Below are 50,736 nucleotides of genomic sequence, written 5' to 3'. Positions count from 1 at the left end.
GCCAAGGCTGGCGACGAAGGAGAGCCTCCGAGCGACAGGGGTGGGCCTCAGGCGGGCGGCGAGCGCGATGGCGGCTGCCCAGGCGACCACGATGAGGGTCGCGGCCGAGGCAAGGAGCATCGTCGTGCCGAGTTGCTCGAGGAGGGCGAGCCCGGCAGCTTGGATCAGCTCGCGTCGGACGACTTCTACGGCAAGGAATGTCGCCGGGATCACGAAGCCGACGAGAAGCGGGATGATGCACAGGGCTGCGCTGAGAGCCGCTTTCGCTCCCGTCAGTTGGACCGGTTCAAGGCGCGCCGTGGAGTGCCCCGAGCCGTGGTAGCGGCGCCGGCTGCGTTGCAGCTCCTCGGCAAGGAGCAAACAGGCGACGATGAGGAGTGCGATACCCGCAATCTGCACTGCCCCGGCCATGTCTCCCCGGTTCAGCCAAGCCGTGTAGGCGGAGACCGTGAGGGTCCGCACGCCGAGATGTTCGCTGGCGCCCACGTCGTTGAGCGTCTCGAGCAGCGCCAGGGTGGTGCCGACGGCGACAGCAGGGCGGGCAACGGGAAGCGCCACTCGCAGGAACAGGCGGATCGGTCCGCATCCGAGGATCCGCGCCGCCGCGATCACCGAAGCGTCGCCCGCCAGGAATGCCGCCCGCGCGGCGACGAACACGTAGGGAAACAGGACGAACGCGAAGAGCACGATGCAGGCGGAGAGCGAGCGTACCTCCGGGAACCAGTGGTCTGCGACGGTTCGTCCGAAGGATTCGCGTAGCGCGGAGCGTACCGGCCCCGCAGCGTCCAGGATCTCGACATAGGCCAGGGCCGTCACATAGGTCGGGACGGCGAGGGGAAGGGGGAGCAGCCAGGCGAGCGTGCGCGAGCCGGGGAAGCGGAACGCGGTGAGGAGCCATGCCGCGCCGGTCCCGATGGCAAGCGTGAGGAACGCCACTCCTGACAGGAGGAGCGCCGTTTCCAGGAGCGCGGCAGGCAGAACGCTCGATGCCAGCCGGACAAGCGCATCGGAGCCGGCGAGCACCGCCGAGAGTGCAAGGGAGGCGAGCGGCGCCGCAACCGAAAGCGCCCCGAGGAGGGGCGCGATCAGGATGAGAGGTGGGCGGTAGCCAAAGCGCGGCCAAGGTCGCGCGGCCGGTGCAGCAACCTGCAGCGGCCCGGCTTCAGCGGCGATCAGCGGTCGAAACCAACCTCATCGACGAGTTCGCTGGCGCGCTTACGCGCCTTGGCAACATCTGCCAGGCTCATCGGGTCGGGCTTCAGCTTGCCGAAGGATGCGATGAACGGGTTCACGGCCACGCCTTCCCGGATCGGGTACTCGTAGTTCACGTCCGCGAAGACATGCTGGGCGTCCGGGGACACCATGTACTCGATCAGCTTGATCGCGTTCTCGCGGTTCGGCGCGTTCTTGGCGACGACGGCGCCGGAGACGTTTACGTGCGTTCCGCCGTCCTCGAAGGTCGGCAACACCGGGCGGATCGCAGCCGCCCATTTCTTCTGGTCCTCGTTCTTTCCCGTCGCCATCAGGCCGACATAGTAGGAATTCCCGAGGCCCACATCGCAGACACCGGCAGCAATGTCCTTGGCGACGTCCCTGTCACCGCCGGAGGGCTTCTTGGCGAGGTTCGCCTTCACGCCCTCGAGCCACGCCCGGGTCTTCTCCTCGCCCTTCTTGACGAGCATCGCCGCCGTCAGCGCGATGTTGTACGGGTGCTGGAACGAGCGGGTGCAGACCTTCCCCTTCCATTTCGGATCGGCGAGGCTCTCGTAGGTGAGCGCCGTGTCAGGCACACGATCCTTCGACACATAGATCGTGCGGGCCCGCATGGAGAGCGCGGTCCAGCGCCCGTCGGGATCGCGAAGATTCGCGGGCACCGCGGCAGCGATCGCCTCCGACCGGACCGGCTGCGCAACGCCGAGGTCCAGCGCCTGCTGCAGGCGCCCGATATCGACGGTGATCAGCACGTCGGCCGGACTGCGATCCCCTTCCGCCGCGATGCGTTCGGCGAGGCCCTGCTCCGAGAATATCGCATTAACCTTGATGCTGGTCGCTTTCGTGAACTCGTCCAGGGTTGCGGAATATTGTCCTGGCTCGCGGTTCGTGTAGACATTCACTTCGCCGGCCGCGAGGGCAGGGAGGCCGGTCAGCGATGCCGCCATCATCGAAGCAGCGAGGAGTCGGATCCTGTAGCCGCGCACGTTCGCCTCCCTCTCGGATTCCTGGGCGTTGATGCGCTGCTAACAGCACGGGCGGTGCGGGCATGCAAGAAAAAGTGGTTTTCTTCCAGTAGCTTAGAGCTAGTCTAAATCTTATCTGGAGCTATGCTGGCGCTGTGCAGGCGTTTCATCAGGAGCACGGCGCGTTCCGATCTCCATATGCCCGGCCGTGGATCAGGCCTCGCTTGAGCCTTTAGCCTTGCGCATTCTCTCCGCGGGGGGCGTCCCGAAACGCGTCCGAGTGGGCCCAGGAGCCCTTCGAACCCTTCGCCGCCCCGGATTATGGGCCTGGGATACTCCTCTGGAGCCGAAAACTCACAAAGGAATGCCCCTAGAGCGTTGACGGGACGCGCCCCTCTGCTCAAGGGTCCCGAGGCTGCGGTTGATTCCGCGACTAGAGGAGATGGCGGGAATGGCCAAGGAAACGAAGACGGCGGCGAAGAGCGAGACGAAGCCGAAGGCGGCTGCGAAGGGCGAAGGCGCTCCCCGCAAGGTGAATCCGGCCCTGATGAAGCCGATGACGCCCTCGAAGGAGCTTGGTGCTGTCGTCGGCACGAAGCCTCTGCCGCGCACCGAGGTCGTTTCGAAGGTGTGGGAATACATCAAGTCGAACAAGCTTCAGAACCCGAAGAACGGCCGCGAGATCCTGGCCGACGACAAGCTCAAGAAGGTGTTCGGTGTCGACAAGGTCACCATGTTCGAGATGAACAAGCACCTCTCCAAGCACCTCAGCTAAGTCGGGTCCGGCCGAGCCCCGCCCGCAATCTCCGCCCTCCCGCCCCGAGCGGCAGGGCACCGGCCCGGCCGGTTCGGCGGAAGCAACACGAGAAGGGCGGCGCCAAGGCGTCGCCCTTTCTTCGTTTGGCCGGCGGCTCCGAGGCCCTATTTGCCTTGGCCGACTTTGGACGGCAGCGGAAAAAGCGTCACGAAACGCTCGGCGGCCGCGCTGTCCCCCTCTATCGCGAGGGCGCCGCTTGCCTTGAGCGCATCGAGCGGCACGCCCCCGTACACCGCCCCCGCGACTGCCCTTGGGCTGCCGGTGATCTCGACCTGGGATGTCTCTGTACTGCCGCGTTCGATGGTGACGCCGGCCTCGGTTAGTCGGAGCAGGAAGCGAACATCGCCGAACCGGAAGCCGATCCGCGCTGCAAAGCCGCGCGCCCGAGTGGAATCGAACATCGTCCTGAATGAAAGGAAGAGCGAGGTCGCACTCAGGGGAAGGCTCGGGTCATGGGACGGCGAGCGTGCCGCCCAGCGGCCGAGCACCTGGAAGATCGGCTCGCTCTCATATCCCCAGGGCGTCAGTTCGTAGACCTGCACGGAAGCGGGCGGCGGCAGCTTCCGCCGGACAAGGATGCCGGCTCCCTCCAACCCTTCGAGTCGCTGGGTCAGCACGTTTGCGCTGATACCAGGCAGGTCGGCGCGGAGTTCGCTGAAGCGCTTGGGGCCGAGGATCAATTCCCGCATCACCAGCAGGGACCAGCGCTCTCCGACCAGATCGAGCGCGTGGGCGGCACCGCAAGCGTCGTCGTAGATGCGCCGCGGGCTGCTTCGGGCGGCCTGAGTTATTTTTTCTGACTTCATGGTTGCGATATATAACCTGCTCGGCTAGCGTCCAAGCGTCGAAGTGAATGGGAGCGAGCGCCGTGGCGAAGCTGATTTTCGTGAACCTGCCCGTAACCGATCTCGAGCGGTCGGTGGCCTTCTACGAGGCGGTCGGCGCGACCAAGAACCCTCAGTTCAGCGATCACACGGCGGCCTGCATGGTCTTCTCCGACACAATTCACGCGATGCTGTTGACCCACGACAAGTGGCGGCAGTTCAGCTCGAAGGAGATCCCGGACGCGCACAAGAGCGCGCAAGTCCTGATTGCGTTGTCCGAGGAGAGCCGGGCTGGTGTCGACGTCATGGTGGGGAAGGCGGGCGCCGCAGGCGGCAAGCTCGATCCCACGCCGACCCAGGATTTCGGTTTCATGTACGGCCGGAGCTTCGAGGATCCGGACGGCCACATCTGGGAGGTGATGTGGATGGACGTCGAGGCTGCCAAGGCGGCAATGGGTGGGGCGCAGGCAGCGGCCTGACGGCTGGTCGGAGATCAGCACCGGGGAGGACGACATGCGCGTGATGGTTCTCGTGAAGGCCACCAAGGAGAGCGAGGCCGGGCTGATGCCCTCTGCCGAACTCCTGGACGCCATGACGAAGTACAACGAGGAACTCGTCACTGCGGGCATCTTGCAAACCGGGGAGGGCCTGAAGCCGACCTCCCAGGCCAAGAGGATCGCCTTCGATGGGCCGAGCCGGACCGTCATCGACGGCCCGTTCGCGGCAACGGAGGAACTCGTTGCGGGCTTTTGGATCTGGCAGGTCAAGGACATGGAGGAGGCTGTGGCTTGGGCGAAGCGCTGTCCCAATCCAATGCCTGGCCCGAGCGAGATCGAAATCCGCCCATTCTACGAGATGGAAGATTTCGGCGAGGCGATGACGCCCGAGGTCGCCCAACGGCACGACCGGATGCGTGAGAAGCTCAGCGCGAGCTGACGCGGCGTAACGACAACAAGGATTGGGAGGAAACGATGAGCTACGTGGACGGTTTCGTGATCGCCGTGCCCGCGGCAAACAAGGAAGCATTCCGGAAGCTGGCGGAGGATGCTGGCCGCATCTTCCTGGAGCACGGTGCGTCCCGTGTCGTGGAATGCTGGGGCGATGACGTCCCGGACGGCAAGCTCACGGATTTCCGGCGGGCCGTGAACGCGGAGGAGGGCGAGGTCGTCGTCTTCTCGTGGGTCGAGTGGCCATCCAGGGAGGCGCGAGACACGGGCAACAGGAAGATCATGGAGGATCCGCGCATGAAGATGGAGAGCGGAGCACCGTTCGACGGCAAGCGGATGATCTTCGGCGGCTTCGAGCCTATCGTTTCGTTCGGCAGGTGAACCGTGCCCGGGATCACGCCTTGCCTCTGGTTCGACGGGGTCGCGGAGGAGGCAGCGGCCTTCTATGCGAACCTCATTCCTGACAGCCGGGTGGAGCGGGTCGACCGCTCCCCCATCGATACGCCCTCCGGCCAAGCCGGCTCCGTCCTCACAGTCGAGTTCGTCCTCTACGGCCAGCGTTTCCTTGGCCTGAATGGCGGACCGCATTTCAAGTTCAGCGAGGCCGTCTCCTTTATCCTCGAATGCGAAGGCCAGGACGAGGTTGACCGCTACTGGGCGGCGCTCTGCGAAGGCGGCCAGCCGGGCCCGTGCGGCTGGCTGAAGGATCGCTACGGTCTCTCCTGGCAGATCGTGCCCCGCGAGGCGCTCGCGATGTGGCGCGATCCGGACCAGGCCCGCGCCGCCCGCGCGATGGGTGCCATCATGGAGATGGGCAAGTTGGACGTTGCAGCGATCAGGCGGGCCTACGAGGGGGCGGCATGAGCCTCACACTCTACGCCCACCCGTTCTCGTCATACTGCCAAAAGGTCCTGATCGCACTGTACGAGAACGGGACACCGTTCACGTATCGCTCTCTCGTACCGGAGGACCCGGTCGCGTTCGAGGAGCTACGCGAACTCTGGCCGATCGCCAAGTTCCCGGTCCTGCTCGACGGCGGCCGGGCCATACCCGAGACGAGCATCATCATCGAGCACCTGGAACTCTTTCATCCCGGCCGCGTGCCCCTGCTGCCGAGAGATCTCAAGGACGCCCTGGAGGTGCGGTTCATGGACCGCTTCTTCGACAATCACGTGATGGAGGCGATGCAGCCTGCCGTCCTGGAGGCGCTTCGGGGCCAGGACGGGCGTCCAGAGGTGGCGCGGAAGGAAGCCGGGGAACGACTGGACCGGTCCTACGCTTGGCTCGAGGAGAAGCTCGCGGGCCGTATCTGGGCGGCGGGCGACAACTTCAGTCTCGCCGATTGCGCGGCGGCTCCCGCCCTGTTCTACGCCGACTGGGTGCACGAGATCGGCCCAGACTTTCCAGTCGTGAAGGCGTACCGCTCCCGTCTGCTGCAGCGCGCTTCTGTGGCCCGCGCCGTCGACGAGGCGCGACCATTCCGGCCGCTATTCCCTTTGGGGGCCCCGGACCGGGACTAGCACCGCGTCCGTCGATTTCTTGGGCGGCATCGGAACTGGCTGGGTCGACCTCCGTTCAACTGTGCTTACGGAGGGATTCATGAAAAAGGTTCTGTCGGCCGCTCTGCTCGGCATGGCTCTCCTTGCGGGGGGAGCTACGCTCGGCGGGGCCACCCCCGCTGCGGCGCAGGGCAAGATCTATTACGGCCCGAGCGGCCCGGGTTACGGCTCTGCCTACCGTCCCTATCGGCCCGGCGCTCGCCGTTACGTCGCGCCGCGGCGCGCCTATGGCTACCATCGCGGCTATGGCCCACGGCGGGGCTACTATGGCGCGCCGCGCCGTTACTATCGGTAGCGGTACCTACCGGCGAGGCTGTCGCCTGAAACGAAACGGCCGGGCAGTGCCCGGCCGTCTGCACATCATCTAAGAGCTCGCGCCTGATCTGGGGCGGTTCACGCCACCTTCCGGGGCACCAGCCGAAGCCCTGAGATCGAGGCCTGAGCACCTTCGGTGCCGGCTTCCGAGTACTCGGCGTCCTCGTTGACCGCCCACACATCGTACAGGCGTTCGCCCGCCATGATGTTTCTGGCGGCGAGCATGCCGGTCATCATGGCATGGTCCTGATTGTTGTACTTGTGCATGCCGTTACGCCCGACGGGATGCAGGGTCGGATAGTTCATCTGGAAATCGAGACGGATCGCCTCGACGTTCTCACGGTAGGCGTCGTCGTAGACCGGATAGGCCTTGGGTTGGCGTACGATCGCAGCGTCGACGACGTCTGCCGGGTTGATCAGGCCTATGCGCCCGATCTCATGCGCAGCAAGCGCGATGAGTTCGTCATCCGGCATCGTCCAGAGCCCATCCCCCTCGAAACAGAAATACTCCAGCCCCAGGCACGTATGCCCCTCGTCCGGTACCATCTCGGGCGACCATGAGCGGAAGTTCTGAACGCGCCCGACGAGCACGGACGGGTCGTGGATGTACACCCAGTTGTCGGGAAAGGATCTGTCCGACTTCGCGATGAGCGCCACCGTCAGGAAGTCTCGGTATCTCAGCGCGCGCGCCTGGAAGAGGCTGATCGGCTTTGGCGTCAAGGCCTCGGCGAGCTCCCGCAACGGCGCGGACGAGACCACGTGCCGGGCCGTGAAGGTTTCCCGGGTGCCATCCGACCGCAAGGCCGTCACGGTCCAGATGCTGCGCTTCGCATCCCAGGACAGTCCGTCCACGCGCCGGTCCATGAGGACGTGGCCGCCGAAGCTGCGGATCTTGCGGGCTGCTGCCTCCCACATCATGCCGGGCCCGCGGCGCGGATAGCGGAAGGATTCGATCAGGGTCTTCACGACCTCGCCGCTCTTTGCCGTGGGCTTTTTCAGCGCGAGCGATCGGGCCAGGCCATCGAGAATCGCGGTTCGGAGGTCGAGGCCCTTGATGCGCTGAGAAGCCCAGTCGGCCGAGATCTCGTCGCAGCCCATGCCCCAGACCTTCTCAGTGTATGTCTTGAAGAAGATCGAGAAGAGACGCTCGCCGAACTGGTTCCGCACCCACTCGTGGAAGGTCTTGGGCTGGCGGATCGGGCGAAGGCGCGCCGCCGCATAGGACAGGACGCAGGCCGCGGATTCGACCACGCCCAGGTTCCGCAAGGCTTCGAGTGCCTTCAGCGGATAGGCGTAGAACTTGCCCTTGTAGAAGATGCGAGACAGGCGCGGCCGCTCGATGAAATCGTCGGGCAGGATCTCGTTCCAGAGGTCGACCACCTCCTTCTGCTTCGAGAAGAAGCGGTGTCCGCCGATGTCGAACAGGAAGCCGTTGTGCTCGACCGTGCGGCTGATCCCGCCAACCTGATCCGGGTCGGCCTCCAGCACCACGACCTGGAAGCCGGACTTTGCGAGCGTGTAGGCTGTCGTCAGGCCTGCTGGGCCGGCGCCTATGACGAGGGTGTCGGTGTGGCCGCTCATGGTCTGATTCCGAGGAGCTCAGGGGCCTCGCCTGCGAGGCGGGCCCGGAAGGTGACGAGGCACTGGCCGGCGAAGGAGAGGCCCGCCGCCATGACAGCCGCGATGCCGATCGCGGGGAGGGCCGGAAGGGCGGGAGCGAAGCTCCGAAGCACGAGAAAGGCGGCGAGGTTGAAGCCTTGGGCGCAGAGCGCCACCGCGAGATAGCGTGCGGCCTCTGCGGGCACGGGGCGTCCGCTCGCCGTGAAAGTGAAGCGCCGGTTCAGTTGCCACGTCGCGAAAGTCGCGATCCCGAGGGAGACGCTTCTGGCGAGAGCGTCCGGCGCTCCGAGCACCGACATGCCGGAGAAGGTCGTCATATCCGTCAGGAGGCCGGCGCTGCCGACCAGGAGAAAACGCGGCAGACTCAGGGTCATCCCTCGGCGCAGCAGGGCGGCCGCCGGCGACGAATCCCATCTTCGATGACGCGACCCGCTCGAGGCGATCGAACTCACACGGCGACTCCTGTTCGCCGGCAGCCTGACGAAAAATGGTTGATGCGCCGTTGCGTTGAGCCTCGCCTCGTTAAGGATCCTGCCGCGTTAGGCGGGAGGTAAGCCCATTCCGGGAGGATGCGGCGGCAGTCGGCGGCAAGTCCTGGAGCAGCATGGAACCCTTCGCGACGGGAACCTGGCTGACGCGCTCGCGCGTTCGGGCCGTGGCGCTTGTTCTGGTCCTCGGAACGGCGGCCGCCGTGCTCTTGCTCCTGGCAACCCGAACCGGGCCCCACGGCACGCTGGACAAGTGGGGGCGCCCGCTCGGCACGGACTTTACACTCATCTGGAGTGCCGGGACGCTGGCGTTGGAAGGGAGGGCAGCAGGCGCTTACGACTGGACGACCATCGGGGAAGCCGAGAAGGCCACGCACGGAACGGAAGACGTTGCTCTTCTCGGCTGGCACTACCCTCCGATTTTCTTCCTTCTGGCCGCGCCTCTCGCGTCGCTGCCCTACATCGTCTCGCTCGTCCTATGGCAGGCCGTGACCCTAGCGGGAGCCGCCTTGGTCGCCTGGCGCATCCTGCCGCGTTGGGACACGCTTCTCGTTGCCCTCGGCTTCCCGGCGGTTCTCGTAGGCCTCGCCCACGGTCACAACGGGTTCCTGACAGCTGCCCTGTTCGGGGGCGGTTTGCTGCTGCTGGACCGCCGCCCGTTCATCGCAGGGCTGCTGCTTGGCTGCCTCGCGTACAAGCCCCAGTTCGGGATCATTCTTCCGCTGGCGCTTGCGGCAGGCGGTTACTGGCGAGCCATCGCCGGTGCCACCATCGCCGTGATCGCCCTCGTCGCTGCGGCCCTGACGTTCTTCGGGGCCGAAACCTGGGCGGCCTTCTTCTCCTCGATAGAATCCACCCGCCGGATCGTCATCGAGGACGGCGCCACGGGCTGGTACAAGATCCAGAGCATCTTCGCGTGGGTGCGCATGCTCGGCGGCTCCCTGCCGCTTGCCTACGCGGCGCAGGGCTTCGTGTCCTTCTGCGTGATCGCCGCGACAGTCTGGCTCTGGTTCATCCAGGCTCCGATGCGGTTGCGAGCGGCGTGCCTGCTTCTCGCCTCGCTTCTTTCGACGCCGTACCTCCTCGACTACGATCTCGTCCTTCTCGGACCGGCGATTGCCTTGCTGGCCAGCTACGGTCTCGAGCATGGCTTTCGCCGATGGGAGGCGACAGCGCTCGCCTTTGCCTGGGTCGTCCCGATCCCGGCGAGAGCTCTCGCCTTCTTCTGCCAAATCCCGGGCGGGTTCCTGGCGGTCTCGATCCTCTTCATTCTCGCGGCGAGCCGCGCGATGCGGGAGAGCTCCGGCGAAGCGTCCTTCAGCCGTATCGCAGCTTCATGGCGACGATCAACGAGACGAGCGCCAGGCTGAGCGCATTGGCGAGGATCAGAGGCCAGCTCCCGATCAGGACGCCATAGGCCAGCCATAGAGCCAGCCCCGAGCCGAATGTGAGCTGGGCTGAAAGCGAGATGGCTCTCGTCTCCCGCAGCCGGATCGTTCGCAGGGCCTGTGGGACCCAGCAGAAGGTCGTGAGCACGGCGGCTGCGCCGCCTATCGATTCGGCCAGAAGTGAGGTCATGGCCCATGAATGCAGGTCGTCGGTTGCCGTGCCACCGGTCGCCGACTGAACTTGCGCTCCGGTCGCGGGTTTTCGTCCGGCGACAACGGAGAAACGGTCGATGGACATCGCGTTGGACAAGGTTTGCGAGCTCATCCTGCGGGCCCGCGCAGTCGACGTGAAGGAAGGCATGACGGACCCGGATTCGGGCTCCAATGCGATCGACGACGGGATGGCCGACGTGCTTACTGCAGGCTCGGACGATGCCAGCGAAGAAGAGATCCGGGAGTTCATCGCCGGCCTGAACGACGACGAACGACACGACATCGTTGCGATCGTGTGGATAGGTCGAGGCGATTTCGACGCCGAGGATTGGTCGGAGGCGCTGCGAACCGCGCGGGAGCGGGAGCAGGGCGACACGGCCGATTATCTGCTCGGAATTCCGAACCTGCCCGATCTTCTCGACGAGGGGCTGGCAGCGCTCGGCCGCTCTTGCGCCTGAGCTAACGCCGCCGCACCGCCGCCAGCGCAGGGCAGCTCTGCTTCGATGCGCTCCGGGTGGTGCGCGTCTTGCTCACTCGTCCGTCGATGTTAAGACGGGCTATGCGGTCGATCCTCTCCAGGCCGCCCTTCGGCAATCCAGCCTCCGCCAGCATCGCTCTCCTCGTCGCCATCACGATGACGGGGACACTCGCGATGCACGTGTTCGTTCCTGCGCTGCCTCAGGCAGGAGCGGATCTGGGCGCCTCGCCAGGGGCGATGCAACTCACCATCACGCTTTATCTGGTCGGGCTCGCCGCCGGCCAATTGGTCTATGGGCCCATTTCGGACCGCTTCGGCCGGCGACCCGTCATCATCGTCAGCCTTCTGCTGTATCTGGTCGGGTTCCTTCTCGCGATCCCGGCAGCCTCCATCGGAGGCCTGATCGTCGCGCGCGTTCTCCAATCGCTCGGCGGCTGCGGATCGCTGGTGATCGGGCGGGCCATGGTGCGGGATGTGTCGAGCGGACAGGACGCGGCTCGCCAACTGGCGTTCCTGACCATGGCGATGTCGATGACGCCGGCGCTGGCGCCGGCGATTGGCGGCTTCATCGATCACGCCTTCGGATGGCGAGCGATCTTCGTGGCCCTGGCCGTGCTCGTCGCCGTTATCCTGTTGCTCGTCGTATTCACGCTGCCGGAAACGAACCGGCGACCAATCGCACTTCCCGGCTTTCGAGCAACCTTCGGCAGCTACGCCCGGCTTGCGCGCTCGGCCAAGTTCCGGCGCTACACCATCGCGGCGGCTTGCGGCGGCACCAGCCTCTACGCCTTTCTCGCGGTCGCGCCGTTCCTGATCGGGGAGATGCTGGGCCGATCCTCGCAGGAGGTCGGGCTCTGGTGCCTCTTCGTCACTGTCGGGATGGCGGTAGGTTCGGCTCTGTTCCGAATGATCGCTCGACAAAGCGAGGTTCGTGTCGCCGCGCAGCGAGGCAACCTCATCTGCCTTGCATCGGCGATCGTTCTCGCCGGGCTGATCGCAAGCGGCTTCTTCTCGATCTGGACGCTGGTCCTGCCGCTTTTCACCTATGCGATCGGCGTGGGCGTGATGGGCCCCAACGCGGTGGCCGGCCTGATGAATGTCGATCCGGACGCGGCCGGCTCCGCTTCAAGCCTCTATGGTTTCGTGTCGATGGGCTTCGGGGCGCTCTACACGGTGCCGGTGGCCCTGTTCCACGGCGCGGGCGCGCTGCCGATGGCTCTCACCCTGCTCTTTGCGTCCTGTCTCGCTGCTGCCGCCCTTCACCGGGTCTGATCAGTTCCCGAACAGCTTGTCGAAGAACTCCGTCAGGGGATCCGGGCCCGCCTGGGCGCCGGCCGGACGGCTGGAGCGGCCGCCAGACGCCGAGGCGACGCGCGTGCCTGGCGAGCCGGGGAGGGCGACTGGCCGCTCTCCCTGAAGTCCCGCCTTCATGAAGCGGCTCCAGACTTCCACCGGTAGGCCTCCACCCGAAACCTTCTTGGTCGGGGTGCCGTCGTCGTTTCCAAGCCAGACGCCGGCGACGAGGTTTCCCGTGTAGCCGACGAACCAGGCGTCGCGGAATTCCTGGCTGGTGCCCGTCTTTCCTGCCGCCTCCCAGCCCGGAATCTCCCCCTTCCGCGCCGTACCGGTGAGAAGCGTCTCCCGCATCATGCCGTTCATCATGGCGACGGCGGAGGAATCGATCACCCGACCGAGGCCACCTTCCGTCCGCCGGTAGATTACCTTGCCTCCCGGCCCTCGGACCTCGGCGATGATGTACGGGACGACGCCAAAGCCGCCATTCGCAAAGGCCGCGTAGGCGCCGACCAACTCGATCGGCGAGACTTCCGACGTGCCGAGCGCGATGGAGGCGTTCGGCTGCAGGGCGGAGGCGATGCCGAGCCGGCGGGCGATCTGCACCACCTTCTTTGGGCCGACCTCCATTCCGAGCCGGACGGCGACTGTGTTGAGCGACAGGGCGAGCCCGTCGCGCAGCGTCACCGGGCCACGGTAGTCACGTGAATAGTTCTCCGGGTTCCAGCCGCGGACCGAGATCGGTCCATCCTCCCGAACGGTGTCCGGAGTCAGCCCGGCTTCGACCGCCGCAAGATACACGAAGGGCTTGAAGGCCGAGCCCGGCTGCCGCTTCGCGTTCGTGGCGCGGTTGAACTGGCTTTCTGCGTAATCCCGCCCGCCGACCAGGGCTCGGAGTGCGCCGTCCGGCCGCATGGCCACGACGGCTCCCTGCTGGACGCCGAATTTCGCCCCCTTCTGCCCAAGCTCCTCGGTCAGCGACCGCTCGGCGGCGGCCTGCAGCACGGGATCGATCGTCGTCCTGACGGAGATGTCGCTTTCAACCGTGCCGACGAAGTCGTCGAGCACGTCCATGACCAGGTCGGCAGCGTAATTGGCGGAGCCCGCGCCCGCCCGGCGGGTGGGCTTCGCCGGCTCCATCAGGGCCGTCTTGTGCTGCTCGGGCCTAATGTAGCCTTCGTCCGCCATCGCGGCGAGGACCAGCTCCGCGCGAGCACGTGCGGCCTCCGGATTTCGGTTCGGCGCAAGGCGAGACGGCGCCTGGACGAGGCCGGCGAGGGTCGCGGCCTCTGCGACAGTGACCTCGCGCGCGGGCTTGCCATAATAGCGCTGGGCCGCAGCCTCGACCCCGTAGGCGCCGGCGCCGAAATAGACCCGGTTGAGATACAGCTCGAGGATCTGGTCCTTGGTGTATTGGTGCTCCAGCCAGAGCGCGAGGATCGCCTCCTGGATCTTGCGGGAGGCGGTGCGCTCCTGGGTCAGGAAGAGGTTCTTTGCGAGCTGCTGAGTCAGCGTCGAGCCGCCCTGCGAAACGCCGCGCGAGGTTAGGTTGCGGAAGGCCGCGCGAGCGATGCCGAGGGGATCGATCCCGAAATGGCCGTAGAAGCGCCGGTCCTCGATCGCCACGAAAGCCCGTGGGAGATGGGGCGGCAGCTCTTTGATCGAAACGCTGCGGCCGCCGGTCTCGCCGCGGTTGGCGAGCAGCGTCCCGTCCGATGCGAGGATCGCGACGTTCGGCGGGCGCTTGGGGACGGAGAGCTGGTCGATCGGCGGAAGCTGCGTCGCGTGATAGGCTACGAGGCCCGTACCCCCGATCGCCGCCCAGATCCCGACGACGAGCGTCCACGAGATCAGGCGCCCGATGAGGGAGCGGCTCCGCTTCCGGCTCGGCTTTTGCCGCCGGCCCTTGTCTCCGCCTCGTCCAGACCTTGCCATCGTTCCCCCGGCCCGGTCGCCGTGGGACAACCTGAGCCCAACATCCGACGGATCGCCGGAATCGAATACCGGCTCCCGTCGTTCCCGGCGGCGCTCCGGTCCCTTACTCATCACGCTCCCCGCAAAGCCCGCGGCGTGCGGGCCAGGCTCGGACACAACACAATAATCCGGGGCGCTTTAAGGCTGCGTAAAGCCGCGCTCTGGCTCGGTGCCGCCCCCTGTGCTTTGGTCCGGCCTGACGCAATCCCGAAAGGATCCAGATGAAGCAGGCTCTCCGACTGGCTGCCTTGTGCGCCGCCTTCGCCGCTTTCCCCGCCGCGGGCCAGCAGCAGCCGGCGGCCCCCGAAAGCGAGCAGACGGTCGTGATGCGCAGCGTGCTCGAGGCGCTCAGAGCCAACACGGCCGCGCTCCAGCGGAACAGCCAGATGCTGGAGACCTTCTCCAACCGCCTGGAGCGCGTCGAGGCCGCGACCCGAAACGTGCCCCCGGCTATGGAGGGGTTGAGGACGGATATCATCGCCATTCGAGCAGGTCTCGACAGGCTCGTCACGGCGACAACTGGAAAGCGACCTGCCGCCACCCTCCGCTTCTCGCCCTTCGCTTGCGGCAACGAGGCCGAGGCGAGCTGCGTCGTGAACGCCTGCAAATCGGTCGGCTACGGCAACGGGGTCGCGGTTTCGGTCAACCGGACGGGGACAGGCGCGAATGTCCGCCCGACCAGCGTCGCGGAAGCCACTTGCTACGAGTAGAGGCTGGGCCACGGGGCTCGATCCCGGCATGCTCCGGAATCAGCGAGCCGCTGGGCGTGTGCGCGGATGGCCGGCCGGGGAGCTCCTGGGTTTCCGTCTGGAGCTGAGGGCTCGCTGATTCTGAAACTTCGCGTCGACCGCTCCATTTCCAGCTTGAGAATGCACCATCCCTAAAGGAAATGCTCATACCTGAGATGTGGCACGCGCCACAGAGCATGATGATACGTTCCTCGAAGATATTTCTTGCGCTGGCTGCGCTCTGCGCGGGCACATCACAGGTGTTGCCGGTCCGTGCAGATAACGGAAAGCCTATCCTGATCGTGACGGGCAACGTAAACAACGGCAACGGGCCGGTCCGATTCAGTCTGTCGTCACTTGAGATGCTCGGTGTCGTAGCGGTTGAAACGAAGACACCTTGGCACAATCAGAAGGTGCGTTTTGAAGGCGTGCCGATGTCTGTCCTCATGAAGGAGGTCGGCGCGAAAGGGGATGTTGTCGAGGCCCATGCGCTCAACGATTATTCCACGATGATCCCTGTCGAGGATTTCCGGAAGTTCAACGTCATTCTGGCGACTCGGAAGAATGGGGTGCCTATGCCTGTCCGGGATAACGGGCCGCTGTTCATCATCTATCCTTATGACAGCGATCCCGACTTGCAGAGCCAGCGATACTACGGGCGTTCCGCCTGGCAGGTCAAAGAGCTGAAGGTCAAGTAAGTCTTGGTCCGGGAGCGTCTCAACACCCTTAGTGCTGTCAAGCTCGCACTGCTTGTCGTCATCGCGGTCTTCGCGGCCTCGGCCGTCTATACGTCGCTCGTGATCGAACAGCGCCAGACGGCGCTGCGGAATACCGACCGCTACAACATCGCCCTTCTCGCGAGCCAGGGGCCGGCCGAACTCGCACGCTTTCTGGAGCGGGTCAGTTCCTCCACCTGGTCGGGCAGCGACGTCGATACCGATGAGATCGGCCTTCGGTTCGACATCCTCGTCAATCGCCTCGGTCTATGGCGCGACGGTGAGTTCGGGGCGTTTGCCGATGCCACGCCGGAACGGCGGGAGACCTTGAGGCTGTTCGAGGAAGCGATCGCCGCCGGCGAGAGTCTCGCGGCCTCGCCCGGCGACATTGGCGCCCGGGCGACGTTGCGGCGCCTGTTTGTTCCCCTGGAAGACAGATTCGCTCGCCTGGCTGCGGAGGCGCACCTTGTGAGCGCCGAACAAGCCTCCAGGGATAAGAGCGAGCTGCTCGGGCTGCACGAGATCTTCACCTGGCTCGCCATTGGGCTGATCTGCTGCGGTATCGCGCTCCTGGGTCTTGTCCTCTGGCACAACCGGCTTCTCTCGAAGACCCATTCCCGGCTTCATGAGCTCACGGGGGATCTTCGGCACGCGTCCGGCCAGCTCAATGCCGCAATGGACAACATGAGCCAGGGGCTCTGCATGGTGGATGCTGAGATCCGGCTGACGGTGTTCAACCGCCGCTTCCTGTCGCTTTTCGGGCTGTCCAGGGCCGATGCGCCGCCCGGAGCTGCCCTGCCCGAGGTGCTCGCGCGATCTCCGTTTCTGCGGGCGGATCAGGTCGGGCTGCAGAGTTCTGCGCTGTGGCCCTCGCTTCTCAGTCTCGAGAACGGGGTCGTTCTCGCCGCGACCTATCGGCCCCTGCCCGATGGTGGCTTCGTCGCCACTTACGAGGACATCACCGACCGCCGTCAGGCCGAGGCCAAGATCGCCCACATGGCCCATCACGACGCCCTGACGGAGTTGCCGAACCGCGCGCTGTTCCTGGAGCGGCTGGACGCGGTGCTGGCGGGACTCGAGGACAGCGAAAGGAGCTTCGCGGTCCTGTCGCTCGACCTGGACCGCTTCAAGGAGGTGAATGACAGCCTTGGGCATATGGTCGGCGACCAGCTTCTCTGCGCAGTGGCGCGGCGGCTGCTCGAGTGCATCAGGCCGGGCGGGATGGTCGCCCGCTTTGGGGGCGACGAGTTCCTCATCCTCCAGCCGAGCGAGAACCAGCCTCGGGACAGCGAGGCCTTCGCGAGAAAAGTCATCGAGGTCGTGAGCGCGCCTTACGACATCGATGGGCGGGAGATCCTGACAGCGGCCAGCATCGGCGTTTCGGTCGCGCCGTTCGACGGGGTCGACTCGCACCAGCTGCTTAAGAATGCAGATCTTGCCCTCTACCGAGCCAAGGGGGAGGGGCGCGGAACCTACCGGTTCTTCGCTCCTGAGATGGACGCCGCCCTGCAGGCACGTCGGTCGCTGGGGCAGGACCTGCGGCACGCGCTCGCCCACAACGAGCTCGACATCCACTACCAGCCGATCATCAACCTGAGGACGAACGAGATCGCGGGCTACGAGGCGCTGCTTCGTTGGACCCATCCCCAGCGCGGTCCGGTCTCGCCGGGCATCTTCATTCCCCTGGCGGAAGAGATCGGGGTGATCTCGGAACTCGGAAAATGGGTGCTGCGGCGGGCCTGCGAGGAGGCCGCGCGCTGGCCCGAACACATCCGGCTCGCCCTGAACCTCTCTCCCGTTCAGTTCCGTAGCCGCGATCTCGCGCCAACGGTCGCGGCCATCCTTGCCGCGACGGAGCTCCCGCCTCACCGGCTCGAGCTCGAGATCACCGAGACGGTGCTCTTGGACGAGAACGATTCCACGCTCGCCATCCTGCACCAGCTGAGGGCGATGGGGACACGGATCGCGCTCGACGATTTCGGCACGGGGTTTTCCTCGCTGAGCTATCTGCGCGCGTTTCCCTTCGACAAGATCAAGATCGACCGCTCGTTCGTCCGGGATTCGGAGCGGCCGGACTGCATCGCGATCATCCGTTCCGTCGCCTCCCTGGCCGCCAACCTGCACATGGCGACGACGGCGGAAGGGATCGAGACGGCAGAGCAACTCGATCGCGTCAGGAAGGTGGGCTGCACCGAAGGGCAGGGCTACTTCTTCGCGAGGCCCAAGCCCGCGCACGAGCTCGTCCATTCTCCGGCCGGGCAGAAGACCGAGCCCCGAAGGCTCCGCCTTGTAGGTTAGGCTGTGTGCTCGGTCCCGTCGGGCATGCCGAAAGCCTCAATGACGAGCTTCCGGAGTCGGGCGATCGGCACGGCTCCGTCCCGCGTATGGTCGCGCGCGCGCCTCTCGAGCCAGAGAAGGGCGTCGATGGTCAGCGGGGCTCCGCCGCAGGCAGGCCTTCCGTGCTCATCCTCCTCGTAGAGAATGCCGAAGATGCCGAGCTTCTCTCCGGCTCCATCGTACAGAAGGAAGGCATGAGCCCGCACGGGCACGATGGTGCCATCGGGCTGGACGTAGCGCTTGCTGAAGGAGCAGGGCTCCCGCGCGCTGATGATGGCCGGCAGCCGCTTGCGGTTTTCCTCAAAATCCGCCGCTAGAATGAATTCAAAGGGCGTGCGGCCGATGATTTCGCCCGCCTCCCGGCCAAGCAGGCCTGAATATCCTGCATCCGCATAAGAAATTGTCCCGCCCAGGTCGAAGCAAGCAACTCCGAAAACCGGCGCTACGGAACCGCGTCCGGCTTTCCGAGCCTCTGCCACGGGCGGTCCTCCTCAGTCTCGCGGGCAATTCTGAACGGCTATCCTTGTACGGGGCGGCAGCCAAGGCTGGCGAGGTCTATTATTATCGATATCCACTTCAATGCGCCGCGTGTGCTCTTGTCCCGGCAGGTGCGCTGTCACGAAAGAAGGTAGCCAGCCGGACGAGGCTCGCCCGGCGCGGATCCGTCGCTCGCCAGGCCAGCGCGACGGTGCGGACGGGGCCATGCTCTCCGAACGGGCGCGAGACGACGAGGCCGGTCGCGTCCGGTCCCTCGTCTGCCGCGAGCCGCGGCATCAGCGTATAGCCGGCCCCAGCCGCTACCATCGACCGAAGCGTCTCGAGACTCGTGGCGTGGCGCCCGGCGTGCGGCCCCGCCGCGCAGGCAGCCAACGCCTGGTCACGCAGGCAATTCCCCTCCTCGAGCAGCAGGAGCTCTGGGCCGGAGAGCGTCTCCGGGTCGATTTGTGGCGCGAGCGCGAGGGGATGGTCGGTTGGGCAGGAGAGCAGGAAGGGCTCCTCGAAGAGCGGGAGGACCGTGAGACCGGTCTCGTCGACGGGAGGGGAGAGCAGGACGGCATCGAGCCGGCCTTCGCGCAGGCCATCCAAAAGCTCGGCCGTCCTGCCTTCGCTCAGGGTGAGGACGAGCTCGGGAAAGCTCTGCCGCAGGGAGCGGAGAACGCGGGGAAAGAGGTAGGGCCCGAGCGTCTGGATTGCGCCGAGGGCAAGCCTGCCGGCGAGCGTGTCGGCGCCTTCCTGCGCGATGACGAGAAGCTTCTGCGCCTCGGCTAGTACGGCGCGGGCTTGCCGGGCCACGGCCTCCCCCCGGGCGGTCGGGAGGACCCGGCGGCTCGTTCGTTCGAACAGCGTTAGGCCGAGTGCCTCTTCGAGCCGCCGAATCTGTGCGGAAAGGGACGGCTGGCTGACATTGCACCGCTCTGCCGCACGCCCGAAGTGGCGCTCCTCGGTGACTGCCACCACATACTCGAGATCGCGGAGTGAAAGCGCAGCGACATTCATAGGCGCAGCCTATCGAATCCGGATAAACGTTGCATTTGCGGCAGCGTCGCGGGGGCGCCATAAGCCACCTGCACATTCGTACAGCTCCAATCTGCCCCATCAGGGGCGCGGTACCAGAGGAGGCGCCTATGGCGGAAGACAACAGGATCCTGACGACGCGTCAGGGACATCCGGTTCGCGACAACCAGTCGATGCGGACTGTCGGCGAACGCGGCCCGGCAACGCTCGAGAACTATCAGTTCATCGAGAAGATCACCCATTTCGACCGCGAGCGCATTCCGGAGCGCGTCGTCCATGCCCGCGGGGCCGGCGCCCACGGCTGGTTCGAGGCCTACGGGAAGATCGGGAACGAGCCCGCTTCGAAGTATACCCGCGCCCGCGTCCTGAACGAGACCGGCGTGAAGACGCCGATGTTCGTGCGCTTCTCCACCGTGGCCGGCGCCAAGGAGAGCCCGGAGACCGAGCGCGACCCGCGCGGCTTCGCGGTGAAGTTCAAGACGCTCGACGGCAACTGGGATCTCGTCGGCAACAACCTGAAGATCTTCTTCATTCGGGACGCCATCAAGTTTCCGGACATGATCCACGCCTTCAAGCCGGATCCGGTGAGCAACCGGCAGGAGGCCTGGCGCTTCTACGACTTCATCGCGATGCACCCCGAGTCGCTTCACATGGTGACCTGGCTGAAGTCACCGTGGGGCATCCCGGCGAACTACCGTGAGATGGAGGGCTCCGGCGTCAACACGTACAAGCTCGTGAACGCCGAGGGCGTCGCGCATCTCTGCAAGTTCCACTGGGTGCCGAAGCAGGGCGTGCGCAACCTGACCTCCAAGCAGGCCTCCGAGATCCAGGCGAAGGATGTCGGGCACGCGACGCGCGATCTCTACGACAACATCTCCAAGGGGAACTTCCCCGAGTGGGAGTTCTGCGTGCAGATCATGCCCGAGGGCCCGAACGAGCACCTCACCTTCGACCCGCTCGACGACACGAAGCGCTGGCCCGAGGACCAGTTCCCGCTGCTGCCGGTCGGCCGCATGGTGCTGGACCGCGTCCCGGACAACTTCTTCGCCGAGGTGGAGCAGTCGGCGTTCGGGACGGGCGTGCTCGTCGACGGCATCGACTTCTCCGACGACAAGATGCTGCAGGGTCGGACGCTCAGCTACTCCGACACGCAGCGCTACCGCGTCGGCCCGAACTACCTCCAGTTGCCCATCAACGCGCCGCAGGAGGGGGCTCGCCTCGCCACGAACCAACGTGACGGCCAGATGGCCTTCTATGTCGATCGCGGCGGCGAGAGCCGGCACGTGAACTACGAACCGAGCTATCTCGGCCGCGGCCTCGCCGAGGCGCCGAAGCCCGAGAAGGAGTATCACCAGTACGTCGAGGGCCATCTCGGCCGGTACCAGCCGACCCGCGTGCAGGACGACTACACGCAAGCCGGCGAGCGTTACCGGACCTTCCAGGACTGGGAGCGCGAGGACCTGATCGCCAATATCGGGGGCGACCTGAAGCAGTGTCCCGAGGAACTCGGCCTGCGCGTGGTGTGGCACTTCTGGCATTGCGACGAGGATTACGGCCGCCGCATCGCGGAGACCGCTGGCCTCGACCTGGAAAAGGCCAAGGCGCTGCCGCCGCTGCCCGGCAAGCCAGCTCCAGGCAAGAACCGGCCGGGTCCTACCTATTCGGACGGCAAGCCCGAGGAGGGCACGGAGCGGCTTCAGGCCGCCGAGTGATCTCCTGATCCGGAGACGTTTGGAGAGACGATGGCCGGGCGTGAGCCCGGCCTTTTTCGTGCCGGGCTTATTGAGGCCGCTTCGCCACACGCCAGGCCAGTAGGTCGCCCGGTCCGGTCGCAATTGGATCAAGCCAGGGCGCCTTCGCGCCAGAAGCGAGAGCGTGGGCGAAAGTGCCCTCGGCACCCTTTGTCCAACTCCGGCATAGCGCCAGGATCCCGGCGCCGCTCGCGGCAACCGCCGTCTTCATATCCTCCTCGGTCCCGGCGAAGGCCCTGATCGAGGCTTCGATCCCGGACGCTGCCCGATGATAGGGAGCCGCCACGATCCTATGGGGCGTGAAGAGCAGGATCGCCGTCCCAAGGTCGACCGGTGCGAGCACGGTTCCCGGGGCGATTTCTCCAAGCACCCGCACGCCCGCTTCCTCAGCACAGTTCGAAAGATGCCGTGTGACGGCGACAGGCGACTGCCGCTCGAAGACTGCTCCTGCGGCCAAGAGGGGTAGGGCCGCGACCTTGCCCAGCATCAGGAGGGCGAGTGCCAGCGCACCGATTGTCCGGCCCGGCCGCTCGCGCCGGGCTGCCGCGGCGAGGGCGCGTTGGAGCGCCACCCCCGCGACGAGCGGGAGGGCGGCCGAGGAGATGTAGATCCCACGCAACTGAATGACTGAGATCGCGAGCCCTGTCGCGAGGAAGCCGCCGAGGATCAGGTCGCGATGGAACGCATCCGGGTCTGTCGCGCGCCAAGCCTGGACCAGGGCGTACCCGCCTGCCAGCGCGATGGGCAGCAATCCGCCGAACGCCATCTCCGGGCTGAACTTCAGCGTCGCTGGAAGCGACAGCGCCTCCGCGACCTTGTCGAGCCATTCGCGCCTGACGATCTCGGGAAGATCCCCGAGAGGGCTGCCGATGCAGCCGCCCTGGACCTGCAGGAACGGGACGATCGTGACCGCGCCGGCTATGCCGGCAGCGAGGAGGCGTGCGCGAGGGCTTTTCAGCCGCGCGTCCAGGCGGGCTAGAATGGTCGCGCCCAATCCGCCCCCGCAGGCGAGCAGGATCCAGGGCAGGGAGAGGGCGTCGCAATGGGAGGCGAGCCACTGACGTGGCGGCGTTTCCGCCGCGAGCAGAAGTGGCGCCGTGATTGCGAGCGCCAGCCCGAAGGCGCCGAACCGGGCCGCCTCATGCGGCCGCTGCCCCGACAGCCAGGCCAGCGCCGCCGCAGCCCCGCAGAAGGCCACGAATGGCAGCGTCTCCAGCCCAACTGCCAGCGACAGGGCGGCGAGGCCTCCCGCCAATCTTCCCCGCCAGACCGCCCCGCGCCGGTCGGGGGCTGGGTCGCAGAGGCCAAACAGGACGCCCAGCATGGCGAGGATCTGCACGTTGTGGTGGTCGATCCGGCCGGGAGCGAAGAGCCCCATCGTCGTCATCTGGGTAGCGGCGAAGACCGCAAGCCAGGCGGTCCGTCCGCCGTACCAGCGACCAGTGGCGGCCCAAAGGCCAGAGAGAAAGGCAGCCAGCAGAAGGGAGGGCCAGAGGAGGGCGACCAGACCGGAGGCGAGCCGCTCTCCCAGGACTGGCGCGATCGTCAAGATCCCGAGCGCGATCGGTGCGTCGACCAACCGCGACCAGTGCGTCACGATTGCGGACGGGGAACCAAACCGGTGCTGCGCCTTGTCGAACCAGTCCTGTCCATGGACGAGGTCCAGCACCTGCGCGAGGCGCATCAGGTCATCATTGTCGGGGAGCCGCAATTCGCGGATGACCGCAGCGACCGGGGAGGTGAAGAAGAGCCCCGCAATGCCCAGCAGGGCGAGCACGACCGGCAGCGCGGGGGCGGCCAGGGGCGAAGCTGCCTGGGGCGAGGTCGGGTCTGCCGCCGCGGGGACAGGGCTTGGCATGGGCTTCGGCGCGCTCAGCGCTGGACGGGCTTGCCGTGAGAGGCGAGTTGCTCGCCCAGCAGGGCTCGCAGGGACCAGGCTTCGGGCCCCTTCTGTTCCGTCGAGGCGATCTCGTCGATCAACCAGCGGCCCTGCTGGTGTCGCAGAGTATACCGTATTGCCGCCTGCGCACCTTCGGGTGCCTGGCCATGTCTGAGTTCTACGCGGACCACGGCTCTCGCGGCCATACGCTCCTCGACCCGGACGGCGAAGCTCTTAAGGTTCGGATCCTGCGAGGCGGTTACCGGGTCGAAGCCGGGCGGCATCTGTTCGCCCTTCGGTGTGGCCTTCTCCGCTCGGTCCCAGAGCTCGGCCAAGTCCCGGGTGAAGTGAGCCCGGCGATCGCGGGACGTGAGCCACACGAACTGCCCCCCGCCATCCCCTTTGCCGGCGGCCGCACGACGATAGATCGCCGTGATCGCGTCGCCTGGGTCGCTACCTACCTCCCTCGCAGGGACGGGCAGAGCCAGGACGAGCGCAAGCAAGAGCGCGGGATAGCGCAAGCCGCGGCTGGGGTAAGACATCGTTCTGCTGCGCTCGAAAGGGGGCTGGGCAGGAAGGCCTAGCACCCGAATGCTAAGCACACCTTGTTGAGGTTTCGTGCCAGGCTGTAGAGCGGCGGCCTCAACTTGATCGGCGCGCAGCACTTGCCCAAGAGGCGCGGGGCGGTTTACATGGAGCCTGCGGGCAGGGTGCCCGCCTTGGAACGCGCCCCGTGAGCCGTCTCGGCACCGGACATCGCCTGCAACTCGCCGCCCTCCGGGCGGAGCTGCCGGCGCGCGCGTCCCTCCTTCTTCCGGGTCTTCTGCTTATCAGCCCCTGAGGGCCGGCTGGGCTGCGTGCCTGGGCGCTCAGGGGATCGAACCGAACCCGAGAGCGCGGGAACGCGCGGAAACGTCCAGCTTCAAGGCCTAGATCCATGACCAGCACGAACCCGACAGCCAAGGACCGCGTCGTCATTTTCGACACGACGCTGCGTGACGGCGAGCAGTGTCCCGGCGCCACCATGACGTTCGAGGAGAAGCTCGCGGTTGCCGACCTCCTCGACACGATGGGCGTCGACATCATCGAGGCAGGCTATCCCGCTGCCTCCAACGGCGATTTCGAGGCCGTATCCGAGATCGCGCGCCGGATGAAGAACGCCGTCGTGGCGGGACTCGCCCGCACGGCCCAGAACGACATCGACCGCGCCGGCGAGGCGGTTCGAAACGCCAGGCGGCCCCGCATCCATACCTTCGTGTCCACCTCGCCCGTGCACATGAAGTACAAGCTGCAGAAGAGCCCGGACGAAGTGCTGGCGATGTCGATCGCTTCGGTTACCCGGGCGCGCAATTTCGTCGACGACGTGGAGTGGTCGGCGGAGGACGGCACGCGTACGGAGATCGATTTTCTGTGCCGCTGCGTCGAGGCCGTGATCAAGGCAGGCGCGACCACGGTCAACATTCCGGACACGGTCGGCTACACGACACCGGACGAGTACCGGGCCCTCTTCCGCACCGTGCGTGAGCGCGTACCGAACTCGGACAAGGCGGTGTTTTCCGTCCATTGCCACAACGATCTCGGCATGGCGGTGGCGAATTCCCTCGCGGGCGTGGAGGGCGGCGCGCGTCAGATCGAGTGCACCATCAACGGCATCGGCGAGCGGGCGGGCAATGCCGCGCTCGAGGAAGTCGTGATGGCGATGCGGGTACGCGCCGACGTCTATGGCTACGAGACGGGTATCGACTCGACCATGCTGACGCGCGCCTCGAAGCTCGTGGCGGCCGCAACCTCCTTCCCGGTGCAGTACAACAAGGCGATCGTCGGCCGGAACGCCTTCGCGCACGAGAGCGGCATCCATCAGGACGGGATGCTGAAGCACACCCAGACTTACGAGATCATGGAGCCGCAGACGGTCGGCGTGACCAAGACCTCGCTCGTCATGGGCAAGCATTCGGGCCGCGCGGCGTTTCGCTCGAAGCTCGAGGAGATGGGCTACCGGCTCTCGGACAACCAGCTCCAGGACGCCTTCGCCCGGTTCAAGGACCTCGCCGACCGCAAGAAGGTTGTCTACGACGAGGATATCGAGGCGCTCGTCGACGAGAACATCGCGACTGCGCACGACCGCGTCCGGCTTGTCTCGCTCACGGTGATCGCCGGCACCCGCGGCCCGCAGCGTGCCACGCTGCGCCTCGACATCGATGGCCAGAAGGTGACCGAGGAGGCTGACGGCAACGGCCCGGTGGATGCGGTGTTCAACGCCATCAAGGCGCTCGTCCCGCACGAGGCGGTACTCGAGCTCTATCAGGTTCACGCCGTGACGGAGGGAACGGACGCTCAGGCGGAAGTTTCGGTGCGGCTCAGCTCGGACGGCCGCTCCGTCACCTCGCGGGGCGCCGATCCTGACACTCTGGTCGCCTCCGCCAAGGCCTATCTCGGCGCGCTCAACAAACTCATCGCCGGCACGAGCCGGATGCACGCCCAGCACGCCGCCGAATAAGGCGGACGATGCGGGTGGCCCAGCAGCCCGCAGAATAGGAGCCGCGGGCGGCCTTGGTCCGCCCGCGGCTTTTCGAGGTGGCGGCCAGCTACGATAGCAGGCCGCCACTTTGCGCCGACGGCTTCAGACGAACAGGAAGTCGTGATCGCTGAGGTGCGACAACTTCACGTCGTTGAGCACCAGGTGATCGGAGCCGCTGTCGATCCAGACATCGCCGTCCACGCTCCGAGCGTCCTGCATGAGCGTGTCGAAATCGGCGAACATGCTCTTTTCGATCTGGATATAGTCCTGGCTCCAGCCACGGGCCTGGAAGTCCTGCACGTAGTCCATGCCGTTCCCGGCCTTGAAGACGAACGTGTCGGACCCCTTGCCGCCCCAAAGGTAGTCGGTGCCGGCGCCACCATCGATCGTGTCGCGGCCGCTGCCGCCGTTGATGATGTCGTCACCTTCCAGGCCGAACAGCTTGTCGTTGCCGCCAAGCCCGTAGATCTTCTCGCTCGAAGACGTTCCGGTCAGCGTGTTCGAACGCCAGTTGCCGGTGATGTTCGGCCCGGTGTCACCTGTCTCTGGAAGCGCCGGCTCGGACGGGACCGGGGGGGTGTCCGGCGTTTCCGGCTCAGTCGGGGTCTCCGACGTTGGCGGCTCGGTGGGATCGCCCGGGAGCTCGGATCCTGGAGCCTCGGTGGGATCGCCCGGGAGCTCGGACCCTGGAGCCTCGGTGGTATCACCCGGAAGCTCGGATGCCGGAGGCTCGGAAGGCTCCGCCGGGGTCTCGGGCGCCGGTGGCGTCGCGGGTTCCGTTGGGGTCTCGGACACCGGCGGTTGCGACGGTGTCGTCGGGTGATCGGGCTCCGGGCTGCCCGGGACAGGGCTCGTCACCTCGCCGCTCCGGGTGGAGACCATGACGGCCGAGGCATCCCCGCTTTTTGTCCAGTCGAACACGTTCTGGATGCGATCGACCGGCGTTGCGCCCGAATCTTCCTGCATCTGGATCGTGTCGCTGCCCTCGTCCCAAGCGATGTTGTTCGGGTTGCCCGGGTTCGTATAGGTCGCGTTCGTGAAATGGACGCCGTCGCCCGCCGAGGCGAAGATGAGGGCGTTCGACATGCTGCCGCCGCGTCCCTGATCCTCGGCGATGTTGTCGAAGGATCGGACATGGTCGAACGTGACGTTGTTCGAGTAGGAGCTGAACGCTCCGTTCATCATGTGGATCGCGTCGATGTACTCGGCCCGGCTGCCCTCCGAGTTGCCCTCGAACATCACCCCGACGCCGCTGACGGCGTTGTTGCCGTCGATCACGCCATGCGAGATCACGGTGTTCGGGCTGTCGATCACGGAGATGTTGTCCTCCGGATGCGAGTTGTTCGGGTCGTTGTAGTTGTAGAAGTGGGTCAGCGTGCTGTTCGGCGAGCCGACAAACTGGACGAGCTGCCCTGCAGGGAAGGGACCCTGCATGTTGTAGCCTTCGATGTAGGACAGCTGAGTGGCCGGCGACTGGCCGGCATAGATCCCGACTTCGCTGCCCTGGAAGGTCACGTGATCGACCTTGAGGCCGTTCACCTCAACGGCGAAGATGCCCGGCGCTCCATTCACCGGGTCGCCACCGCCGTTTCCGGTGGGCTGGGCCGAGTTGACGATCAGGCTGTCCGAGACGGTGAGATTGCTGACGCCCTCGGCGGCAATCCCGTTGCCGGCTGCGTTGTGGATGATGACGTTTCGGATCGTGACGTTATCGTGGTTGACGGTGATCGCGTCGCCATTTGCGACCCAGATCTCTAGATTTTCAATGACTTGACCGTTGCTCGTCGTGGTGATCGGCGAGGTCGTGTAAGTAAGTCCAGATTGCGTCTCTGGCATTAAACCATCCTAAGCTGGGGATCGTCGCAGGATCGGCGCGACGAGGGCCTTTGGTCGTCCAATTGCGGCTAGAATGTGTCATTTCGTCGATTTACTGTAAGAAATTTACCGCTTGATTGTAGTGTTCCGTTGATGTACTGCCGTGGCGAAATTAAGTACTTGTGACGATACTTTACCGCCGGAAGGTGTAGGTCGAGGATCTAGATAGATCGTGTGATTTTCGTCCCGCGCGTCGCCGCCTGCAGCGAGATGGGCTCGCATCCGATTCGGTCGACCAGTGGCTAGCCTGTTGGGAAAACCCGACCCGGAAGCGCGGTGCGAAAACACCCGGAATCGTTTCGAGGCGGGTGGACATCCCGGATCGGGTTTGCTAATCCGGCGCCTCCTCGAGAGGCCACGGCCGAGCGAGTGGTCGGGTGTATAGCTCAGTTGGTAGAGCAGCTGACTCTTAATCAGCGGGTCCAAGGTTCGAATCCTTGTACACCCACCAATCTTCTCAAGGACTTAGAGCAGATCTAAACCGCCGTTCTGACAAGCGGTCACCGGCTCATTCTGACAAACCTCCCCCTTTCGTTCTCGCGTCCCTGCGTTTCCGAGCCCCGGTGACGCGTTGCTTTTCCGTCACCTGAGCGTACCTGAGCAGCGCGGCCGTCGTGAGGTGGCCGCTGAGAGCCCGAAGCTGGGCGTCGGTCAGGTCGGCGTCTGCCCCCTCGACATTCCCCCCATGCCTCAGGCCCATGAATTTGGCCTCGTCCGGTATCCCGGCGGCTTCCCGCAGCTTCGCGACCCGGTGCCGAAAGTAGTCCACCTTCCAAGGAAGGTGAACCTTGGTCTTTCGATCCGGTGTGTCGCGTGTCACGATCAGGGAGCCGCGCCGTTGCACTGTCCCTAGTCTCGACATAAGCTCAGGCCATAACGCCGAACCATCGACATCATACAGCGGAACGTCTACGAGTTCACCTGTTTTGTGGTGAAATATCTTCGCGACATTCGGGTTTGACGCGGGCTGGTAGTGAGCCCAGCTCAGGCGCCCCAGGATGTCCTCCTGCCGCTGGAGCCAGAAATAGGCTATCATGCAGGCCGTGCCGATCGACGGCTCCCCGGCCTTGTCTGCTGCCGCTACCAGCTTCATCATCTCGGCAAACGAGACCGGCCGCGTCGGCTTTGCCTTGTATTTCAGCCCCATTTTCGCGAACGGGTTCGCGCTCGGCACGACTGTCGAATGCGCGCGGTGGGCCACGCCCCAAGCGCGCTGGCAGACTCGCATGGCGAGGATCGCCGTCCGCTTCCGCTCGCTCCCGTCCTTCGCGATCTTCAGCTTCTCGTGGAGCCGGTCGGCGGCGCCGGGCGTGATGCTCGCGATCCCGAGCGCCCCGAACGTGCGGCCGTCCTTCAGCTTGTGTCCGGAGACAAGCGCCAGCACGGCGTCGTAGCCCTTGCGGGTCTTCTCCTCCTTGGAGGTGTACTGAGGCGATCCCTTGTAGACCTCGACCATCCAATCGAAGGTGCCGAACCGGGCCGAAACGCGCTGCTCCTCGATCTCTCCCCTGCGGCGCCAGGCATCGAACTGAGGGTTGAGCACGTCGTCGCAGCGCTGTTTGGCGGCGGCGTAGTCCGTCCCCAGCGCTTCCCGCTTCAACGGGCAGGCCTTCTTCATTGCCCAGGTCGGCGGGTTCCAGTAATAGGCCACGCCGCCCTTCCTGAGCGGCTTGCCGAGCATGTAGCTCGGCCATCCAGCGGGCTTGCGTCGCGGCATCAGATCAGGCTCTCGATGCTCTCGGGCAGGAGCCGCGTATCAATCCGCAGACCGTGCCCCCGGGCAATGTCCTGGTCGAGCTTGTGGCGGTGCCACTTCGGCAGCATGCCCTTCTCGCGCCGTGGCTTCGAGTAGAAGCCGGCCTCCACCTTGGCCTTGAAGGCGTCGACGCTCGGCTCATCGCAATAGGCCGCCGCCGTCTCAGCCCGCATCTCGAGAGGCCAGGACCCGAGCGGGATCGAGATAGGTCGGCCCGCCTTACCCATCGGCCGCGCCCCCATCGTGGCTGGAGAGGGCGAGGCGGCAACTTTCGCGGTAGCGGCGGGCCGCTGCCATCGCCTCTTCCTTGGTCGCAAACCCGTCCTGGGGATCGTCACTGTTTCGGACGCACTCCCCCGCGAGCTTGGGGAGATATCGCGGGTTATCGATCGCCTCCGCGAGCGAGCGCCCAAGCAGGACGAGGCGATACCCAGCCCGCGCGTTCGCGAACCGAAGCGCCTTTACGCGCTGCTCTCTCGTCAGCTCAGGCATTCCGATCCTCCTGGAGGGCGAGGCGGCAGCTGCCGGCTTCGGTGATGCGTAGATGGGCGATGTTGCCGCCTCTGTGGATCGCGAACGGGCTCGGCATGGGGACGATCTCGACCAAGTCCTCCCGCGTGAGCCGGTCCACGACGCCAGCGTTGACCTTCTGACGGGGCAGAGGGGCTTTCGCGATGTCCCGCAGCACCTGCACCGCATGGCGGGTGAGCGGATGCGTCTTCGTCCCGTTCAGTGGGCGCCTCTCACCTTTCATCGTCGTTCCCCCGTGTCTGCGTGGCTTGGGCCGTGAGAGAGCGTGAGCGGATGGCGGCGAGCACCGCATCGGCTAGGCGTTCGCAGGTGACAGGGCCTAGAACGATCCCGCCGCGTTCGTCGTGGTCGAACGGGAAGCGCGAAATGGTCTGAGCGACGACTATCCGCTCCTCCGCGACGGCCTTCAGCCCCCGCCCTGCGTCTTGCAGGATCGTCTCCCGTCTCGGGGAGCCGTCAGGGTTCTCCCCACGCTGGCGGGCGTGAGCATCGGCGAGGAGGACGCCGTATTCGGGTCGGGCAACCTTCCACCCGGCAGCTGGAGCACGGGAGAGGAGGGCCATGACGGCGCGGGCCGGGTGGAGCCTGGTAAGCCGCTCGTATTCAGCGCGTGCCTCTTTCCGGCTTTCCGAGATGAAGATCGAGTGGCCCCAGGTCGGGCTGCTCGGGTCGCGGAAATCGCGTACATGGTGCGGGGCGCGGTCTCCGTAACTGCTGTAGTCGTAGAGGCCGTACGGCCCCTCGCGATCGGGACACATGGCCTCCTCGATCGCCTTCGCGATCTCCTCCTCGTCCACCCCCGCTCCGATCGGGCTCGGGTGGATTTCCTCTCCGACCCCGCCATCGAGGTACGAGTCGGCGGGCTTATATGCTACGAGCGGGAGAGAGGCGGTGAGGCACGCCCTGGCGCATCGCCGGAAGTTTTCGGCGTCCCCTGGGGCGTCACGAGTGCCGGCGAGCCACTCCTCTTCGGTGAGGCTGGCTCCGGCCGAGACGTTGCATATGGCAAGCGCTCCAGCCTCCACCGCCTCGTCGCTCAGCTTCAGATCTACTGTTGTCGCCATTTCAATCTGACCCTTTTCCGGTGGCGGTGAGATCCCAGGGGTTCCAGACCCGCAGGGGCGCGGAGGCGTAGTTCTTCGGGGTCTTGCGGGGGCGGCTGGGGATCGAACTCTTGGGGCGTATGGCGCCTGTGTGCTTGTCTCGCTGGCGATCCGACTTCCGGATCATCCGAATATCCAGGGCCGTCTTGGCCTTGTGACAGGGGGAGCAGAGCAGCCGGCCGTTAGCGATCGTCGGCTTGCCCCCGAGCTGCACCGGGAGGATGTGGTCGACCTCGCCTTCGCCCCTCTTCAGGGCGGCGCCGCAGGCTGGGTTCTCGCAGTGGTGGACCCGCGTCTCCGCATCCCAAGCGCGGTCGAAGATCGCCGCCCGGTCCTTCCGAGAGAACTCGTCCCTGTGGGAGCGGCGGGTCATGCTGCCCTCGCGTGTTCAGCGAGAGCGCCATTGACCTCAGCGTTCAGGGCCTCGACATCCACGCCAAGATGCTCGGACAGAGCCTGAATGGCCTTGGCGTACCACGCCTCAAACCGCTCCTGTGACATGGCCGCGAAGCTGATGCTGGCCGGCACCGGGTAGGGCATGCCGGACAGCGCAGAGACGCGGGTCTCGAACAGGCCGGTTGCGAGCTTCAGATCCTCTAAGAGGACGGTCGAGTCGGCCCACCTGTCCGTCTGTTCCAAGGTCACGTTCAGGAGCGCGAACAGCTTCCTGTGGTGCTTCGGGTTGCGAGGACGGCGAACCGTCAGCAGAACCGTGCTGCCGATCGCCACCTTGTTCATGGCGTCTTCGGCCATGATGTCGGCCGGAACGAAGCCTTGCGGGCGACGGATGAAGGCGCGGGCGTCGAGGTCGCTCACGACAGCCGCTCCGGCATGTGGACGCTCAGGAACTCGACGAAGGCCGAGAGCTCCCGCTGGATGTCGTCGCCCATGCCCGGGTAGCGGTGCATGGTGAGCTTGTGCAGGTGGTTGATCGTGTAGTGACGGTCGCCCGTCTCGCGCCCCTCAAACACGTTCCAGCGGAAGAGATCGGCCCCGAAGATGTCGAGATAGATCCGCCACTGGTAGCTGCCCAGGAAGCGCTCAGGGTCGTACCGAGACGTGAACTTGTGGTCGTCGATGCGACGGCCAAGGACCGCGTCGACCTTACCGACGAGCGTGACGGCGTGCCCCCCGATCTCGTATTCGCGGGTCGCCTTCATTTCCCGCGTAGGCGGGATGTCCAGTTCTTCGTCGAAGGCGAAGGTAAACCGGAAGCCATCCGAGACGACCTCGTCCATGCTCCCGTCCCGGCACGTCTCCAGGGCGGCGTGCAGAGCCGTCCCCGCCAGCATCGCCTCTGACGGGGGCTCCTGACGACGCAGCCGGGCCAGAAGCCCAGCGAGGTCGCCTTCCTCGTCCGCCATGAAGTAGCGGAACGAGTCGATATCGGAGGCGCTGACGCGGATAGCTGCCATGGTCAGGCCGCCATCTTCGGCAGAGCGTAGGTGCCGCTCTCCTTGTGAAACTCGAGCCCGAGCGCGTTGGCCTTGTCGCGCACCATGATCTTGCACGCCTGGCTGGCGTTGCGGGCGCGGCCGAGAATGCCGTTCAGCTCCTGGGCTGAGTTGACGCCGGCCAGAGTGGTGCGGAACCATTCCTGCTCGGCCGCGGCCTCGCGCTGCGCTTCCGTCTGCTCGTTCAGGCGATCCTTCGTCATCTGGATGACTCCGGCCAGGAAGCCGTCGAATGCAGGCGAGCCGAGCGGGGGGATGTCGAGCGGCTCCAGCCCGCCTGGGTTCTTCCCGAATGCCGCATCGGTGGGGGAGAACAGCAGCCGTCGCTTGCCGTTCGTGATGACGATCCGGCCCATGGCGTCAGCGGTCTTGTAGACCTCGCCCTTGGAGCCGCCCTGAACGTCAAGGCGCTCGATCACGTCGTCGCCGCTGCGCTGTTCGTCCATGTGGGCGATCAGCACCACGTCCTTGCCGAAGCTGTTCAGGAGCTTAAGGAAGGCGCCGAAGCGGGACTTGAGCTCGCCGTAGCCTTGGAGGGTCAGGGCGCCGCCCCGGCCATGCTTCGGGTTAGCTCGGATGATGTCGACCGTGAGCGCATCGAGCGCCCGGCCCGCCGTGTCCACGATGACCGTCTTGAACGGAGCGAGGTCGTCAGCCGTGATGCCGGCCACGTCAGCCCACGAAGAGACGCGGACCACATCCTTGCGGTTCGGCGCGCGGTGGCTGCCGTTGTCGAAGTCGAGCAACAGCGGGTCCTCTGCCGTGAAGGCAACGGAGGTCTTGCTGATGCCGGGTGGGCCGTAGATCACCATGTTCAGGCGATCCACGGTGATGGGGTCAGCTGCGCGAACGATTTTCAGAGGCATTGGTCTTCTCCTTCGGAGGCAGAGGCCGGCGGACGCCGGAGGCGACTTCGCGTTTGACGCGGTCGGTGGTCTCGCGGCGTTTGATCTTCTCGAAGCGCTGCATGAGGCTTTCAGCCATTGGCCAGGCGCCTCCGTGCTGCTCGGATGAGAGCCCAGCCACAGACCCCCGCTACGAGCGGGATGCCGTAGATGACGAAGGCGAAGGCGTAGGGAGCGGGGTCGGTCATGCGCCTGCTTCCCGGAGAGCGGCGTCGATCTCGTCCAATACTTGGAAGATCGGGTCGTCGCCGGCGATGTCGCTGGAGCGAACCATGCCGGCGTAACGGCGCGCCTTCTTCAGCGCCTCGACGAGCGCTTCCTTCTGCCTGCGGAGGAGGGAGAGTTCCGCTTCGACGCGCGCCTGAAGGGCTTCGATCTCAGCGCGATCGGCTCGGAACTGCTCCAGCCCGCCCACCTGTGTCTCTGAAGATCCGGTCATGACAGAACCCTCGCGATGTAGAACGGGTAGTGCAGCAGAACGACAGCCAGTAGTCTGATGAGGAGGCGGTCGAGTTGCTCCAAGCTGAGGGAGGGGAGGAGGAAGGTCATGCTTCCTGCCTCCGCTTGCTCGGGTACTTCGTCAGCATCGCTTGGAAGATGCTGATGTCGGTCTGGACGACAGGGCGGAAGCGGCGCTGCCCAAAGGCAGGCTCAAGTAACCCAGTTCTCAAGCGAAGTAGTGGGTTTCTGATTTCGTCGAGACGGAGATATACTGCCCCGTCGTGGTCAAACAGCTCGCGGACGGTGTAGGTCACCCCGGCCCGTGGTATCTCCACGGGTTCATAGTTTGCGCGAACCGCTTCCCAGCGCGGGAAGTCTCCATCCACGCACACGACCTTCTGCCCGACGTAGAACATCAGAGCGCTCCTATTGCGGGATGATGCGGGCCTGGACGCCGTGTGCTCTGCAGCGGCGAAGCAGGCGGTCGGCGTCTACGAGCGAGAGCCCGCAGACGTAGTGGCGGAGGGTTCGCACCCCGTAGCGGAGCCGGGTCATGCCGCGGCTCCCGTAATCTCGGTTGCCGGGTGCGTGTCCACGACGACGAGGTTGACGCTCAGCGAGCCGAACTCCGCGATCCATTCCAGAGCTTCCCTGCGGATGTCGAAGCGCGGGGCAGACAGGATCGGGGCGTTCGAGCCGTCGCCCTTGTGCAGCCCGATCGCGTACCGGCCTTCTCCGTGGAGATAGACCGACTTCGCCGCCTCGATGCATTGGGACAGGTGAGCCCGGACGGGCGCGTAGACCAGCCGGTCCTGATGCGGGTCCGTCGAGAAGCTGGCATCCATCTGCCGCTTGAGGTCGGTGTAGACCTCAGAGCGGTAGAAGCGCTCCAGAGCTTCGGCGTGCTGAGGGGACAGCGCGTTCATCTAGCGCTCTCCCGTCTCTGTCTCGGAGGGCGACGGCTGGCTGTTCAGAGCCTCGATGATCGGCCAGAGGACCGGGTGCGCCTCGACGTCATCGACCCACTCGACCTCGAACCCGTTCGGGTAGTGCGCCGCATATACGTCGTGCTTCCAGGTGCAATGACCGTCCGCGCCCATGTCGTGCCGCGCCCAGAAGGGGGCCGATGAGCAATGACCGGCGGGGAGGACTGTCCCGTCTTCCGCGATCGCGGCGCCAAAGTAACCCATCGGGCCGGAGCCGTTCACGAAGGCATAGACCTTCGGCTTCGTCTCGCCCGCCTTCGTGCCTGACATGGGGGAGGGGGAGGGCATCAGAGCGCTCCCTCGATGTAGTCGGCGATCTCGGGGAACGACTTGCCGTCGGCGAAGCCAAGCCCATCGTTCATCGCCACTAGACTTGGGGTATCCTCGTAGAGCCCCAACTCGTGCTCGACGTAGAGCGGCAGCTCGCGATCATTCAAGATCTCGGCGTGACCTTCACCGTCGGGCACGACGACCAGGAGCCTATCGTCAGCCTCTTCGATGCGGATGCCGAGCTTGGTAGCGAGTTCGTCCTTCGCGACGTGGCACAGCACGCCCAGGCAGCAGTATCCTTTGCTGTCCTTGAGGGTGCCCGTCGTTTGCTTGAACTCCCCGCTCCGCAGCGCCGCGACCCAGCGCGCCTTCAGCTCAGGGTCTAGCTTCCTCTCACTCTCTCCGGCTGCGCTTCGCATGGCTCATCTCCGTGATGAGCCCATTTAGCGCTATGTATCGCTACGTGTCAACACGTTATGACACGTCGTTCCATTTTTTGTATCGCTAGTCGGTGGATGACGACACGATGCGGTGGACCGCGACGACATCCGCTAGCTCGAAGGTCATCTGTTTCTCTGGGTTGAGCTGCTCGACGGTGATCGACACTTCGCTCGTGCGGACTAGGCGCTTGATGTAGCCCACAACTGCGTCGCTGGCGGTTCGCACCTGCAGAACCACGAAGTCCCCGCGGCGGGCTGGCTTGCTCGGGTGGACGTAGACAGTCTCGCCCGCGAAGTAGCGAGGCTCCATACTGTCCCCGACTACATACACAGCATAGGCTTCCGGCACCGAAAGCAAAGCTGGAGGGCATGCAACATCATCCACGGGCGCGTTCGTCCATGAAAAAGCGCCGCCGGGTCCGGCTTGTGCGCTGCCAAATACGGGAAGTCTTTTGACGCTAGTTGTTGTTATTTCTGGTCCTATGACAGCATTTGGCTGTGGCGCGGGCGGGCGCGTCAAGACCTTTATTGAGCCGCCACCCATCGTCCCTCGACCATAGTATAACCAGTCGGTCGAGACGCCGTACGCTGCGGCATACTCCTTCGCCCGCGTCAATTTAAAGTCTCGCGATCCGTTCTCGTGCGAACGGTACGTGGACGCAACCCAGCCATGCGCGCGCGAGCCAGCGTCTGCTGAATCGAATCCCGCGGCCTCCCTTGCTTGCTTCAGGCGATCGCTTCGTCCGGCCAAGCCGTCCTCCGGGTGTCTCATGGAATCGGTTCCCCCGGTTAGCGCCTGCAGCGTAGCGAAAGGGGTTGCACGTATCGCTACTTACTGATACGGTACGGGACAAATGAGCACGCCCCGAACCGTATCCGAGCTTATCCAGCTCTTTGGCACCGCCGAGAAATTCGGCGCCGCCATCGGGCTGAAAACATACTCGCACGGGCGCATCATGAAGATGCGCAACAGCGTACCACGCCGGCACTGGGACAACGTCGTCCTGGCCGCGAGCCGACTGGGGATCGAGGGCATCAATCATCGGGTGCTCGAACGCATCCACGAAGCGTCGTCCCGCCCCACTCCCCAACCCGAAGAGGGGAGAGCTGCGTGATGGGGCTCTCCGCCGAGCGCGCTCGCGAGATCGCGGACACCGTCGACGCGTACGACCAGCAGCTCGCCGATGCCCAGGAGGGCAAGCGCGAGACCTTCGAGACGCTTCGCAACGAACTGGCCAACGCCGGCATGGACAAGCAGGCGGTCAAGAACGTGATCGCCGCGTTCAAGCGCGCCATCCGGGTCCGGCAGATGCGCCGCTCCGCTCCCGAGAAGCTGTCGGCTGAGGAGGAGCGGGAAGCTCTCGCCCTCGAATACCTCGACCTGATCGACGCGGCTCGCGCGCCGCGCGCCACGTACGCACGCGAGGCCGCCTAGATGAGCGACGAGGCTGCAGAACATCGTCATCGCCTGCTCGTTCAGCGGGTCCTCAGGCTGATGGACGGCAAGCCGGTCGATGAGACCATGACGGCGATGCAGACCGTCGTCGGGCACATCCTCTGCGATGTCTCGGACAGCGAGGACCAGGCCATCAGAGGCTTTGAAGCGTGGTCCGCGGACGTGCGCGAGCTGATCAGCCGCGTATCCGCCCGCCACCACCGGAGGGCCAACTGATGATCTCCACATTTTGGCTCCTCATCGCCGGCGTCATCCTTCTCGCTGTCGAGTGGTTCGCGCGAGAGATCCAGGCCGCCCCGCTCATCGCTGATCTCGATGCTGACGAGAGCCTCCAGCGATGAACGCGCACAGCCTCTCCAGCACTCGGCGCACGTGCTCCCGCACGGCGTTCGCCTCACCGTTTCCCATTCCCAGTCACCGTGCCGGACTCCCGTGGCAGCCCAGGACGAAGGGGCGCACACGAAAGTGCAAGGGTCGGCTCATCGCGCGCCGGAGCAACACGGTGAACATCGGACCGCGCCAAGCCGACCAATTCGTTACGACCGCCCGAGCGGGGGAGGGGCTTGCAGGCCTCGTTGATCCCGCTCGGGCGTCGAACGCTTTCCTCACGTCGTGGCGTCACGCCGGCAAGCAGATCCGCCACGACATCTCCAAGTCTGATCCAGCCCAAGTCCTCCAAGTGTGTGCCCTCCAACGCGACCACCTTCGCACTGGAGTTCTCGCGTCATGGACAACCGGCATTTCCATTCGCTGCAAACGGCCATGAGCACCGTTCCCGTCGCCAGTTCATACGCGCGGCAGCTCGTCGAAGCTGAGCAGCGCGTCGTGGGCGGCAACATCAAAGCCGCGATCAAGAGCGTGGCGCGCAAGCTGAAGCGTCCGGCCGGCACGGTCTGGAACCTTCTCTTCCGCGTCCCGAAGGAAGTCTCCGCAGACCTTTTCTTCGCGCTTGAAGAAGCCGTCGAGAGGAAGGTCGAACGTCAGATCAAGGATCTTGAGAATGAGCTTGCGGCGATCCGCGCGTCTCGTCGGCGTCTCAATCCGCGCGTCGTTGAGGACATTGAGACGACGATTGAAGGTCTTCGGAAGGCTCTTCGGGAGGAAGCATCATGAAGCCTAGCGTCTACATCCGCATCGACAAGGCGAACGTCGTCGGCTGGCACGAGTTCGGCCGGCACGTGATGGCCCTCTGGAACGTCGGACGGAACACGGCCGAGATCACTCAACAGCTCAACCACGACTGGAAGAGCGAGATCAGCGAGGCGACCGTCGCGAACTACCTCGCATACGTGCGGGACCAGAAGGCCGGCATGGGAGCCGCCGCATGATCCCGCATCACCCTGAAGCACGCTTCCAGACGCCTCAAGAACTCGTCTCGTTCTGCAAGCGGGAATACGCCCGCCTGCAACCGGCCGGCTCTCGCTACCCCTATGCCATCGGTAGGGCGGCCGGCGAGCCGACCACAATCGAGGAAATGCGCGCACGGGTGATCGAGTCTCGGCAGCGGATTGAAGGCGCCGCCCGTCGCCACGCCGCGCAGGAAGCCGCCAAACGAACCGAAGCGGCTAGGCAGGCGAAAGCCGAACTCACGAAAGCGGCCAAGTACGCCATCGACCTTCTGGCGAAGGACTTCGCTCCTCCGGCCCCCCTTGAGCCGCCGCGGCGCATCATTGCCCGCGTCGCCCGGCGATACGGCGTCACGCCGGAAGCCATACTCGGTACGAGCCACTCTGCACGGATCGTCGCGATCCGGTGGGAGGCAATCCGGCTCGTCAGGCGGGCCCATCCGCACAGAAGCCTCCCCTGGATCGGGCAACAGTTCAACCGCGATCACAGCACGATCATGCACGCGCTCCGGAAGATGGGCGAGCCAACCGCCTCGATGCCGCTGGCGGCTGTCGAGAGAAAGGCCGCGGCATGAAGCTCCGCGAGTCCTCCATCCAATCCGCCGTCATCGCCCACTGGCGGGCTCTCGGCTACCCGGACACGCTCGTCGCCGCAATCCCGAACGCCCGCGCCTTCGGTCAGGCTGGCCTCACCAAGGGCCTCCCCGACCTGATGGTCATCGGCGGCAAGGTAGTCCCGGTCGGGTTCATCGAGCTCAAGGCGGCCAAGGGCGCTGAGCGGCCGGAGCAGGCCGCCATCCGCCGCCTCTGCACGGCTCACGGCGTCCCCTGCGTCCTCACCCGCGGCCTCGATGAGCCAATCACCATCCTGGAGCAATGGGGCGTCGTGCGCCCTCGCTCTCGATCCGTCCTTCCGACTGCGGAGGCAGCATGAGCAAGCTCCGTGTCCTCGACCTCTTCTCGGGCATCGGCGGCTTCTCGCTCGGCCTGGAGCGGACGGGCGGCTTCGAGACCGTTGCCTTCTGCGAAATCGAACCCTTCCCCAGGCGCGTGCTCGCGAAGCACTGGCCCAACGTGCCGATCTACGAGGATGTCAGAGAGCTCTCCGCAGAACGCCTCGCCGCAGATGGAATTGTGGTCGATGTCATCTGCGGAGGGTTCCCCTGCCAGGACATCTCCGTTGCCGGCAAGGGTGCCGGCCTGGACGGCGAGCGCAGCGGCCTTTGGTCGGAAATCGCCCGACTTGCTGGCGAACTTCGACCCCGCTTCGTCATCGTGGAGAACGTCGCAGCGCTGCTTGGTCGAGGGCTGGACCGTGTTCTCGGAGACCTGGCCGCGCTCGGGTTTGATGCGGAGTGGCATTGCATACCGGCTTCCGCCCTTGGTGCCCCTCACCGACGAGATCGCTTCTGGCTCGTGGCCTACGCCGCAGGCGAGGTCGGCGCCAGACTGCCCAGCGGAACGGCGGCGCAAGTCACCCTCTCTCGCGGCACGCGTGGCAATGTGGCCTACGCCGGCGGCCTCAGACGCAGACAAGTGGAACAACAAGTCCGTGGCCGAGCGGAAGGCTGGGGGGCAGCAGATCAGGCTCTCCAACGCAGTTACGCCCGAGGGCGGGAGTGGTGGTCTTCTGAACCCGACGTGGGTCGAGTGGCTCATGGGGTTCCCGCCCGGGTGGACCGACTGCGAGCGCTCGGCAACGCCGTCGTCCCGCAAATCCCAGAGCTGATCGGGAGAGCCATTCTCGCATCTCTCGCCTCTCCCACTCACCAAGAGAGGGCAGCATGAACGAACGCGAAGAGCGTCGCATCCGCTTTGATGATTGCCCGTGCGGGTCTGGCGAGACCGGCTGGACGCTGAAGGACAACCCGCGCGTGATGGTCTGCGCCTACTGCAAGGAAGATAGACTGCGCTATCCGATAGAGCCTGTAGCGCAGGCCTCAGACGAGGGTATCGCAACCGCCAGCGGCGGGGCCGAGCTTCAGCTCGAGGTCGCCGTAAACCGCTTTCGAGATCGGTGCGCTGCATTCGGCGTCAGCAGCCAGATGGCTGAGAAGGCCATTGAGAGGGCTCGCGCGGACTGGGCTCGTGCCTATGAGGTTCTGGAGAGCCCCATAGAGCGCCGCCTGCTCGCTTGGCTCATGTTCGAGGACTACACCAGCGAGCTTTTCGCTGGGGCGCCAGCTGCTGTTCACGTAGAAGGCGACGCCCTACTCCCGAAGAGCAGCGTAATTGTTTCGCCGCAGATGAAGTTCGGCAGGTTTCGGCTGGACTTCCTGGTCACCGCCAGGATCAGGGGCAGCCTCCGGCATGTCGCTGTCGAGTGTGACGGTGCCGAATATCATGACGCAGCGAAAGATGCCGAGCGGGACGCGTACTTCCTGAGCTGGGGCATCCCGACCGTGCGAGCCGGAGGGCAGGAGCTTTACCGCGCTCCGCAGGCCGTATCAGCGAAGGTCGCGGACATCATCATCGCTTGGACCGACGAGGGGAAGCGCTGATGGCCCGCATTCGCTCCATCAAGCCGGAATTCCCGCAATCGGAGACGATCGGGAAACTGTCTCGGGATGCCCGACTGCTCTTCATCATGCTCTGGACCATCGTTGATGATGAGGGGAGGGCTCGCGCGGCCTCGCGAATGCTCGCGAGCCTTCTCTTCCCGTACGACGACGACGCCCCGGCCTCGATCGAAGGGTGGCTTGCGGAACTTGAGCGCGAGAGCTGCATCCGCCGTTACGAGGTAGATGGCAGCCGCTACTTGGACATCCCTAACTGGTTGAAACACCAGAAGATCGACAAGGCCAGCAAGTCGAAACTACCTCAGTTCGACGACGCCTCGCGAACAGTCGCGAAACCTCGCGAGCCTTCGACGCCTGATCTAGGATCTAGGATCAAGGATCATTCCGAAGCTGACGCTTCGGGCGCTGAGGCGCCGGAACCCACCGACCCCATCGAACGGGCTTGGAAGCTAGGCGTCCCCATCCTGGTAGCCATGAAGGTCAACGAGCGGGATGCGCGCTCGAATGTCGGCCGCTGGCTTCGGGATACCCAGAACGATGGCGGGCGTGTCCTGGCCGCGATCCAGCGGGCCAGAGACCATGGGACGGAAGACCCCATCCCTCTAGTCGGCCGCATCCTCAAACCCGTTCACCGCCCCGAGAAGCGCAATGGAACAGCTTTCAAAGACGCTTTCGACGATCTCCGGCAACAGGTACGCGCCGCCGAAGACCGACCGTTGCTCGCCCTCCGCAGCCATTGAGTACGCAGCAACGCTGATGGGCTTCTTCCCGGCAGCAGATATCTCCGACCCGCGGGTGTTCGCGACCGGGCTGTCTGCCGTGCTGAGTGACTACCCGGAAGAGGTCGTGAGGCGCGTTGTCGATCCGCGCACGGGCTTGCCGGGGCGCCTGAAATGGGCGCCACGCATTGCTGAGGTACGTGAAGCCTGCGAAGCGGAGATGGAGCCCATTCGCAAGCGCTGGCAGCGCGAGCGGGAGGCGCACGAGCGGCGCAAACTTCTGCCCGAGAACACGGGGCCGCGGCCAACTCTCGAAGAATTGCAAGCTCGTTGTGGCGGGCCGGACTGGGGACTTCAGCGCACGCCAAAGCCGGGCGCCGGCCCTCAGACCATCGCCGAGTGCGAGGCGAAGATCGAGGAGTGGAAGACCCGCTCCCCCTTCGACGATGTGCCGAACTTCGCCGAGGAATGCGCGAAGCTCATGAAGCACATGGACGAGCGCGCGGCGAGGCGGAAGGCTGCCGAGTGAGCTACGTCCAGATCCATGCTCCCATGAGCGGCTACATGGCTCGGGCGGCGCTGAGCCTCTGCCCGGTCTACCGCTCGTGGCGGGATGGCTGGCCGAAGGGGACGGCTCAGCGATCGATGCACCACGCCAGGCTGAAGGCGCGGCAACTCGAGATCGCCATCCACCGGGTCGGGCGGGACCTGTCGCAGATGCGGGAGCGAGGCTGGCTCGAGCCGGAGGAGGGGCGCCGGTACCACCCGCTTGAGGTCCAGGCGGTGAACCGAATGCTCGCTCTCCGGGAGAGGATGTTCAAGGCGCACGATCACGCGGACAGGATCTCGCGCAAGCTCAAGACCGACAGACAATCGCTCTGGGAAGAGCATCAACGCGCTCTACGCGCTCAGGAAGGGTGAGGGGAATGGAATACGATCTTCCGGCTGACGCCGAAACCGTCGACTACAAAGCGGCCCCGCATGAGGTGCTGGAGGCCGTCAACCGGCAACTCCAAGCCATCGGTGGGTACCGGGTCCACATGATCGATACTGGCGGCGACGATTACGCCTGGGTCATCGGCCCAGAGACGGACGCCCCCACCACCTAACCACAGGGATCGGAGAGAGGGACGATGACGGTCAGCAAGATCGATGAAGGCTCGTTCGTTACGGCCGTGCGGTTGGAGCTAGAGCGGCGGGCCGCGGAGATGATCGAGGAAGAGGCGGACAAGGCTGCCGAAGAGGTGCGGCGTCGCCTCCGCCAGACTGTCGCGAACGTCGCGATGTCTGTCCTCAGCCACTACGAGTTCGAGTCCGATCGCTCGGTGCTGACGATCAGGGTGAAGCAGGACCACGCATGACCTCCCATCCCAGCGACTACACGAAACCGAACTGAGGCGAGAGATGAACGCGACGGTCTCCCCGGAAGACATCGCTCGGTACGAGAGCATCATCAACGCGCTCTCGCCCATGGTGAGGCAGGAGCCTGAAGAGGACGAGGAGCCAGGCGCCCGGGAGTGGTTCGTCGCCTTCACGAACCCGAACTGTGAAGGTCGGGTGATCAAGGCCATGAACGAGCGTGGAATCGCCACGTTGGCGCCCGTCATCCGGTACTGGCGTACGCGGAATCGCAAGCGGGTCCAGGACGAGCGCCAGCTCATGCCGCGGTACGTCATCTTCGGCATGGACCGGGCCCGACACAACCTGATCGGCATCGAAGGGCTTGAACGCATCGTCCGCAGCAACGATCGGTCCTGGTCGCGCGTGCCAGAGTGGGCCGTGGCCCTCCTGCGTATGCGGATGCTGTCTGGCGAGTTCGACCCAAGCGTCGGGCGTGTCTCGAACTTCCTCAACTGGCTAGTCGCGCAAGGCGAGATGCCCGCGGCGGCGCTGGTCGAGACGCCGGACACCAAGAACAGGACGGCCCGCAACCGGCTCTCACGAGTGAAGCGGAAGAAAAAGCGATGACGAGGCGCTTGACAGCGCGCGCGCGCGAGTTTAGCTTGGGGCTTCAAAGCACGGATGTTGCGGCGATGGCCATGTGGCCTAAAATACACCGCACAGCCGTGCGTTAGCCGTGGTAAGGCATGAAGCTGACGCCAGAGATTGCCCAGAAGATGTTCCGGTACAATCCGGTTACTGGGGCTCTCACATGGCGATACGCAACGGGACGCGCCAGGCCGGGCGATCTCGTTGGCGGCCTTACGCGCGGTTACCTTCGGGTAACTGTTCTGGGTTCGGTCTATCTCGTCCACCGCATCTGCTGGATGGTGCAGACGGGCTCTGAGCCGCCACCGATCATCGATCACGCCAACGGCAACCGCGGCGACAATCGCTGGTCGAACCTGAGAGCCGCGACCCCTTCCGAGAACGCTTTCAACGTAGCGTTTAGGAGAGCCCGGAAAAAGCTCCCGCTCGGCGTCATCCAGCATCCGAGCACGAAGCTCTACCGGGCGAAGATCACGCAAGATGGCTCGACTTGGGCTTCCCCTTGGTTCGATACCGTCGATAAGGCCGTATCGGCTCGGGCGGCGAAGGCCGTTGAGATGTACGGCGAGTTCTTCCGCAAGAGCGCGTAACTTCCAGTTTGGCCGACCCACATCCTGAACCTCTACGCGCCTCCATCTGCAAACCGGCAGGAATGCGCGTCGGTCAATCAAATCGGTGAGCGAGTGCCGCTCGCGGCTGGCTCTGCTTTACCCGGGGTGTCATTCCGGGGCTCACCGACCCCCTCGCGCATCCCTCAGGATAGCGCGGAAGTCTCACGGCGGCGTCAAGGCCGAGACCGAACCGCTTTTGGGCAGCGCATAGGGTCGGAGAAGTCCCATCCCGCCGGCCACCAAACCGGCCCGTGAGCATCCAATACAGCCATCCAAGACTCTTGGATGCCCCACCCACCAGAGGCGAGAGACGATGAGCGACGAGCCTGTTGCTGATCTTGGCCTTCACGTCGGGATGATGTTGGCCGTTGTCGCCACCATGCCAGAATCCTTCATCGTGGACCGCGATCCAGGGGATGAGACGGAGGTGGAGTGATGGGCGGCAGGCAGCTCGACCAGGCGACGCTCGCCTTCGTCATTGGCGGGATGGTCGGGTCTGCGCTCTTCCTCGTCGTTGCGATCCTGATTTAGCCCCACCCCAGATGGTCGAGGGAGAGAATGGCTGAGAGGTCTGCCGAGATCTACGCGTTGACCGACCCGACCTCCGGCGCAATCCGTTACATCGGGAAGGCGAACGACGCGGCGAAGCGGCTCAAGAGCCACATTCGCGATAGTCGGCGCCGTAACACGCCTGTTTGCTGCTGGATTAGGTCGCTGGCCGAGCGGGGCAAGATCCCAGGCTTGCTCGTGTTGGTTCAGTGCAAAGCTGAGGACTGGCCGTATCTGGAGAGGTTGGCGATCAAGGCAGCGCGGGACCGTGGCGCTCGCCTGCTGAACCTGGCTGAAGGGGGCGACGAGCCGTTCTGCTCGGCTGAGGTTCGGGCGGCTAATGGGCGGGCTGCTGCGGCCAATCGCAATCACCGATTGTGGTACAACATGCGCTACCTCGGCGAGGCTCTCAAGCGTGGTTACGTAAGCGAGCGCACTAAGGTGAAGATGCGGGCGCGCCCTGACGTATTCGGGCAGTTCGCTGCATATCTGTGATGCCAGCCGGGCGCCCTAGCTCATACAAGCCAGAGTACGCGGGACAGGCGGAAAAGCTCTGCCGGCTTGGGGCTACTGACATCGAATTGGCCGACTTCTTCGGCGTCGAGCGGACTACGATCTGGCGCTGGAGCAATCAGTTCGCGGAATTCTGCAACGCCTTAAAGACGGGCAAGGAAGCCGCAGACGAAAGAGTGCAGGCCAGCCTCTACCACAAGGCGATCGGCTACACCTTCGAAAGCGAGAAGGTGTTCCAGCATCAAGGCGAGATTGTTCGGGCCCCGGTCCGGGAGCACGTCGCCCCGGACACGACGGCCGCAATCTTCTGGCTGAAGAACCGGAAGCCCGCTGAGTGGCGCGACAAGGTCGACCACGAGCACACGGGCAAGGACGGCAAGGATCTGATCCCTGAGGAGAGTGACCGCGGGAAGGCTGCCCTGGCCCTGATCGGGGCGCTGCACGCGGCAATCGGGAAGGGGTGACGGCGTGGAAGGCAATCTGGTTAGGGATGTCGAGGCTACCTACGAGCAGATCCGCGATCAAGCGGCGCAACACGCCGCGGACATCGCGGCCGGCGTGCTGAAGGTCACAGATCGAGATGGGCGGGATGTCTCGGAAGAGCGCCGTGCTCAGTTCGCGGAGGACGCAGCTTGGGCCGCGGCGCGGCTCGCTAGCTTCAAGGGCGGGTGCGGCTAGGGCCGCGGCGGCACGATGTACGCGAGCGTCAGCGGCACGGGACAGACCTCGATCGTGTCCCAGGCTGAAGAGGTCCTGGGGTAAATGCTGGGGTAGGGCGGGCATTTGCCTCGCATTGCCCTCTTGAGTTTGGCGGAGAGCATGTCCGCTAAACGGGATAGGAGGGCGGCGGATGGGCGAGCCTGAGACCGAAGACTTCCGAGATTACACGCTGCCGGGAGATGAGGTGGAGCGTCTCTCAGACTTTCTGCTTCTGGAACTCGGGGAGATGTATCCCCTCCAGGGGAGGGCGGCTCGGGCTTGGGCGGACGAGCTGGCCACGCGTATTTTACGATCATTCGTGCCGCAAAGCCGAAAGACAGAGAGCTGCAACCTCAAGTCCGAGACCGCGATAGGGGGAATCACCCTCTATTCTCACTGGCCGAGCTTGCTTGACTTGCGTATTGAACCAGAAGAACGGGCGAAGTGATTAGCCTTGCCGAGGTAGTTTAAGAGGATGAAACTGTCGTTCCCTGCTCCCGTCTGGCTGGCCCGGTTGTTCTGGAAAGAACAGATGCAAGCCATCGAGACCGGGAAGGCGAAGTTTATCCGCGCTGGGTTCTGGCCGTTCGTCTGGGTGGAGATCAAAGGCGATCGGGTTCCCTGAGTGCTGATCCGTTCCCTTCTCGCCGCTCTCGCCAGTAGAGCCGCCAAACAACATCAAGGAGCAAGACAGGCAGCGAAGGGCGTCGAGGTCATCCCGATCGAGCGGCAGGGGCGCCTTCCTCGCGAGGCCGCCATTGACCGGGCCATCGGCGAGCCGGACGAGCTTGACGCCTTCCTCGCTCTCCCGATTACGGAGCAGCTCAGCCGGATCGAGAAGGAGCTTGCGAGTCTCCCCCCGAACGAGCAGCGTCTCATCCTCGACGTGCTCAAGACGGAGATGCAGAAGCCCTGGCTGTCTCTGCCCGGGCCTCAGACACAGGCGCTCCTCTCGCTTGCGGATATACTCCTATATGGGGGCAGCGCCGGAGGGGGGAAAACGGCCCTTGAGGTCGGGTGCGCAATCACGGAGCATAGCCGTTCTCTGATCCTGCGCAGGCAGTCGACCGAGCTTGACGGGATCATTGCCGAGTCCCGGGAGATCATCAAGGGTAACGGCTCGTTCAATTCGAGCCCCGGCGCCCGCGAATGGACCCTGCCCGGAGGAAAATCACTCAAGTTCGGAGGGTGCAAGGAGCCGGACGACTGGCGAGATTATGCCGGTCGCGCTCGCGACTTCATGGGCTTCGACGAAGCGGCCGAGTTCCTCGAGGAGCAGGTCGCGTCGCTCATCGCTTGGAACCGATCGACTGATCCGAAGCAGCGCAGCCGGGTCATCCTCGCATCGAACCCACCACGCGGGGCAGAAGGCGAGTGGATCATCCGTTGGTTTGCCCCGTGGCTAGAGCCTGGCCACCCGAACCCGGCAAAGCCCGGCGAGCTTCGGTGGGCCGTTTACGTCGATCCTGACACGGTCTGGATAGACGAGCCGGAGTTCGACGAGGACGGGAAGCCGAAGCCGGTCATCATCAACGGCGAGGAGTACACGCCGCGCAGCCGGACCTTCATCCCGGCCCGCCTCGAAGACAACCCGTTCCTGGAGCGCACCGGCTATCGAGCCAGCCTCCAGAGCCTGCCCGAGCCGCTTCGTTCGCAGCTCCTCAAGGGCGACTTCCTCGCCGGCCGCAAGGACGACGATTGGCAGGTCATCCCGACAGCCTGGATCGAGGCAGCGCAGGCAAGGTGGACGCCGCAACCCCCGCCTGGGCGGGAGATGACATCGCTGGCGGCCGACAGCGCAGAGGGCGGGGCTGACGAGTTCGTTCTACAGCCGCGATACGGGAACTGGTTCCCTCATCCAACGACCCGTCGCGGCGTTGATACTGCCGACAGCGCGCTTATGGCCGGCATCATCGTCGGCACTATGAAGCACGGCTGCGAGATCGTCATTGATCTCGGGGGTGGCTGGGGTGGGAAGGTCTACGGCCACCTCAAGGAGAACGTCGAGTTACACGTCACCGCCTATATGGGGGTGGCACCCTCCCAAGCGCGGACGCAGGACGGGAAGCTGGGCTTCCTCAATGTCCGGGCGCAGGACATCTGGAAGCTCAGGGAGGCTCTGGACCCGCAGAGCGGCCAAGCCATCGCGCTCCCCCCTGACCCGAAGATGGCGAGCGACCTTGCCTCCTTCCGCTGGAAGCTCCGGCCGGGGGGCATCATTCAGATCGAAGACAAGGCCACCCTCAAGAAGCGCCTCGGGCGCTCGCCAGACAGAGGCGAGGGCGTGGTTATGGCCTGGGCGCATGGCGGGCTCAGAGCCATGGAACGGGCCGAGACGCATCGGCAGGCCGCAGTCGCCAATCTCGGCTACGCACACGCGAAACAGGACCACAGGAAGTCGAGAGGCCCGATGGCTCAGCCCAAGGTCAATCTCGGATACGCACACGGACGGAGACGATAAAGAGTCTTAGCCTCGCCACGCGAGAGAAAGACACGCAAGTACGGCTGCGATTACCGATGATCCAGCGACAGTGTAAATTGCTCTGTCGACGAGCTTCTCCCTGCGTCTCCGGTTGTCCCATTCTCGGCTGCCGTCCTCTATAATATGGGAACACCGTTCAATGTGTTGGCGGTGTTCCTCTTCCAGTTGGGATAGGCGGGACTCAGAAGTGGCTTCTGTCATTGGCGGATGACCTGTTCACTCGCCATTCTACTACACGGAGACGCTGATGTCTGGACTATTCGGCGGCAGCAAGCCCGCTCCTGCCCCCGCTCCGAAGCCTGTCACGGTCATGCCGGATCCAGAAGACCCGGCGATCCTGGCTGCGAGGCGTCGTGAGCAGATGGCCAATGCTGCCCGCTCCGGCCGGGCTTCCACGATCCTGTCGAGCGACTACTCCGACGACAAACTGGGGACACGCTGATGGCGGTCGTACGACACGGCGACATTGTAGCGTTCATGGCCGGGGATGAGCAGTGGGTGGCGCCCTATCTGTTCGTTGCCGCTTACAGCGTTGAGCGAGACGAGGTGACGTTCGAGCGCTGTGACTTCCGGGTCGCTCGGGCGCTCGCCCCTGAGAAAATGGCTCGCATTTCTGACGAGCTTCGTGCCGCTCGCGAGAGCGTCGATGGCTTCGAACGAACTCCCGTAGTCCAAACCGATGAGGCCCAGTGATGGCACGTCGCACCACGAAGTCCAACGCCGGCCGCGAAGGCGTCACGGTATCCGCCCGCGCAACGGGGCAGACCTCCGACCAGAAGCCGAAGCGCGGCAGGAAGCCAAAGGCCGCGGGTGGGTTCGCTCCCGCCGAGACGCCGGAAGAGGCGGCCCGCATCGCTCAGGAAGAGCGCGCTGAGGCAGAGGCAGGCCATCCCAGTGCCGGCCCGACCCCCGAAGACCTCGCGGATGGTCCCAAGACTGCCTTCCGGCCGCAAGAGACCGCGCGAGAGGCGCAGCAGATCGCCCGTGAAGAGCGGGCCGAAGCCGAAGCCGGGCACCCCTCCGCAGGCCCCACGCCCGACGACCTGAAGGGCACGAGCTTCGAGCCGATCGAGGAAGAGCCGCCAATCCTGACGGGCGCCGCTCCGTCCGCGGGACCGACCCCGGAGGATCTGGAGCAGACGCCCAGCATCCCGGAGCAGATGAAGAACCGAGCGGTGGAGATTGCGGAGCGTCGCGCTCGCGCCACGCAGCCGGGCGGGGTCGACGATGTCGGCTCGCTGGCTGAGCGGAAGGCGTAGCCCATGCCGAAGTTGCGTGACCCCGCCTCTCGGAGGCCAAACGTCAACACGCGTCTCTCGGCAGAGATGCGGCGGCGCTTGGAGGAGAGCGCCGCTGTCCAGGGCCTCAACCTCAGCCGAGAGGTCGAGAGGCGCCTTGAACTGAGCTTCCAGCTTGAGGCCACGCGCCAGATGATCCGGGAGGAGTTGGCGCGGAAGGCGGAATCCGCTTCGCTCGACCTGCATGGGGCGCTGGAGCGTACGCAAATCGGCTCGGGCATCATGTCTCGTCTTGCTCCCTTGCCCGCTCCTCTGGTCAGCGGCCTAGGGCCTCGCGTCGCATATTGCGGCACGCCCGTCCCCGGCGTTTACAGGCCCGACCAAGGGCGCTCGCCGCTCTTCGAGCCCGGTGAGCTTCAGGTCGGCGAATGATCTCCGAGAACGCCAAGGAGCTGTGCCGCCGTGGAGACGCCCTGTTCTCCAAGCGGGCTTCTCTGAACAGCTTCTGGCAGGAGACGGCCGAGCACTTCTACCCCGAGCGTGCGGACTTCACCCAGACGCACGAGTGGGGAGAGGATTTCGGCGCGCATCTGTTCGATTCGACCCCCGTGCTCTGCCGGCGCGATCTCGGCAACGCCTTCGCATCCATGCTGCGCCCCCGCGGCCAGCCCTGGTTCAAGTGCGTCGACCCTGACGAGCGGCTGATGGAAGACCCCAAGGTCGCCGCCTGGTACGACCACATAACGGATGTCGGGCGGAAGGCACTCTACGCCAACCGCTCGCAATTCATCAGGGCCACGAAGGAAGGGGATCACGACTACGCCGCCTTTGGCAATGCGGTTATCTCGGTTGAACTGAACCCGGACAAGGACGGGCTCCTCTTCCGCTGCCACCACCTCCGCGATTGCGCCTGGGCCGAGTCAGCAGTTGGTGTGCCGGACACGATGTTCCGGGACATGAAGTTCTCGGCAAGGCAGATCGCCCAGAAATTCGGCGCGAAGGGGCTGCACAAGGACATCACCGACGCGATCGCCAAGGACCCCGACAAGGAGTTCAAGGTCCGGCACGTCATGATGCCGGCCGACGATTACGAGTACGAGAACAAGGCCAAGGCGAAGGGACGCAAGCTCCCTTGGGTGTCTGTCTACCTCGACGTTGAGCACAACCACATGCTCCGCGAGGCAGGCTCCTACGAGTTCCGCTACGTCATCCCGCGCTGGCAGACCATCTCGGGCTCGCCCTACGCGGTATCCCCGGCCGTGACGGTGGCTCTCGCTGACGCCCGCGGCATGCAGACCATGGCTCGCGTCCTGCTCG

73 protein-coding genes and 1 tRNA gene (2 of these 74 only partly in view) are annotated in these 50,736 nt (G+C 65.1%); 45 read left to right on the top strand and 29 right to left on the bottom strand.

What is annotated here, in order from left to right:
• Both ACO2SS_RS11530 and ACO2SS_RS11525 read right to left on the bottom strand, forming a co-directional pair.
• On the bottom strand, positions 1–1,023 hold the 5' portion of the coding sequence (locus ACO2SS_RS11530) for an ABC transporter permease (protein ID WP_423277785.1). It extends 558 nt beyond the left edge of the window; only the first 1,023 of its 1,581 coding nucleotides appear in the window; it begins with the start codon at positions 1,021–1,023; its stop codon lies off the left edge, out of view.
• Between the two features lie 149 nt (positions 1,024–1,172).
• Positions 1,173–2,162, bottom strand: a complete 990-nt coding sequence (locus ACO2SS_RS11525; RefSeq protein WP_423277825.1) for a Fe(3+) ABC transporter substrate-binding protein — start codon at positions 2,160–2,162, stop codon at positions 1,173–1,175.
• Between the two features lie 466 nt (positions 2,163–2,628).
• Here ACO2SS_RS11525 and ACO2SS_RS11520 point away from each other — a divergent pair, with 466 nt between their 5' ends.
• On the top strand, positions 2,629–2,952 hold the full coding sequence (locus tag ACO2SS_RS11520; RefSeq protein ID WP_423277784.1) for an SWIB/MDM2 domain-containing protein: 324 nt from the start codon (positions 2,629–2,631) through the stop codon (positions 2,950–2,952).
• Positions 2,953–3,098: 146 nt separating this feature from the next.
• Here the strand turns inward: ACO2SS_RS11520 and ACO2SS_RS11515 are convergent, their stop codons facing one another.
• Entirely contained in the window at positions 3,099–3,800 is a 702-nt protein-coding gene (locus ACO2SS_RS11515) for a winged helix-turn-helix transcriptional regulator (protein WP_423277783.1), read from the bottom strand.
• 62 nt (positions 3,801–3,862) lie between these two features.
• Between ACO2SS_RS11515 and ACO2SS_RS11510 the strand changes: the two genes are divergently transcribed.
• The 6 genes from ACO2SS_RS11510 (at position 3,863) to ACO2SS_RS11485 (ending at position 6,619) form a co-directional block, all read left to right on the top strand.
• Positions 3,863–4,297, top strand: coding sequence for a VOC family protein (locus tag ACO2SS_RS11510; protein ID WP_423277782.1), 435 nt, complete (start codon positions 3,863–3,865; stop codon positions 4,295–4,297).
• Positions 4,298–4,331: 34 nt separating this feature from the next.
• Positions 4,332–4,754 carry a YciI family protein gene (locus tag ACO2SS_RS11505; protein WP_423277781.1) on the top strand — a complete coding sequence of 141 codons (423 nt, stop codon included), beginning with the start codon at positions 4,332–4,334 and terminating at the stop codon, positions 4,752–4,754.
• Positions 4,755–4,789: 35 nt separating this feature from the next.
• Entirely contained in the window at positions 4,790–5,146 is a 357-nt protein-coding gene (locus ACO2SS_RS11500; RefSeq protein WP_423277780.1) for a DUF1428 domain-containing protein, read from the top strand.
• 3 nt (positions 5,147–5,149) lie between these two features.
• Entirely contained in the window at positions 5,150–5,629 is a 480-nt protein-coding gene (locus tag ACO2SS_RS11495) for a VOC family protein (protein ID WP_423277779.1), read from the top strand.
• Positions 5,626–6,285, top strand: a complete 660-nt coding sequence (locus ACO2SS_RS11490) for a glutathione S-transferase family protein (RefSeq protein WP_423277778.1) — start codon at positions 5,626–5,628, stop codon at positions 6,283–6,285. The genes ACO2SS_RS11495 and ACO2SS_RS11490 overlap by 4 nt, the downstream gene beginning before the upstream one ends.
• Positions 6,286–6,364: 79 nt before the next feature.
• Entirely contained in the window at positions 6,365–6,619 is a 255-nt protein-coding gene (locus ACO2SS_RS11485; RefSeq protein WP_423277777.1) for a hypothetical protein, read from the top strand.
• A 98-nt stretch (positions 6,620–6,717) separates the two neighbouring features.
• Here ACO2SS_RS11485 and ACO2SS_RS11480 read toward each other — a convergent pair whose 3' ends face one another.
• Both ACO2SS_RS11480 and ACO2SS_RS11475 read right to left on the bottom strand, forming a co-directional pair.
• Positions 6,718–8,220, bottom strand: coding sequence for an NAD(P)/FAD-dependent oxidoreductase (locus tag ACO2SS_RS11480; RefSeq protein ID WP_423277776.1), 1,503 nt, complete (start codon positions 8,218–8,220; stop codon positions 6,718–6,720).
• Positions 8,217–8,633: a GtrA family protein gene (locus tag ACO2SS_RS11475; RefSeq protein ID WP_423277775.1), complete on the bottom strand. Its 417-nt coding sequence runs from the start codon at positions 8,631–8,633 to the stop codon at positions 8,217–8,219. Before ACO2SS_RS11475 ends, ACO2SS_RS11480 begins: the two co-directional genes overlap by 4 nt.
• A 230-nt stretch (positions 8,634–8,863) precedes the next feature.
• Here ACO2SS_RS11475 and ACO2SS_RS11470 point away from each other — a divergent pair, with 230 nt between their 5' ends.
• The gene (locus ACO2SS_RS11470; protein WP_423277774.1) at positions 8,864–10,117 is read left to right on the top strand and encodes a glycosyltransferase family 87 protein; all 1,254 of its coding nucleotides are present in this window, start codon (positions 8,864–8,866) and stop codon (positions 10,115–10,117) included.
• Here ACO2SS_RS11470 and ACO2SS_RS11465 read toward each other — a convergent pair.
• Positions 10,065–10,325, bottom strand: coding sequence for a SemiSWEET transporter (locus ACO2SS_RS11465; RefSeq protein ID WP_423277773.1), 261 nt, complete (start codon positions 10,323–10,325; stop codon positions 10,065–10,067). The genes ACO2SS_RS11470 and ACO2SS_RS11465 overlap by 53 nt on opposite strands.
• Positions 10,326–10,425: 100 nt before the next feature.
• Here ACO2SS_RS11465 and ACO2SS_RS11460 point away from each other — a divergent pair, with 100 nt between their 5' ends.
• Entirely contained in the window at positions 10,426–10,806 is a 381-nt protein-coding gene (locus ACO2SS_RS11460; protein WP_423277772.1) for a DUF3775 domain-containing protein, read from the top strand.
• Positions 10,807–10,907: 101 nt separating this feature from the next.
• Positions 10,908–12,098: a multidrug effflux MFS transporter gene (locus tag ACO2SS_RS11455; RefSeq protein ID WP_423277771.1), complete on the top strand. Its 1,191-nt coding sequence runs from the start codon at positions 10,908–10,910 to the stop codon at positions 12,096–12,098.
• On the opposite strand, the gene ACO2SS_RS11450 is transcribed toward ACO2SS_RS11455, so the two are convergent.
• A complete protein-coding gene (locus ACO2SS_RS11450; protein WP_423277770.1) occupies positions 12,099–14,165 on the bottom strand; it encodes a transglycosylase domain-containing protein in 2,067 nt (688 codons plus the stop codon).
• A gap of 149 nt (positions 14,166–14,314) precedes the next feature.
• On the opposite strand from ACO2SS_RS11450, the gene ACO2SS_RS11445 reads away from it, so the two are divergent.
• The 3 genes from ACO2SS_RS11445 (at position 14,315) to ACO2SS_RS11435 (ending at position 17,835) form a co-directional block, all read left to right on the top strand.
• Entirely contained in the window at positions 14,315–14,803 is a 489-nt protein-coding gene (locus ACO2SS_RS11445) for a hypothetical protein (RefSeq protein ID WP_423277769.1), read from the top strand.
• A 215-nt stretch (positions 14,804–15,018) separates the two neighbouring features.
• Positions 15,019–15,519 carry a molybdopterin-dependent oxidoreductase gene (locus ACO2SS_RS11440; RefSeq protein WP_423277768.1) on the top strand — a complete coding sequence of 167 codons (501 nt, stop codon included), beginning with the start codon at positions 15,019–15,021 and terminating at the stop codon, positions 15,517–15,519.
• A gap of 3 nt (positions 15,520–15,522) precedes the next feature.
• On the top strand, positions 15,523–17,835 hold the full coding sequence (locus ACO2SS_RS11435) for a putative bifunctional diguanylate cyclase/phosphodiesterase (RefSeq protein WP_423277767.1): 2,313 nt from the start codon (positions 15,523–15,525) through the stop codon (positions 17,833–17,835).
• Here the strand turns inward: ACO2SS_RS11435 and ACO2SS_RS11430 are convergent.
• Both ACO2SS_RS11430 and ACO2SS_RS11425 read right to left on the bottom strand, forming a co-directional pair.
• A complete protein-coding gene (locus ACO2SS_RS11430) occupies positions 17,832–18,353 on the bottom strand; it encodes a PAS domain-containing protein (RefSeq protein WP_423277766.1) in 522 nt (173 codons plus the stop codon). The two genes, ACO2SS_RS11435 and ACO2SS_RS11430, sit on opposite strands and share 4 nt — an antisense overlap.
• 97 nt (positions 18,354–18,450) lie before the next feature.
• Positions 18,451–19,371 (bottom strand): LysR substrate-binding domain-containing protein, encoded by a 921-nt coding sequence (locus ACO2SS_RS11425; RefSeq protein ID WP_423277765.1) that lies wholly within the window; start codon positions 19,369–19,371, stop codon positions 18,451–18,453.
• A gap of 128 nt (positions 19,372–19,499) precedes the next feature.
• On the opposite strand from ACO2SS_RS11425, the gene ACO2SS_RS11420 reads away from it, so the two are divergent.
• Complete coding sequence (locus ACO2SS_RS11420) at positions 19,500–21,101, top strand: catalase (protein ID WP_423277764.1); 1,602 nt, start codon at positions 19,500–19,502, stop codon at positions 21,099–21,101.
• Positions 21,102–21,168: 67 nt separating this feature from the next.
• On the opposite strand, the gene ACO2SS_RS11415 is transcribed toward ACO2SS_RS11420, so the two are convergent.
• Complete coding sequence (locus ACO2SS_RS11415; RefSeq protein ID WP_423277763.1) at positions 21,169–22,998, bottom strand: hypothetical protein; 1,830 nt, start codon at positions 22,996–22,998, stop codon at positions 21,169–21,171.
• A gap of 14 nt (positions 22,999–23,012) precedes the next feature.
• Positions 23,013–23,561: a DUF3828 domain-containing protein gene (locus ACO2SS_RS11410; RefSeq protein WP_423277762.1), complete on the bottom strand. Its 549-nt coding sequence runs from the start codon at positions 23,559–23,561 to the stop codon at positions 23,013–23,015.
• Positions 23,562–23,956: 395 nt separating this feature from the next.
• Here ACO2SS_RS11410 and ACO2SS_RS11405 point away from each other — a divergent pair, with 395 nt between their 5' ends.
• On the top strand, positions 23,957–25,516 hold the full coding sequence (locus ACO2SS_RS11405; RefSeq protein WP_423277761.1) for a 2-isopropylmalate synthase: 1,560 nt from the start codon (positions 23,957–23,959) through the stop codon (positions 25,514–25,516).
• Positions 25,517–25,639: 123 nt separating this feature from the next.
• Here ACO2SS_RS11405 and ACO2SS_RS11400 read toward each other — a convergent pair whose 3' ends face one another.
• The gene (locus ACO2SS_RS11400; RefSeq protein WP_423277760.1) at positions 25,640–27,373 is read right to left on the bottom strand and encodes a hemolysin; all 1,734 of its coding nucleotides are present in this window, start codon (positions 27,371–27,373) and stop codon (positions 25,640–25,642) included.
• Between the two features lie 414 nt (positions 27,374–27,787).
• Between ACO2SS_RS11400 and ACO2SS_RS11395 the strand changes: the two genes are divergently transcribed.
• A tRNA-Lys gene (locus tag ACO2SS_RS11395) sits at positions 27,788–27,863 on the top strand.
• 57 nt (positions 27,864–27,920) lie between these two features.
• Here the strand turns inward: ACO2SS_RS11395 and ACO2SS_RS11390 are convergent.
• From ACO2SS_RS11390 to ACO2SS_RS11310, 17 genes are all read right to left on the bottom strand, one after another.
• The gene (locus ACO2SS_RS11390) at positions 27,921–29,129 is read right to left on the bottom strand and encodes a hypothetical protein (RefSeq protein ID WP_423277759.1); all 1,209 of its coding nucleotides are present in this window, start codon (positions 29,127–29,129) and stop codon (positions 27,921–27,923) included.
• Positions 29,129–29,395 carry a hypothetical protein gene (locus ACO2SS_RS11385; protein WP_423277758.1) on the bottom strand — a complete coding sequence of 89 codons (267 nt, stop codon included), beginning with the start codon at positions 29,393–29,395 and terminating at the stop codon, positions 29,129–29,131. The genes ACO2SS_RS11390 and ACO2SS_RS11385 overlap by 1 nt, the downstream gene beginning before the upstream one ends.
• Positions 29,388–29,660, bottom strand: a complete 273-nt coding sequence (locus tag ACO2SS_RS11380) for a hypothetical protein (protein WP_423277757.1) — start codon at positions 29,658–29,660, stop codon at positions 29,388–29,390. The genes ACO2SS_RS11385 and ACO2SS_RS11380 overlap by 8 nt, the downstream gene beginning before the upstream one ends.
• Positions 29,653–29,922, bottom strand: a complete 270-nt coding sequence (locus ACO2SS_RS11375) for a hypothetical protein (protein WP_423277756.1) — start codon at positions 29,920–29,922, stop codon at positions 29,653–29,655. Before ACO2SS_RS11375 ends, ACO2SS_RS11380 begins: the two co-directional genes overlap by 8 nt.
• Positions 29,912–30,763, bottom strand: a complete 852-nt coding sequence (locus tag ACO2SS_RS11370) for a hypothetical protein (protein ID WP_423277755.1) — start codon at positions 30,761–30,763, stop codon at positions 29,912–29,914. The genes ACO2SS_RS11375 and ACO2SS_RS11370 overlap by 11 nt, the downstream gene beginning before the upstream one ends.
• 1 nt (position 30,764) lies before the next feature.
• A complete protein-coding gene (locus tag ACO2SS_RS11365) occupies positions 30,765–31,175 on the bottom strand; it encodes an HNH endonuclease (RefSeq protein ID WP_423277754.1) in 411 nt (136 codons plus the stop codon).
• Entirely contained in the window at positions 31,172–31,618 is a 447-nt protein-coding gene (locus ACO2SS_RS11360) for a DUF1367 family protein (protein WP_423277753.1), read from the bottom strand. The genes ACO2SS_RS11365 and ACO2SS_RS11360 overlap by 4 nt, the downstream gene beginning before the upstream one ends.
• Positions 31,615–32,217, bottom strand: a complete 603-nt coding sequence (locus ACO2SS_RS11355; RefSeq protein WP_423277752.1) for a hypothetical protein — start codon at positions 32,215–32,217, stop codon at positions 31,615–31,617. Before ACO2SS_RS11355 ends, ACO2SS_RS11360 begins: the two co-directional genes overlap by 4 nt.
• A 2-nt stretch (positions 32,218–32,219) precedes the next feature.
• Complete coding sequence (locus ACO2SS_RS11350) at positions 32,220–33,122, bottom strand: ATP-binding protein (protein WP_423277751.1); 903 nt, start codon at positions 33,120–33,122, stop codon at positions 32,220–32,222.
• On the bottom strand, positions 33,094–33,240 hold the full coding sequence (locus ACO2SS_RS11345) for a hypothetical protein (protein ID WP_423277750.1): 147 nt from the start codon (positions 33,238–33,240) through the stop codon (positions 33,094–33,096). Before ACO2SS_RS11345 ends, ACO2SS_RS11350 begins: the two co-directional genes overlap by 29 nt.
• 105 nt (positions 33,241–33,345) lie before the next feature.
• Complete coding sequence (locus ACO2SS_RS11340) at positions 33,346–33,576, bottom strand: hypothetical protein (RefSeq protein WP_423277749.1); 231 nt, start codon at positions 33,574–33,576, stop codon at positions 33,346–33,348.
• 130 nt (positions 33,577–33,706) lie between these two features.
• Positions 33,707–34,018 (bottom strand): hypothetical protein, encoded by a 312-nt coding sequence (locus ACO2SS_RS11335; protein ID WP_423277748.1) that lies wholly within the window; start codon positions 34,016–34,018, stop codon positions 33,707–33,709.
• A gap of 10 nt (positions 34,019–34,028) precedes the next feature.
• Positions 34,029–34,157, bottom strand: a complete 129-nt coding sequence (locus tag ACO2SS_RS11330) for a hypothetical protein (RefSeq protein WP_423277747.1) — start codon at positions 34,155–34,157, stop codon at positions 34,029–34,031.
• On the bottom strand, positions 34,154–34,528 hold the full coding sequence (locus ACO2SS_RS11325; RefSeq protein WP_423277746.1) for a hypothetical protein: 375 nt from the start codon (positions 34,526–34,528) through the stop codon (positions 34,154–34,156). Before ACO2SS_RS11325 ends, ACO2SS_RS11330 begins: the two co-directional genes overlap by 4 nt.
• Positions 34,529–34,876, bottom strand: coding sequence for a hypothetical protein (locus ACO2SS_RS11320; RefSeq protein WP_423277745.1), 348 nt, complete (start codon positions 34,874–34,876; stop codon positions 34,529–34,531).
• Positions 34,876–35,277 (bottom strand): hypothetical protein, encoded by a 402-nt coding sequence (locus tag ACO2SS_RS11315; RefSeq protein ID WP_423277744.1) that lies wholly within the window; start codon positions 35,275–35,277, stop codon positions 34,876–34,878. The genes ACO2SS_RS11320 and ACO2SS_RS11315 overlap by 1 nt, the downstream gene beginning before the upstream one ends.
• 85 nt (positions 35,278–35,362) lie before the next feature.
• Positions 35,363–35,842, bottom strand: a complete 480-nt coding sequence (locus ACO2SS_RS11310; protein WP_423277824.1) for a S24 family peptidase — start codon at positions 35,840–35,842, stop codon at positions 35,363–35,365.
• 310 nt (positions 35,843–36,152) lie between these two features.
• Between ACO2SS_RS11310 and ACO2SS_RS11305 the strand changes: the two genes are divergently transcribed.
• The 29 genes from ACO2SS_RS11305 to ACO2SS_RS11165 all read left to right on the top strand — a co-directional run.
• Positions 36,153–36,413, top strand: a complete 261-nt coding sequence (locus ACO2SS_RS11305) for a hypothetical protein (RefSeq protein WP_423277743.1) — start codon at positions 36,153–36,155, stop codon at positions 36,411–36,413.
• Positions 36,410–36,733, top strand: coding sequence for a hypothetical protein (locus tag ACO2SS_RS11300; RefSeq protein WP_423277742.1), 324 nt, complete (start codon positions 36,410–36,412; stop codon positions 36,731–36,733). Before ACO2SS_RS11305 ends, ACO2SS_RS11300 begins: the two co-directional genes overlap by 4 nt.
• Positions 36,734–36,970 (top strand): hypothetical protein, encoded by a 237-nt coding sequence (locus tag ACO2SS_RS11295; RefSeq protein ID WP_423277741.1) that lies wholly within the window; start codon positions 36,734–36,736, stop codon positions 36,968–36,970.
• Entirely contained in the window at positions 36,970–37,095 is a 126-nt protein-coding gene (locus ACO2SS_RS11290; RefSeq protein ID WP_423277740.1) for a hypothetical protein, read from the top strand. Before ACO2SS_RS11295 ends, ACO2SS_RS11290 begins: the two co-directional genes overlap by 1 nt.
• Positions 37,096–37,480: 385 nt before the next feature.
• Positions 37,481–37,867 (top strand): hypothetical protein, encoded by a 387-nt coding sequence (locus tag ACO2SS_RS11285; protein WP_423277739.1) that lies wholly within the window; start codon positions 37,481–37,483, stop codon positions 37,865–37,867.
• Positions 37,864–38,082, top strand: coding sequence for a hypothetical protein (locus tag ACO2SS_RS11280; protein WP_423277738.1), 219 nt, complete (start codon positions 37,864–37,866; stop codon positions 38,080–38,082). The genes ACO2SS_RS11285 and ACO2SS_RS11280 overlap by 4 nt, the downstream gene beginning before the upstream one ends.
• Complete coding sequence (locus ACO2SS_RS11275) at positions 38,079–38,675, top strand: helix-turn-helix domain-containing protein (RefSeq protein ID WP_423277737.1); 597 nt, start codon at positions 38,079–38,081, stop codon at positions 38,673–38,675. Before ACO2SS_RS11280 ends, ACO2SS_RS11275 begins: the two co-directional genes overlap by 4 nt.
• A complete protein-coding gene (locus tag ACO2SS_RS11270) occupies positions 38,672–39,034 on the top strand; it encodes a hypothetical protein (RefSeq protein ID WP_423277736.1) in 363 nt (120 codons plus the stop codon). Before ACO2SS_RS11275 ends, ACO2SS_RS11270 begins: the two co-directional genes overlap by 4 nt.
• Entirely contained in the window at positions 39,031–39,888 is an 858-nt protein-coding gene (locus tag ACO2SS_RS11265; RefSeq protein WP_423277735.1) for a DNA cytosine methyltransferase, read from the top strand. Before ACO2SS_RS11270 ends, ACO2SS_RS11265 begins: the two co-directional genes overlap by 4 nt.
• A complete protein-coding gene (locus ACO2SS_RS11260; protein ID WP_423277734.1) occupies positions 39,885–40,601 on the top strand; it encodes a hypothetical protein in 717 nt (238 codons plus the stop codon). The genes ACO2SS_RS11265 and ACO2SS_RS11260 overlap by 4 nt, the downstream gene beginning before the upstream one ends.
• Positions 40,601–41,359: a hypothetical protein gene (locus tag ACO2SS_RS11255; protein WP_423277733.1), complete on the top strand. Its 759-nt coding sequence runs from the start codon at positions 40,601–40,603 to the stop codon at positions 41,357–41,359. The genes ACO2SS_RS11260 and ACO2SS_RS11255 overlap by 1 nt, the downstream gene beginning before the upstream one ends.
• On the top strand, positions 41,268–41,867 hold the full coding sequence (locus ACO2SS_RS11250; protein WP_423277732.1) for a hypothetical protein: 600 nt from the start codon (positions 41,268–41,270) through the stop codon (positions 41,865–41,867). The genes ACO2SS_RS11255 and ACO2SS_RS11250 overlap by 92 nt, the downstream gene beginning before the upstream one ends.
• Positions 41,864–42,259 carry a hypothetical protein gene (locus tag ACO2SS_RS11245; protein ID WP_423277730.1) on the top strand — a complete coding sequence of 132 codons (396 nt, stop codon included), beginning with the start codon at positions 41,864–41,866 and terminating at the stop codon, positions 42,257–42,259. The genes ACO2SS_RS11250 and ACO2SS_RS11245 overlap by 4 nt, the downstream gene beginning before the upstream one ends.
• Positions 42,260–42,264: 5 nt before the next feature.
• Positions 42,265–42,447 (top strand): hypothetical protein, encoded by a 183-nt coding sequence (locus tag ACO2SS_RS11240; protein WP_423277729.1) that lies wholly within the window; start codon positions 42,265–42,267, stop codon positions 42,445–42,447.
• A 24-nt stretch (positions 42,448–42,471) separates the two neighbouring features.
• Entirely contained in the window at positions 42,472–42,699 is a 228-nt protein-coding gene (locus ACO2SS_RS11235; RefSeq protein ID WP_423277728.1) for a hypothetical protein, read from the top strand.
• Between the two features lie 43 nt (positions 42,700–42,742).
• The gene (locus tag ACO2SS_RS11230) at positions 42,743–43,306 is read left to right on the top strand and encodes a transcription termination/antitermination NusG family protein (RefSeq protein ID WP_423277727.1); all 564 of its coding nucleotides are present in this window, start codon (positions 42,743–42,745) and stop codon (positions 43,304–43,306) included.
• A gap of 119 nt (positions 43,307–43,425) precedes the next feature.
• Positions 43,426–43,917: an HNH endonuclease signature motif containing protein gene (locus ACO2SS_RS11225; protein WP_423277726.1), complete on the top strand. Its 492-nt coding sequence runs from the start codon at positions 43,426–43,428 to the stop codon at positions 43,915–43,917.
• Between the two features lie 334 nt (positions 43,918–44,251).
• A complete protein-coding gene (locus ACO2SS_RS11220; RefSeq protein ID WP_423277725.1) occupies positions 44,252–44,374 on the top strand; it encodes a hypothetical protein in 123 nt (40 codons plus the stop codon).
• Positions 44,375–44,496: 122 nt separating this feature from the next.
• Positions 44,497–44,982, top strand: a complete 486-nt coding sequence (locus ACO2SS_RS11215; protein WP_423277723.1) for a GIY-YIG nuclease family protein — start codon at positions 44,497–44,499, stop codon at positions 44,980–44,982.
• Positions 44,983–45,068: 86 nt separating this feature from the next.
• Complete coding sequence (locus ACO2SS_RS11210) at positions 45,069–45,464, top strand: helix-turn-helix domain-containing protein (protein ID WP_423277722.1); 396 nt, start codon at positions 45,069–45,071, stop codon at positions 45,462–45,464.
• Positions 45,465–45,468: 4 nt separating this feature from the next.
• On the top strand, positions 45,469–45,678 hold the full coding sequence (locus ACO2SS_RS11205; RefSeq protein WP_423277721.1) for a hypothetical protein: 210 nt from the start codon (positions 45,469–45,471) through the stop codon (positions 45,676–45,678).
• Between the two features lie 172 nt (positions 45,679–45,850).
• Positions 45,851–46,147, top strand: coding sequence for a hypothetical protein (locus tag ACO2SS_RS11200; RefSeq protein WP_423277720.1), 297 nt, complete (start codon positions 45,851–45,853; stop codon positions 46,145–46,147).
• Between the two features lie 27 nt (positions 46,148–46,174).
• Entirely contained in the window at positions 46,175–46,324 is a 150-nt protein-coding gene (locus tag ACO2SS_RS11195; RefSeq protein ID WP_423277719.1) for a hypothetical protein, read from the top strand.
• Positions 46,325–48,160 (top strand): terminase large subunit domain-containing protein, encoded by a 1,836-nt coding sequence (locus tag ACO2SS_RS11190; protein ID WP_423277718.1) that lies wholly within the window; start codon positions 46,325–46,327, stop codon positions 48,158–48,160.
• A 268-nt stretch (positions 48,161–48,428) separates the two neighbouring features.
• Positions 48,429–48,623, top strand: a complete 195-nt coding sequence (locus ACO2SS_RS11185; protein WP_423277717.1) for a hypothetical protein — start codon at positions 48,429–48,431, stop codon at positions 48,621–48,623.
• Positions 48,623–48,874, top strand: a complete 252-nt coding sequence (locus tag ACO2SS_RS11180; protein ID WP_423277716.1) for a hypothetical protein — start codon at positions 48,623–48,625, stop codon at positions 48,872–48,874. Before ACO2SS_RS11185 ends, ACO2SS_RS11180 begins: the two co-directional genes overlap by 1 nt.
• On the top strand, positions 48,874–49,440 hold the full coding sequence (locus ACO2SS_RS11175; protein WP_423277715.1) for a hypothetical protein: 567 nt from the start codon (positions 48,874–48,876) through the stop codon (positions 49,438–49,440). The genes ACO2SS_RS11180 and ACO2SS_RS11175 overlap by 1 nt, the downstream gene beginning before the upstream one ends.
• A gap of 3 nt (positions 49,441–49,443) precedes the next feature.
• The gene (locus ACO2SS_RS11170; RefSeq protein WP_423277714.1) at positions 49,444–49,851 is read left to right on the top strand and encodes a hypothetical protein; all 408 of its coding nucleotides are present in this window, start codon (positions 49,444–49,446) and stop codon (positions 49,849–49,851) included.
• On the top strand, positions 49,848–50,736 hold the 5' portion of the coding sequence (locus tag ACO2SS_RS11165) for a portal protein (protein WP_423277713.1). Its footprint extends 788 nt past the window's final position; 889 of the gene's 1,677 nt are visible here — the first part of the coding sequence; its start codon is at positions 49,848–49,850; its stop codon lies beyond the right edge, outside the window. The genes ACO2SS_RS11170 and ACO2SS_RS11165 overlap by 4 nt, the downstream gene beginning before the upstream one ends.

The sequence above is a fragment of the Enterovirga sp. CN4-39 genome, from assembly GCF_049446235.1.
Classification (GTDB): Bacteria; Pseudomonadota; Alphaproteobacteria; order Rhizobiales; family Beijerinckiaceae; genus Enterovirga.
This window is presented reverse-complemented; position numbering and strand designations above follow the sequence as displayed.

What these genes read in the sequence shown, in the direction of transcription:
- ACO2SS_RS11310 (WP_423277824.1), bottom strand. Translation starts at nt 35,842, where the DNA reads ATGGGTGGCGGCTCAATAAAGGTCTTGACGCGCCCGCCCGCGCCACAG.
- ACO2SS_RS11235 (WP_423277728.1), top strand. Translation starts at nt 42,472, where the DNA reads ATGACGGTCAGCAAGATCGATGAAGGCTCGTTCGTTACGGCCGTGCGG.
- ACO2SS_RS11255 (WP_423277733.1), top strand. Translation starts at nt 40,601, where the DNA reads ATGGCCCGCATTCGCTCCATCAAGCCGGAATTCCCGCAATCGGAGACG.
- ACO2SS_RS11280 (WP_423277738.1), top strand. Translation starts at nt 37,864, where the DNA reads ATGAAGCCTAGCGTCTACATCCGCATCGACAAGGCGAACGTCGTCGGC.
- ACO2SS_RS11320 (WP_423277745.1), bottom strand. Translation starts at nt 34,876, where the DNA reads ATGCCCTCCCCCTCCCCCATGTCAGGCACGAAGGCGGGCGAGACGAAG.
- ACO2SS_RS11460 (WP_423277772.1), top strand. Translation starts at nt 10,426, where the DNA reads ATGGACATCGCGTTGGACAAGGTTTGCGAGCTCATCCTGCGGGCCCGC.
- ACO2SS_RS11290 (WP_423277740.1), top strand. Translation starts at nt 36,970, where the DNA reads ATGATCTCCACATTTTGGCTCCTCATCGCCGGCGTCATCCTTCTCGCT.
- ACO2SS_RS11505 (WP_423277781.1), top strand. Translation starts at nt 4,332, where the DNA reads ATGCGCGTGATGGTTCTCGTGAAGGCCACCAAGGAGAGCGAGGCCGGG.
- ACO2SS_RS11200 (WP_423277720.1), top strand. Translation starts at nt 45,851, where the DNA reads ATGGGCGAGCCTGAGACCGAAGACTTCCGAGATTACACGCTGCCGGGA.
- ACO2SS_RS11370 (WP_423277755.1), bottom strand. Translation starts at nt 30,763, where the DNA reads ATGGCGACAACAGTAGATCTGAAGCTGAGCGACGAGGCGGTGGAGGCT.
- ACO2SS_RS11520 (WP_423277784.1), top strand. Translation starts at nt 2,629, where the DNA reads ATGGCCAAGGAAACGAAGACGGCGGCGAAGAGCGAGACGAAGCCGAAG.
- ACO2SS_RS11485 (WP_423277777.1), top strand. Translation starts at nt 6,365, where the DNA reads ATGAAAAAGGTTCTGTCGGCCGCTCTGCTCGGCATGGCTCTCCTTGCG.
- ACO2SS_RS11420 (WP_423277764.1), top strand. Translation starts at nt 19,500, where the DNA reads ATGGCGGAAGACAACAGGATCCTGACGACGCGTCAGGGACATCCGGTT.
- ACO2SS_RS11215 (WP_423277723.1), top strand. Translation starts at nt 44,497, where the DNA reads ATGGCTGAGAGGTCTGCCGAGATCTACGCGTTGACCGACCCGACCTCC.
- ACO2SS_RS11335 (WP_423277748.1), bottom strand. Translation starts at nt 34,018, where the DNA reads ATGTTCTACGTCGGGCAGAAGGTCGTGTGCGTGGATGGAGACTTCCCG.
- ACO2SS_RS11270 (WP_423277736.1), top strand. Translation starts at nt 38,672, where the DNA reads ATGAAGCTCCGCGAGTCCTCCATCCAATCCGCCGTCATCGCCCACTGG.
- ACO2SS_RS11385 (WP_423277758.1), bottom strand. Translation starts at nt 29,395, where the DNA reads ATGGGTAAGGCGGGCCGACCTATCTCGATCCCGCTCGGGTCCTGGCCT.
- ACO2SS_RS11470 (WP_423277774.1), top strand. Translation starts at nt 8,864, where the DNA reads ATGGAACCCTTCGCGACGGGAACCTGGCTGACGCGCTCGCGCGTTCGG.
- ACO2SS_RS11185 (WP_423277717.1), top strand. Translation starts at nt 48,429, where the DNA reads ATGTCTGGACTATTCGGCGGCAGCAAGCCCGCTCCTGCCCCCGCTCCG.
- ACO2SS_RS11380 (WP_423277757.1), bottom strand. Translation starts at nt 29,660, where the DNA reads ATGCCTGAGCTGACGAGAGAGCAGCGCGTAAAGGCGCTTCGGTTCGCG.
- ACO2SS_RS11350 (WP_423277751.1), bottom strand. Translation starts at nt 33,122, where the DNA reads ATGCCTCTGAAAATCGTTCGCGCAGCTGACCCCATCACCGTGGATCGC.
- ACO2SS_RS11285 (WP_423277739.1), top strand. Translation starts at nt 37,481, where the DNA reads ATGGACAACCGGCATTTCCATTCGCTGCAAACGGCCATGAGCACCGTT.
- ACO2SS_RS11490 (WP_423277778.1), top strand. Translation starts at nt 5,626, where the DNA reads ATGAGCCTCACACTCTACGCCCACCCGTTCTCGTCATACTGCCAAAAG.
- ACO2SS_RS11515 (WP_423277783.1), bottom strand. Translation starts at nt 3,800, where the DNA reads ATGAAGTCAGAAAAAATAACTCAGGCCGCCCGAAGCAGCCCGCGGCGC.
- ACO2SS_RS11330 (WP_423277747.1), bottom strand. Translation starts at nt 34,157, where the DNA reads ATGACCCGGCTCCGCTACGGGGTGCGAACCCTCCGCCACTACGTCTGC.
- ACO2SS_RS11375 (WP_423277756.1), bottom strand. Translation starts at nt 29,922, where the DNA reads ATGAAAGGTGAGAGGCGCCCACTGAACGGGACGAAGACGCATCCGCTC.
- ACO2SS_RS11410 (WP_423277762.1), bottom strand. Translation starts at nt 23,561, where the DNA reads ATGTCTTACCCCAGCCGCGGCTTGCGCTATCCCGCGCTCTTGCTTGCG.
- ACO2SS_RS11295 (WP_423277741.1), top strand. Translation starts at nt 36,734, where the DNA reads ATGAGCGACGAGGCTGCAGAACATCGTCATCGCCTGCTCGTTCAGCGG.
- ACO2SS_RS11425 (WP_423277765.1), bottom strand. Translation starts at nt 19,371, where the DNA reads ATGAATGTCGCTGCGCTTTCACTCCGCGATCTCGAGTATGTGGTGGCA.
- ACO2SS_RS11525 (WP_423277825.1), bottom strand. Translation starts at nt 2,162, where the DNA reads ATGATGGCGGCATCGCTGACCGGCCTCCCTGCCCTCGCGGCCGGCGAA.
- ACO2SS_RS11250 (WP_423277732.1), top strand. Translation starts at nt 41,268, where the DNA reads ATGGAACAGCTTTCAAAGACGCTTTCGACGATCTCCGGCAACAGGTAC.
- ACO2SS_RS11415 (WP_423277763.1), bottom strand. Translation starts at nt 22,998, where the DNA reads ATGCCAAGCCCTGTCCCCGCGGCGGCAGACCCGACCTCGCCCCAGGCA.
- ACO2SS_RS11260 (WP_423277734.1), top strand. Translation starts at nt 39,885, where the DNA reads ATGAACGAACGCGAAGAGCGTCGCATCCGCTTTGATGATTGCCCGTGC.
- ACO2SS_RS11390 (WP_423277759.1), bottom strand. Translation starts at nt 29,129, where the DNA reads ATGCCGCGACGCAAGCCCGCTGGATGGCCGAGCTACATGCTCGGCAAG.
- ACO2SS_RS11465 (WP_423277773.1), bottom strand. Translation starts at nt 10,325, where the DNA reads ATGACCTCACTTCTGGCCGAATCGATAGGCGGCGCAGCCGCCGTGCTC.
- ACO2SS_RS11440 (WP_423277768.1), top strand. Translation starts at nt 15,019, where the DNA reads ATGATGATACGTTCCTCGAAGATATTTCTTGCGCTGGCTGCGCTCTGC.
- ACO2SS_RS11500 (WP_423277780.1), top strand. Translation starts at nt 4,790, where the DNA reads ATGAGCTACGTGGACGGTTTCGTGATCGCCGTGCCCGCGGCAAACAAG.
- ACO2SS_RS11445 (WP_423277769.1), top strand. Translation starts at nt 14,315, where the DNA reads ATGAAGCAGGCTCTCCGACTGGCTGCCTTGTGCGCCGCCTTCGCCGCT.
- ACO2SS_RS11230 (WP_423277727.1), top strand. Translation starts at nt 42,743, where the DNA reads ATGAACGCGACGGTCTCCCCGGAAGACATCGCTCGGTACGAGAGCATC.
- ACO2SS_RS11315 (WP_423277744.1), bottom strand. Translation starts at nt 35,277, where the DNA reads ATGCGAAGCGCAGCCGGAGAGAGTGAGAGGAAGCTAGACCCTGAGCTG.
- ACO2SS_RS11475 (WP_423277775.1), bottom strand. Translation starts at nt 8,633, where the DNA reads ATGACCCTGAGTCTGCCGCGTTTTCTCCTGGTCGGCAGCGCCGGCCTC.
- ACO2SS_RS11325 (WP_423277746.1), bottom strand. Translation starts at nt 34,528, where the DNA reads ATGAACGCGCTGTCCCCTCAGCACGCCGAAGCTCTGGAGCGCTTCTAC.
- ACO2SS_RS11220 (WP_423277725.1), top strand. Translation starts at nt 44,252, where the DNA reads ATGAGCGACGAGCCTGTTGCTGATCTTGGCCTTCACGTCGGGATGATG.
- ACO2SS_RS11305 (WP_423277743.1), top strand. Translation starts at nt 36,153, where the DNA reads ATGAGCACGCCCCGAACCGTATCCGAGCTTATCCAGCTCTTTGGCACC.
- ACO2SS_RS11275 (WP_423277737.1), top strand. Translation starts at nt 38,079, where the DNA reads ATGATCCCGCATCACCCTGAAGCACGCTTCCAGACGCCTCAAGAACTC.
- ACO2SS_RS11405 (WP_423277761.1), top strand. Translation starts at nt 23,957, where the DNA reads ATGACCAGCACGAACCCGACAGCCAAGGACCGCGTCGTCATTTTCGAC.
- ACO2SS_RS11180 (WP_423277716.1), top strand. Translation starts at nt 48,623, where the DNA reads ATGGCGGTCGTACGACACGGCGACATTGTAGCGTTCATGGCCGGGGAT.
- ACO2SS_RS11195 (WP_423277719.1), top strand. Translation starts at nt 46,175, where the DNA reads ATGAAACTGTCGTTCCCTGCTCCCGTCTGGCTGGCCCGGTTGTTCTGG.
- ACO2SS_RS11400 (WP_423277760.1), bottom strand. Translation starts at nt 27,373, where the DNA reads ATGCCAGAGACGCAATCTGGACTTACTTACACGACCTCGCCGATCACC.
- ACO2SS_RS11225 (WP_423277726.1), top strand. Translation starts at nt 43,426, where the DNA reads ATGAAGCTGACGCCAGAGATTGCCCAGAAGATGTTCCGGTACAATCCG.
- ACO2SS_RS11450 (WP_423277770.1), bottom strand. Translation starts at nt 14,165, where the DNA reads ATGAGTAAGGGACCGGAGCGCCGCCGGGAACGACGGGAGCCGGTATTC.
- ACO2SS_RS11175 (WP_423277715.1), top strand. Translation starts at nt 48,874, where the DNA reads ATGGCACGTCGCACCACGAAGTCCAACGCCGGCCGCGAAGGCGTCACG.
- ACO2SS_RS11480 (WP_423277776.1), bottom strand. Translation starts at nt 8,220, where the DNA reads ATGAGCGGCCACACCGACACCCTCGTCATAGGCGCCGGCCCAGCAGGC.
- ACO2SS_RS11265 (WP_423277735.1), top strand. Translation starts at nt 39,031, where the DNA reads ATGAGCAAGCTCCGTGTCCTCGACCTCTTCTCGGGCATCGGCGGCTTC.
- ACO2SS_RS11355 (WP_423277752.1), bottom strand. Translation starts at nt 32,217, where the DNA reads ATGGCAGCTATCCGCGTCAGCGCCTCCGATATCGACTCGTTCCGCTAC.
- ACO2SS_RS11345 (WP_423277750.1), bottom strand. Translation starts at nt 33,240, where the DNA reads ATGGCTGAAAGCCTCATGCAGCGCTTCGAGAAGATCAAACGCCGCGAG.
- ACO2SS_RS11240 (WP_423277729.1), top strand. Translation starts at nt 42,265, where the DNA reads ATGGAATACGATCTTCCGGCTGACGCCGAAACCGTCGACTACAAAGCG.
- ACO2SS_RS11365 (WP_423277754.1), bottom strand. Translation starts at nt 31,175, where the DNA reads ATGACCCGCCGCTCCCACAGGGACGAGTTCTCTCGGAAGGACCGGGCG.
- ACO2SS_RS11455 (WP_423277771.1), top strand. Translation starts at nt 10,908, where the DNA reads ATGCGGTCGATCCTCTCCAGGCCGCCCTTCGGCAATCCAGCCTCCGCC.
- ACO2SS_RS11170 (WP_423277714.1), top strand. Translation starts at nt 49,444, where the DNA reads ATGCCGAAGTTGCGTGACCCCGCCTCTCGGAGGCCAAACGTCAACACG.